Raw genomic sequence first — 54,075 nt, 5'->3', positions numbered from 1 at the left:
CATCTCCGCCAGACTCCGGGCGCTCTTCCGGTACTTGACCTTCTCCACGTCGTCCCACATCGCCGAGACGCGGCCACCCGCCCCCAACACGCTGTCGGCCTTGTCCAGATACGGCCGCCGGGGGATCCGCATCCCGGACTCAACCTTGTAGACCATGTCCTCGCCGTACCCGATCGCCTTGGCGAAGTCGACGACCTTCATCCCCGCGGCCTCACGCCACAGCTTCAACTGCCGCCCCACGCAGATGAGTACGGCGACTCCCCACTCGTCCTCGGGGTCGACCTCCCACCCCGGCCCGTCCCTCTCGGCTCGCCCCTCACCGTGCATTCCGTGCTCCCTCGGTCGTACGGCTCTGCTCGCGACCTACCCCGGAGCCCACCTCTACAGCGTCGACACGGTTGGACAGCGATTGGACAGTCGCTCTACGCAGTGGCGATATCACTGAAACGGTAAGCGAATCCGACCACTCTGTGTGACGTGATTCAGAAACTCCCCCAACCCACAACCCCCGTCCACCACTTCAGCGTTCAACTCTCCCCCACCCGCCGAGGCGCCCGCCTCGCACGCCTCCTCTCCACGGAACAACTCCGTTCCTGGGGACTCCCGTTGGACCCCGCCCGTCTCGTCATCGCCGAGCTCGCCAACAACGCCGTCCAGCACGGCCGCGTACCCGGACGGGACTTCCTGCTGCTCCTCCAGGACCTCGGCGGCACCCTCCGTATCGAGGTCTCCGACACCCGGACCGACCGTCTCCCCCAGCCTCAACTCTCCGGGCCCGACGCCGAGTCGGGGTACGGGCTCGCCCTCGTGCACGCGCTGAGCACCGCGTGGGGCGTCACCGAGGGGCCCACCCCGCGTAAAACCGTCTGGGCCGAGGTCGCGTTGGGCTCGCCGGAACCCGGGTTTCCGTGCCCCGGTACTGCCAGCCCCTCCTGAAAGGAACAGTGAGGGAAAAGAAACCTGCCAAACCCCACCCCTCCCGCCCGCGCCCGGCGAGCGGGAGTCGTGGTCACTCCGGTGAGTGATGTTCGCCAACCGGACTTGATCTGGGGAGGGTTGTATGCCTTACGCTCTGCCTCACACAGCTTCAGAAATTCAACGGCCCCCGCCGGGACTGGCATCCCAATGCGAGGGCCTCACCACCAAGGAAGAAGCCTGCTTCCCGATGGATACCAACGACATTAACGCGTCCTCGCGTACCCGGTCCCGTCCCCGTGACGGGAAACACCCGAACCGGCGTCATCCGCACGCAGGTCTGGTTCACGACAACACCCGCCTCACCGAACGCTTCACGGTGATCGGCAACCACCTCGCCCAGCATCCGGACCTGTCGCTGCTCGCGATCGGACTCGGCGTCCACATCCAGTCGCTTCCCGCAGGTGCCTGCATCGCCATCAAGTCCCTCGCCGGACGTTTCCCCGAGGGCGTGGACCGCATCTCGGCGGGGCTACGGGAGTTGGAGCACCACGGCTACCTGCGCCGTACGCCTGAGCAGATCCAAGGCGGCCGGATCATCACGCGAACCGTCTCCTGCAACTACCCGGGCCGCACGAACAGGCCTGCCCACAGCGGCAAGAGCCACACCCCCAGGAACTCCGACCCCGAAGGCGACTGCACCGGGGAGCACGACGGCCGGACCCACGACACGCACAGCCACAGCACGCGAAGCCACGCCAACCGGGACCGCGACAGCGAAGGGCGCGACAACGGGGGCCACCCCAGCGGGAGTTACGCCGCCGAGAGCCCTCGCAACGGAAGCTTCGGCAACGGGAGCCCCGGCACCCAACCCCACGGCGCCCAACTCCACCACAACCGACCCCCCAACCCCCCGGACCACTCCCCCTGCCTCGGCCCCAACCCCCCGCAGAAACCCCGCCAGAAGGCCCTCCCCTCCGTCCCCCAACCCTCCTGCACAACCCCCGGCATCTTCCAGAAAGCCTCCGAAGTCCTGGCCGACCTCCGCCGCCACGACCCCCGCCTCTACCTCTCCGCCACCGACATCGCCCACCTCTCCCCCGGCGTCGCCGCCTGGCTGGAACGCGAGGTCTCCACGGGAACGGTCCGCCGAGCCCTGACCGAGAACCTCCCGCTGGACCCCCTCTACCGCCCGGCAGCCTTCGTGGCCCACCGACTGACGGCCCAGCTCCCACCCGTCCCGTACTTCGGCCCAGGGCGCCCGGTACTACCCGTGGACCCCACGCCGGACGCGCCCCCGGCGACCGCCGCCGACAGCCTCGTACCCGTACAACCCGTAGTCCCCCGGGGTCTCCGAAACCCCACGGCCTGCCCCGAGTGCGAGCGCCCCTACCGCCGCCCCACACCCCCAGGCACCCTCTGCCTGGACTGCCGACCACCCGAGCGCGTAGTACCCGGGTAGTCCCCCGCAGGTAGCCACCCTCAGGTACTCACTCCCCGGTACTCCGCCGAATGAGCTACGAGTGCCCCAGCTCAGCCGTCTCCTCGTCCCCGTCCCCCACCGGCACCGACCCCGAATCCGCGGCGGGCCGCAGCGGGAACGGGTCCACCTGGGTCTCGTCGACCACCGGCAGAGCGGGCCGCGTCGGCGCGGGCATGACCGCCGCCTCGGAGTGGCCGCCGCACCCGTACGTGAGGGAGACGACGCGGCCGTCGGCGGGCGAGAACTCGTTCGCGCACACGCCGAACGCCCGGCCGAGGCTGCCGCCGATCGGCGTGAGGAAACCGCAGCTCACACAGGTCGCGGGGGCGGCCTGGGCCATCGGGGTCTGCGCGCCGAACGCCTCTTCCCAGCGGTCGGCGGCGATGTGGAGGCCGTAGCGGGACAGGACGCGGGCGCGGCGCAGACCGAGTTCGTCGGCGACGGCGGCGATCGTGCCACGGGCGGGCGGCACCGCGAGGTCGGGCGTGTCCTCGGCGTCGGCGGACGCGGCGGCGGTGAGTTCCAGCTCGGGCTCGTCGTCGCCGGAGTCGCCGAGGGCGAGGCGGTCGTCGGCGTACCCGGACTCCAGGCGGTCGTCGTCCGCGTCGGTCGGCAGGAGGTCGCCGGGGCCGAGGTCGCCGGGGCGCAGGCGCTCGCTCCACGGCACCCACTCGGGCGCGAGGACCGCGTCGGGGCCGGGGAGCATGACGACCTCGTCGAGCGTCACGACCTTGGCGCGGGACGCGCGCGCGACGGTCGCCGCCCAGCGCCAGCCCCGGTAGCCGAGTTCCTTGCACTCGAAGAAGTGGGTGACGACGCGGTCACCCTCGGAGACGAGGCCCACGTGCTCACCGACGACTCCGGGGGCCGCCGCCTCCTCGGCTGCGGTGCGTGCGAGGTCGACGGCCTCCGCGCACAGGCGGTCGGGGGTGCGGCTTCGCGTGGTCGCTGCGCTCACAGGTATCGCTTCTCTCCTACGCCGTCTGTCGGGTGCGGTGTCTCGGGCCGCGGAACGGACGGAGCGGACCTGTGGGCCGCGTCGACGTCCGCGTCCGATCGTGCTCGGGCGCACCTGTGCCATCCATTGTGCGGGATGGCTGAGATACGCACGCTACCTGTTCACGGCCGCTCAGCCCACACCGACGGGACACGTCGATCGACAACGACACCCGGATCGTCACCCTGAAGTAGTCCCCGGGTAGTACCAGGAGCGCCCCAGCGGCGCCCCGGGCGGCCCTTCCGTAGCCGAGTACTACACGGGTAAACCCGGAGAACTACCGCCCCGTCCGCGCGCTAACCGCACTACGCACCGCTTTCTCGGGGCACTATGAACGTCGTGGCAACCGCGCGGACACCCCAGGGCGCGACCGGAATCGGCGGGCAGGGGAAGGCAGCAGGCGGCGGTTCGGGTCGGCTGGGCGGACCCGTCCGCTCGATCGGCCGTGCCCTGCACTTCCCGTTCACCGGTACGGCGCGCGGCATCAGAAAGGCCACGCACGCGCACGGCGCGGGCGAGTCGGGCCTCGGCAAACTCATCGAACTGCACGCCGTGAACGGCGCGGGCGACGTGATGATCACGGTCGCGCTCGCCTCCACCGTCTTCTTCTCCGTCCCGACGGACGAGGCGCGCGGGCGGGTCGCGCTCTACCTCGCGATCACCATGGCGCCGTTCACTGTTCTCGCGCCCGTCGTCGGTCCGCTGCTCGACCGGCTCCCGCACGGGCGGCGGGCCGCGATGGCCGGTGCGATGCTCGCGCGGGCCCTGCTCGCCCTAGTACTTTCGGGCGCCGTCGCCACGGGGAGCCTGGAGATGTATCCAGCGGCCCTGGGGGTACTCGTAGCCTCCAGGTCGTACGGCGTCGTTCGCTCTGCGGTAGTACCCCGACTACTCCCACCACGGCTGTCCCTGGTGAAGGCGAACTCCCGGGTCACCCTGGGGGGACTCCTGGCGACGGGGATCGCCGCGCCCATCGCGGCGGGGCTGCACCAGATCGGGCCCGGGTGGCCGCTGTACGGCGCGTTCGTGATCTTCGTCCTCGGTACGTTCCTGTCGTTCACGCTCCCTCCGAAGGTGGACTCGGCGAAGGGGGAGGACGTCGCGCTCCTCGCCGCCGACGAGGACCATCTGCACGGGCCGCTCAAGTCGGCCAAGCGGCCCGGACTGCGCACGGTCGGCATCGGCGTCACCCACGCCCTCGGCGCGAACGCCGCACTGCGGTGGCTGTCGGGGTTCCTCACGTTCTTCCTCGCGTTCCTGCTGCGCGAGCACCCCCTCACGGGGCAGAGCGCCGCCGTCTCGCTCGGCATGGTCGCGGTCGCGGCGGGGGCGGGGAACGCGCTGGGTACGACGGTGGGGGCGTGGCTGCGGTCGCGGGCGCCGGAGGTGATCGTCGTGACGGTCGTCGCGGTGGTCCTCGCGGCGACGGCCACGGCGGCGCTGCTGTTCGGGGCGTTCCTGGTGGCCTGCCTGGCGGCGGTCGCCGGGTTCTCGCAGGCGCTGGCCAAGCTGTCGCTGGACGCGCTGATCCAGCGGGACGTACCGGAGTTGGTGCGGACGTCGGCGTTCGCCCGGTCGGAGACGATGCTCCAGGTGTCGTCGGTGTTCGGCGGGGCGGTGGGGATCGTGATGCCGCTGAACGGGACGCTGGGGCTGTCGGTGGCGGCGGGGGTGGTCGCGGTGGGGCTGGTGGCCACGGCGAAGGGGCTGCTGGGGGCGGCACGGCACGGGAGCGGGGGCGGCGGGGGCCGGGCTCGGGTGGAGTAGAGCTCTAGTACCTGAGAGCCACCGCCCGCACCCCGCGTGGCCTAACGCACAGCCACGCCGCACCCCGCGTAGGAACTGCGTCGGGCGGGCCCGATAGCCTTCCGCCTATGACCAAGCAATCCGCTGCTGTGCGACGCCGCCGCGCCGTCGCCGCCGCCGGCGCCGTGTCCGCCGGACTGCTCGTGCTCTCGGCCTGCGACAAGCCGACGCCTCGGGCCACGATCACCTTCGGCACGTCGTCGGTCAGCGAGGAGGCCACCTGCGGCGGTGAGAGCTCCACGCTCGACGCGTCGAAGCTGACGGCCTGCCTGAAGGACGAGAACATCGAGTCCATCAAGGTCGACCCCGACGCGGGCAACGTCCGGTTCGGCGTGGACCCCGACATCGCCGACAAGCGCTGGACGATCCTGATGAACGGCCAGCCGCTCACCGGGGACAGCAACAAGACGTACCTCACCATCCCGAGCAGCGTCTTCTTCAACGCCCAGTACGGCGCGCAGGGCAACTCGACGCTCGTGACCATCAAGGCGGGTGACGGCAAGAAGGAGAGCCAGGCCGTCACGGGTCTGTGGTCGTTCCGCCTGAAGAAGGACAGCTGACCACGTCCGCCGTCCGCATCCTGGTCGCCACCGCCGTCCCGGCCGAACGGGACGCGGTGGCACAGGCGTTCCCGGACCCGTACGGCGAACTCCGTACGCTGCCGGGCGGGGTGACCGTCCGTCGCCTCACCCACGTCACCCCCCTCCCCCACAGGTATGACGTCCTGGCCGCCGGGGTGGGCCCCGCCCTCGCCGCCGCCTCCACCGCGACCGCCCTCACCGCAGCAGTACTTGAGAGGGACCCGTACGACGTGGTCGTCTCGGCGGGCATCGCGGGCGGCTTCGCACCGGACGCCCCCGTAGCCTCCCTGGTCCTCGCGGACCACATCACCGCCGCCGACCTGGGCGCGGAGACCGCCGACGGGTTCCTCCCCGTCACCGACCTCGGCTTCGGCACCGTCACCCACCTCCCGCCCCCGGACCTCGTACGCCGCGCCGCCGCCGCGACCGGCGCCCGCACCGGCACCGTCCTCACCGTCTCGACGGTCACCGGCACCGCGAGCCGGGCCGACGCCCTGCGCACCCGGCACCCCGGCGTGCTCGCCGAGGCCATGGAGGGGTTCGGCGTCGCGGAGGCGGCCGGTGTGCACGGCGTCCCCGTACTCGAACTGCGGGCGATCTCCAACCCCGTCGGCCCGCGCGACCGTTCGGCCTGGCGCATCAAGGACGCGCTGGAGTCGCTGACGGCGGGTTTCGGGAAGCTCGCCCCCGTACTGGAGAGTTGGAAGAAGCATGACCTCTGAGCAGCCCATGACCTCCGAGCAGCCCGTGCGGATCGCCTACTCCCCGTGCCCCAACGACACGTTCGTCTTCGACGCCCTCGCGCACGACCGCATCGCGGGCGCCCCCGCGCTCGACGTGACGTTCGCGGACATCGACATCACCAACGGCCTGGCCCAGCAGGGCGCGTACGACGCCCTGAAGGTGTCGTACGCGGTCCTTCCGTACGTACTTGAGGACTACGCCCTCCTGCCCTGCGGCGGGGCCCTGGGGCGCGGTTGTGGCCCTCTGGTCCTCACGAGGGAGGCGGGCGTCTCCCTCGTAGGTCGTACGGTCGCCGTGCCGAGCGAGAAGTCGACGGCGTACCTGCTGTTCCGGCTCTGGGCGGCGGACACCGTGCCCGGCGGGGTCGGGGAGATCGTCGTGATGCCGTTCCACGAGATCATGCCGGCCGTCCGGGACGGGAAGGTCGACGCGGGACTCGTCATCCACGAGGCGCGGTTCACGTACCAGAACTACGGGCTGCACAAGCTCGCGGACATGGGCGAGCACTGGGAGGAGACCACGGGCCTGCCGATCCCGCTGGGCGCGATCATCGCCCAACGGTCCCTGGGCGCCGACCGGTTGGAGCTGCTGGCCGAGTCGATCAGGGCGTCGGTGCGGGCCGCCTGGGACGACCCCGAGCTGTCCCGGCCGTACGTCATGGAGCACGCGCAGGAGATGGACCCGGCCGTCGCCGACCAGCACATCGGGCTGTACGTCAACGAGTTCACGGCGGATCTCGGGGAGGCGGGGTATGCCGCCGTACGGGGACTGCTCACGCGGGCGGCGGCCGAGGGGCTGGTACCGCCCCTCGGACCGGACGCACTGCGGTTTCCGTGATACCTGAGAGTTACCCGGGGATTCCTACACGTCGAGCTGGTCCGCGACCGCCCTCAGCAATCCCGCGATCTTCGCGCCGGAAGCCTTGTCCGGATAACGCCCCTTCTCCAGCATCGGCGTGATGTTCTCCAGGACCGTGGTCAGATCCTGGACGATAGAGGCGAGTTCGTCCGGCTTACGGCGCTGTGCCGCCGCGACCGAAGGAGTCGGATCGAGGAGAACGACCGAAAGAGCCTGATCGCCGCGCTGACCGGCGACGACTCCGAACTCGACGCGCTGGCCCGGCTTGAGTGTCTCGACTCCGTCGGGGAGGACCGAGGAATGAACGAAGACGTCACCGCCGTCGTCGCGGGAGAGAAAGCCGAAGCCCTTCTCGCTGTTGAACCACTTGACTTTGCCGGTAGGCACGTCTGTCCTCGTCCTCGTACTCGTCGGAAAACTGCTTCTGTCGTAAAACCGCTTCCGAAAACCGCCCGCGGAACCGTCGGCACCTCGGCCTTGGCACCGCGCGAACGGCCCCGGATAGCAGTACAGCGGGTCGACCATGACCCGCCGGTACCAAGGCTAATGGTCTGTGCGCGGGTGACAAGACGTCCCCCGGTTGTTCCTTCGGGCTGGGAACTACCCTGGTCCGGTGCGTGACAAAACCCAAACGAATTCCACCGCTCCCGGCGACCGGCTGATCCGCGCCGGTGCGATCGTGTTCTTCGCCGGTACGGTGGCCACTCTCGTCACCGTGACCCCGTTGTTCCTCGGTACGACGCCTTTTCCTGCGTACATGTTCGGATTGAGCATGCTCATGGGCGTCGGCTTCCTCATCGCGGGCGCCGGTGTACTGCGTTCGATCGCCGCCGGACGGCGTCAGGCGAGGGAGGGATCAGCGGCTTCCGGAGCGTCCGCGAGATAGGCCGAAAGCCACCCCGGGAACGCGAGGAGATCGGGGAGCACCACATCCGCACCGGCCGTGCGCAATTCCTCCGCACCGCACGGTCCGGTGGTCACCCCGACCGAGAACGCGCCGGCCGCGCGGGCGCCCCTGACGTCTCCCACGTGGTCTCCCACATAGACGTGGGCGCCGTATTCCTTGAGCGCCTCCGCCTTGCGCTCGGCCCACAGGTCACCGACTACCACGTCCGGGGTAAGCCTCAGGTACTCCATGTGCAGCTTCGCGTTGGGCTCGTGCTTGGCCGTGACGACGATGGCGCGACCGCCCGCCGCGTGCACGGCCCCGATCGCCTCGGGGGCGCCGGGCAGCGCAAGGGTCCCGCTCACGGCGTACGCGGGGTACAACTTGCGGTAGAGCGCGGCCATTTCGACGACCTTGTCCGCCGGGAACCAGTGGGCCATTTCGTCCTCGACCGGCGGCCCGAGCCGGCTGACCACGAGGTCGGCGTCTATGTACACGCCGGTCCGCTCGGCGAGGGCCTGGTAGCAGGCGCGGATTCCGGGGCGGGAGTCGATGAGGGTCATGTCGAGGTCGAAGCCGACGACGGGGGCGAGGGTGGGGGCTTGGGCGAAGTCGGGTGCGGTCATGTCTCCGAGTGTCTCAGCCGCCGTGATCACCCCTTGAGTACTAGTCGGTTACGACTCCGGTACTACGTGGCCCTTCGCGGCCCCTCAGCCCCTTTGCGGCTACTTGTTCCGCTGTGACCGCCAGACCAGGTACAGGGCCGAGGCGACGGCCGCTCCCCGTATCACCCACGGCCAGGTCTCGGAGACCGCGTCGTTCATGTGCCCGGCGACGATCGGCTCGCCCCAGCGGCCCTGGTCGCGGCCCCACAGCCAGACCATCCCCGCCGCCACCGCGCTGCCGGGGATCCACAGGACGGCGAGCTTCGTCTCGCGGTCGGTGAGGCGGCGGGACGCGTAGGCGATGAGCCAACCGGCGCCCAGGGCAAGGAGGTTGCCGAGGACCGCGCCCGCGACGAGGGAGGCGGCGGCGAGCAGGAGGAGGGGGTTGCTCCACTTGCGGGAAGGGCGGTCGGGGGCGGGGCGGTTGCGGGAGGGCAGGGGGATCAGGCGGCGACGGCGACGGGGTCCGGCCTTGCCGGGGTCTTCGGCGGCCTCGGCCTGGTCGCCGGCCGGGGGCGGGGGTGCGGCCGGGGCCTCCTTCTCGGCCTTCGCCTTCTCCTCCGCCGCCTTCTTCTCCTCCGCCGCCCTGGCGCGCGGGGACTTGAGGAGTTCGGGGAGCTCTATGCCGCCGACGAAGCCCGGGACGTCGTCGAGGTCACTCTCCGGACCTACGGGGCCTTTGAGCCACCAGTCGGGGAGGGCGTCGTCGGAGGTACGGGGGGTGGGGAAGGTGACGGGGTCGCCGGAGCCGGTGAGGTCGGCGGGTGCGGCCGACGCCGACGGCCCCTGGTAGCTCCCAGGTCCCGGGGTACCTGAGGGGTACGCCGGCTGGGCGGGTACGGCGATCGCGGGCGCGTCCGGCGTACCGGCACCGCTGCCCGCCGCCGCGACGACGTCGTCGGGGCTCCCCAGCCGGGCGATGATCTTCCGTACCGCCGCCGGGCTGTCCGCCGACGCCTTCGCCCGGCGCTGGTCGATCTCGTTGCGCAGCTCCGACACGAGCCGCATCCGGTCGCCCGACGCCAACTGCTGTTGCTGGGCCACGTCTCCGACGCGGCTCAGGTACTCGTAGACGACTTGGTCGCTCTCGATCCCCACGGGAAAAAGCTACCGCGCGGGGGACTTCGTCCAGTAGATCTGGAGTTGTAGAGGCTGGGGGGTACCTGAGAGTGAGGGGTACGACAGGCACGACGGGGACGGCCGAGGCCCTCCGGTTCCTGGAGCGGAACCCCCTGGCTCCTGGGGTGTAACCCTCCTGGCTCCCAGGCTGTAACCCTCGCGGAAGCCCCTACCCCGGCCGTACCCGCTACCGTGGGTCAGATGAGCACCCCCCGCTCCCTCGCCGAGGCGCTCCGCTCGCGCGACGACCGGTCCCTCGCCGCCCTGCTGCGCAGTCGGCCGGACCTCATCACGCCGGTGCCCACCGACCTGACCCAGCTCGCGACGCGGGCGGGCACCCGCGCCTCGGTCGTACGGGCCCTGGAGCGGCTCGACCGGTTCACCCTGCAGACCGCCGAGGCGCTGGCCGTCGCGGCGGAGCCGGCGTCGTACCAGGAGCTCCTGGGTCTGATGGCCGGGGACGAGAAGGACCCGGCGGTCGTGGCGGCGCTGCCCGACGCGGTGGCGACGCTGCGGGAGCAGGCGCTGGTATGGGGGGACGACAAGCGGCTGAGGCTGGTGCGTACCGCCAGAGAGCTACTCGCCCCCTCACCCCAGCACCCGTCCCCCACAGGTCTCGGTCCGAGCGTGCAGGAGGCCACGGCGGGGATGTCGCCGGGGCGGGTGCAGACGATCGTCGCGGCGGTGGGGCTGCCGTCGACGCACGACTCGGTGAGCGCGGTCGCGGGGCTCACGGCGCTGTTCTCCAGCCGCCGCAAGCTGAAGGCGCTGCTCGCGAAGGCTCCGGCGGACTCCCTCGATGTGCTGGACCGGCTGGTGTGGGGGCCGCCGTACGGGCAGGTCACGGCCGAACCGGCGGCGCGGCTGCGGTGGTTGCTGGACCGGGGGCTGCTGCTGCCGACAGCGCCGGGGACGGTCGTCCTGCCCCGGGAGGTGGCGCTGCACCTGCGGGCCGGGCGCGCGCACCGGGAGGTCGAGCCGTGGCCACCGGCCGTGGAGGCGGCGGGAGTTCACCGTCCACAGCTTGTGGACGCGACGGCGGCCGGGCAGGCGTACACGGCGCTCGCGACCGTCGAGGAACTCCTCAAGGACTGGGACGAGGGTGGTCCTGCGGTACTACGCGCCGGCGGCCTCAGCGTCCGCGACCTCAAGCGGACCGCCGTCGCCCTCGACGTGTCGGAGCCGGTGGCCGCGTTCTGGGTCGAACTCGCCTACGCCGCCGGGCTGTTGGCGTCCGACGGCGAGGCCGACGAGCGGTACGCGGCGACGCCCGAGTACGACGAGTGGCTGGAGCGTCCGGCGGCGGAGCGGTGGGCGCGGCTCGCGGAGGCGTGGCTGTCGCAGACCCGGACGCCGGGGCTGGTCGGCGGGCGGGACGGGAAGGACCGTACGCTCTCCGCGCTCGGTCCCGGGCTGGATCGTTCGGCTGCCCCTGAGGTACGCGGCCGGGTGCTGGCTCTTCTGGGGGAGCTCCCGGAGGGGACCGCACCCAGCTCCGAAACGCTGCTGGCCCGGCTGCGCTGGGAACGGCCCTTGCGGGGGCCGGAGCGCGGCGAGGGGGATCTGCGGACGCGGCTCGCGCAGTGGACGCTGGGCGAGGCGGAGTCCTTGGGTATGACGGGTAGGGGGGCGCTCTCGGGGCAGGGGCGGGCGTTGCTGGGGATCGGGGCGGGGGCATCGGCGTCCAGATCCGAAGGTGACGTACCGCAAACCGTCTCAGGTGAACCGACCTCCGCGTCCGGCACGGACCCCGCCGACGCCGGTGACAAGCTCCCCGTACACCGCCGCCCCCCGCATCACCCCGTAGTACTACCCCTGTCCCCCTCGGAGCAGGCCGTGGCGACCGCCGCTGCCGCCCGCCTGCTCACCCCCCTCCTGCCCGAGCCCCTCGACCACGTACTCCTTCAGGCCGACCTGACGGCCGTCGCCCCCGGCCCGCTGCAACGGCCGCTCGCGGACACGCTCGGCGTGCTCGCGGACGTCGAGTCGAAGGGCGGCGCGACGGTGTACCGGTTCACGCCGGGCTCGGTGCGCCGGGCGCTGGACGCCGGTCGTACGGCCTCCGATCTCCAGGCGTTCCTGACGGCGCACTCGCGGACGCCGGTGCCGCAGCCGCTGGCGTACCTGATCGACGATGTGGCCCGCAGGCACGGCCACTTGAGGGTCGGCGCGGCGTCGGCGTACGTACGCTGCGACGACGACGCGCTGCTGAATGAGATCGTCGCGGACAAGCGCTCGGCCGGCCTGCGGCTGCGCCGTCTGGCGCCCACGGTCCTCGCGGCCCAGGCCGACCCGGCGACGCTGCTGGACGTCCTGCGCACGATGGGTTACGCCCCGGCGGCCGAGTCCGCCGACGGCGACGTCCTGATCCACCGGGCCGACGCGCACCGGACTCCACCCCGTACCCCTCCGGAGCCAGTCCCCGACGGCCCCCCGGTCCCGGACACCACGCTCCTCTCGGCGGCGGTCCGCGCGATCCGGGCGGGCGACCTGGCGTCGACCACCCCGCGCAAACCCACCCCTGAGTCCTCCCGCACTACCTCCGGAGAGCTACCGCGCACGTCCCCCGCGGATACCCTCGCCACCGTCCAGGCCGCCGTCCTCACGAACGAGCCCCTCTGGATCGGCTACGTCAACGCCGAGGGCGCCGCCTCCCAGCGCGTCATCGCCCCCCTCCGCGTCGAGGGCGGCTTCGTCACGGCGTACGACCACACGGCGGACGAGGTCCGGACGTACCCCCTGCACCGGATCACGGGGGTGGCGGAGCTGGCGGAGGAGTAGCCGGCCGCTCACCCGGCAAGATCACGCCCGGATGAGGCACACTGGACGTTTGCCCCGTGCGGAAGGGATCCACGTACGTGAACGGTCCTCTCATCGTCCAGTCCGACAAGACACTCCTGCTCGAAGTCGATCACGAGCAGGCCGATGCGTGCCGTCGGGTGATCGCGCCGTTCGCCGAGCTGGAGCGGGCGCCGGAGCACATCCATACGTATCGGGTGACGCCGCTGGGGCTGTGGAACGCGCGGGCCGCCGGGCATGACGCCGAGCAGGTCGTGGACGCGTTGGTGCAGTTCAGCCGGTATCCGGTGCCGCACGCGCTGCTCGTCGACATCGCCGAGACGATGGACCGGTACGGGCGGCTGACGCTCAGCAAGCATCCGGCGCACGGGCTGGTGCTGACCAGCACCGACCGGCCGGTGCTGGAGGAGGTACTGCGGTCGAAGCGGATCGCGCCGCTGGTGGGGGCGCGGATCGATCCGGACACCGTGATCGTGCACCCCTCGGAGCGGGGGCAGATCAAGCAGACGCTGCTCAAGCTGGGGTGGCCGGCGGAGGACCTCGCCGGGTACGTCGACGGGGAGGCTCATCCGATCGAGCTCGCCGAGGACGGGTGGGCGCTGCGGCCGTACCAGAAGCAGGCCGTCGAGAACTTCTGGCACGGGGGCAGCGGCGTCGTCGTCCTGCCCTGCGGCGCCGGGAAGACGCTGGTCGGGGCCGGGGCGATGGCCGAGGCCAAGTCGACGACGCTGATCCTCGTCACCAACACCGTCTCCGCGCGGCAGTGGAAGCACGAGCTGGTGAAGCGGACCTCGCTGACCGAGGACGAGATCGGGGAGTACAGCGGGACGCGCAAGGAGATCCGGCCGGTCACCATCGCGACGTACCAGGTGCTGACCACGAAGCGGAAGGGTGTGTATCCGCACCTGGAGCTGTTCGACTCGCGGGACTGGGGGCTGATCCTCTACGACGAGGTGCATCTGCTGCCCGCGCCGGTCTTCAAGTTCACGGCGGATCTTCAGGCGCGGCGGCGGCTCGGGCTGACGGCGACGCTGGTGCGGGAGGACGGGCGGGAGTCCGACGTGTTCTCCCTGATCGGGCCCAAGCGGTTCGACGCGCCGTGGAAGGAGATCGAGGCGCAGGGGTACATCGCGCCCGCGGACTGTGTCGAGGTGCGGGTCAATCTCACCGACTCCGAGCGGCTCGCGTACGCGACCGCCGAGGCCGAGGAGAAGTACCGGTTCTGTGCGACGACCGCGACGAAGCGGAAGGTGACCGAGGCGATCGTGCGCCGGTTCGCCGGGCAGCAGATCCTCGTCATCGGGCAGTACATCGACCAGCTCGACGAGCTGGGGGAGCATCTCGACGCGCCAGTGATCAAGGGGGAGACCTCCAACGCGCAGCGCGAGAAGCTCTTCGACGCGTTCCGCGAGGGCGAGATCAGCGTGCTCGTCGTCTCCAAGGTCGCGAACTTCTCCATCGACCTGCCCGAGGCGACCGTCGCCATCCAGGTCTCCGGCACGTTCGGCTCGCGCCAGGAGGAGGCCCAGCGGCTCGGGCGGGTGCTGCGGCCCAAGGCGGACGGGCATCAGGCCCACTTCTACTCCGTCGTCGCCCGCGACACCATCGACCAGGACTTCGCCGCGCACCGGCAGCGGTTCCTGGCGGAGCAGGGGTACGCCTACCGGATCGTCGACGCGGACGAGCTGCTGGCCGAGGACGTCTGAGCGCTCCTCACCCGCGGCGCCGGACACCTGCCTCCTCGCCGTACTCTCCGAGGATCATGACGTCGAAAGCGGCACCGGCGAATACGCGTATCGCGTGCACGGTGTCGCCCAGGCGGTGCCTGTGCGGACTGCTCATCGGGGTCGCACCTGACGGGCGACCGGCGGCCGGGACGGATGTGAAGGTCGCTGCGCTCATGCATCCATAGTGCGATCCCGGCCGTAAAGCGGGCATCACCCCACAGAGCCAACTTTCCCACCCGTTCCGTAGTACTCAAGAGGGACGGGATTTCTCAGGGGTATTAGGGGTCGGTCTCAGGGTTCCTCCGCCACAAGAAGATAATAGTGCTAGCTTCATTAGCACCATGCTGCTGACACTGGACATCACAGACAGCCGGCCGCTCCACGAGCAGGTGGCGTGGGCGGTCCGGCAGGCCATCGCCGAGGGGGAGTGCGGGCCGGGGGACCGGTTGCCGCCTGCCCGGGAGATCTCCGAGGCGTTGGGGGTGAATGTGAACACCGTGCTCAGAGGACTACGGGGGCTACGGGACGACGGAGTGCTGGAGTTCCGGCGAGGCCGGGGGGTGACCGTCGCCGTGGGAGCGGATCAGCGGGGTGTGGTGCTCGGGCGGGTGCGTGAGCTGGTCGCGGAAGCGGCGCGGCTCGGGTACGGCAGGGACGACCTCATCGAGATGATCAGGGAGATGCCATGAACGGGCGGACGGGGAACGGGCGGGGTACGGACGGACGGTTCGGCGCAAGTCGCGCGTGGGGTGCGGTCGTTGGGTGTGCTGCCGTGCTCGTGCTGCTCGTCGCCCTGCCGCTGATCGCGCACGGGCGGCTGCCGGACCGGGTGGCCACGCACTGGGACGGCGGCGGGAGGGCCGACGGGTCCATGCCGTTCTGGGGCGCCGTCGCCTTTCCCGCGCTGATCTGGGTGGTGGCCTGCGCCGCCTCGCTGTACGTAGTCCTGAGGGTGTCCCGCGGTAGTACGGCGGGGTGGGTCGGGGTCGGGCTGCCGACGCTGGGGCTCGGGCTGGTCGGTGGGCAGGCGGCCGTCGTACGGGCGAACCTGGACGTCCGCGACTGGCACGAGGCCGGGTCCACGTACGGCTGGATCGTCGGCGTGGCCGTCGTGGCTCTCACGGTGGGTGGGCTCGTGTGGCTCTCACGTCGTAGTACTCCGGAGCCAGAGGGCGACGGGCCTGTCATGGACCTCCCTCAGGACCGGCGGGTGGCGTGGTTCTCACGGCTCTCCAGCCCGGCGCTCCAGGCGGTCGCGGCGGTCCTCGGGTTCGCGGCCCTCGCGGTCGCTGCCGCGTCCCTCGGAGGTATGACGGGACCACGGCCGGGCATCGCCCTGACCATCGGCCTCGGCGTCGCCTCCCTGCTCTCCTTCACCTTCGCGTCGGTCCAGGTCCGCGTGGGCGAGCAGGGGCTACGGGTCTCCTTCGGTCCGCTCGGCTGGCCCGCACGGCACTGGTCCGTCGCGGACATCGAGTCGGCCCGTGTGGAACAGCGCACCCCAGCGCAGGCCGGCGGCTGGGGGTACCGGATCAACGGGCTCGGTACGACCGTGATGCTGCGCGGCGGCGCGTGCCTGGTCGTCCGCTCCAAGGGGCGTGACTTCGCGGTGAGCGTGGACGACGCGGAGCGGGGCGCGGCGCTGCTGAACTCGCTGCGAGCTCTCCAGAGCTAGACGGGTACGACCGTCGCGGTACGCGGCCTCCGGGGCCCGGCCGAGGCGGTCGTATGTCTGTGCCGTACGCCTGTGCCGTACGGCAGTGAGGATCCGGGGCGGCGAAAACCCATTGGCCCCCGCACCGGCCCCTCGCCTACACTCTCCGCTCTTGCCGCCTCCCTCGTGGAGTGCCGTCGTCCGGTCGGAAACCGGTCGGCCACCGTCGCACCCCATTCGCAGCTCACGCATGCCCGGAGGCATCTCCTTGTCCACGTCCGTGCCCGTCGACGATCCCTTGTTCCGTGAGCGCTCCCATCTCGCCGCGTCCCGTACCGCGCTGCGGGCGATGCGGGAGGACGTGCAGGCGCTGGACATCAAGGACGTGACCGCCAACTGGGTTAACGCTGAGGTACTAGGCCGTCAGATCGAGGAGCGGATCAAGGCGCTCGCCGACCTGAGTGATACCCCCTTGTTCTTCGGCCGGCTGGACTACCTCCACGCGCCCGGCACCGAGCAGGCCGAGGGGGCGGACGGGGAGAGGTTCTACATCGGGCGTCGGCATGTGCACGACGCCGACGGCGACCCCATGGTCATCGACTGGCGCGCGCCGGTCTCGCAGCCCTTCTACCGGGCGTCGAAGAAGGACCCGATGGACGTCGGGCTGCGCCGCCGCTTCGGGTACACCGGCGGCGACCTCACCGCGTACGAGGACGAGCACCTCTCCGACCCGGCAGAGGCCGCGCGCACCAGCAAGCTGCTCCAGCAGGAGATCGAACGGCCGCGCGTCGGCCCGATGCGGGACATCGTCGCGACGATCCAGCCCGAGCAGGACGAGATCGTGCGCAGCGGCCTCGCGGGCAGCGTCTGCGTGCAGGGAGGCCCGGGGACCGGGAAGACCGCCGTCGGCCTGCACCGGGTCGCGTATCTGCTGTACGCGCACCGCGAGCGGCTCGCGCGGACCGGGACGCTGGTCATCGGGCCGAACAGGTCGTTCCTCCACTACATCGAGCAAGTCCTGCCCGCCCTGGGCGAGTTGTCGGTCCGTCAGGCGACGGTGGACGACCTCGTCGCGCACGTCGAGGTGCGCGGCACGGACGAGGCTCCCGCCGCCGTCGTGAAGGGCGACGCCCGGATGGCCGAGGTGCTGCGGCGGGCCGTGTACGCGCACGTCACCCTGCCCACCGAGTCCGTGGTCGTGGTGCGCGGGTCCCGGCGCTGGCGGGTGCCCGCGTACGAACTTGAGGACATCGTGCGGGAGTTGCTCGACCGCGACATCCGGTACGGCGCGGCGCGCGAGGCCCTGCCGCAGCGGATCGCGCACGCGGTGCTGGTCCAGATGGAGCGGGCCGGGGAGGCGCCGGACGACCGGGTCCAGGACTCGGTGGCCCGCAACAGTGCGGTGAAGGCTGCCGTCAAGTCGGTCTGGCCGCCCGTCGATCCGGCGAAACTGGTCCTGCGGCTGCTCTGCGAACCGGAGTTCCTCGCCGAGCACGCGGCCGGTGTTCTCACCGACGAGGAGCAGAAGACGATCCTGTGGACCAAGCCCGTGCGGTCCGTGAAGTCGGCCAAGTGGTCAGCGGCGGACGCGGTGTTGATCGACGAGGCCACCGACGTCGTCGAGCGCACGCACTCCCTCGGGCACGTCGTCCTCGACGAGGCGCAGGACCTCTCCCCCATGCAGTACCGGGCGGTGGGACGGCGCTGCACGACCGGTTCCGCGACCGTCCTCGGCGACCTCGCGCAGGGCACCACCCCCTGGGCGACGCGGAGTTGGGAGGAGGCGCTCGGCCATCTCGGCAAATCCGACGCAGTGATCGAGGAGTTGACCGCCGGGTTCCGCGTGCCGACGGACGTCATCACCTACGCGTCCCGGCTGCTGCCGCACATCGCGCCCGGCCTCGCGCCCGTCGCGTCGGTGCGTGAGAACCCCGGCTTCTTCGAGCTGCGCGAGGTCTCCGAGGTGGAGCAAGTCGTCGCGGCGTGCGGGGAGTTGCTGCTGCGGGAGGGGTCGATCGGGCTCATCGCCGCCGACGCCCGGATTCCCGTGCTCGCGGAGGCGCTGGGGGCAGCCGGGGTGTCGTACCTCGACCCCGGCCAGGAGACCACGGCCGAGACCCGACTCACCCTGGTTCCGGCCTCGTTGGCGAAGGGCCTTGAGTACGACTACGTCGTGCTGGACGAGCCGCAGGCCGTGGTGGACGGCGAGCCGGACGAGCGGACCGGGCTGCGACGGCTGTACGTCGCCCTGACTCGTGCCGTTTCCGGGCTGGTTGTCGTGCACGGGCATGAACTGCCGGAGCAGATCCGCTAGTTCGTGTGTCAGGCGGGGTCGATCGCCCGGCGCCAGGTCCGGACCGCTTCCGGCGCCACCGGCTCGGCCCAGCCGTACGGCCGTACCGCCCCGCCGACGTGGAAGGCCTCGACTCCGGCCGCGCGCAGGGCGGGTACGTGCTCCAGCGTCAACCCGCCGCCGACCAGGAGGCGTTGCTCGTACCGGCCCGCCTCGCCCAGCAGCGTCTCCATGCCCTGCTCGACGCCGTCCGGCGAGCCCGCCGTGAGGTACGTGTCCAGGCCCGGCATGCCCGCGAGCGCCTTGCGGACCGCCTCGCGGTCGGCGGCGTGGTCGAGCGCGCGGTGGAACGTCCAGCGGCAGCCGTCCAGTTGGGCGGTGAGCCGCTCCACCGCGCCCACGTCCACGGCGCCTTCGGCGTCCAGGAACCCCAGCACGAACTGGTCCGCACCGGCCTGCCTGAACTCCCCTGCCGCGCACACGAGTTGGCCGAGGTCACCCGCCGCGAAGCCCACCGATCCCCTGAGCATCACGCGGACATCGATGTCCACGGCCGCGCGGACCGCGTCGAACACCGAGAGCGCCGGGGTCAGTCCGTCCGCCGCCATCTCGGAGACCAGCTCGACCCGGTCCGCGCCGCCCGACTGCGCCGCGACCGCGTCCTCGGGGGTGAGGGCGATCACCTCCAGGAGCGGGCGGGTGCTCATGCGGGGCCTTTCGTCAGATCCCTCTACAGGTCTAGTCCAATCAGAGTACGTTACGTGAACAGATTCAGCTCCTCCTCCCGCACCCCCACCAGCTCGTACGCCGCCCCCTCCACCGGCCGCCCCGAGTACAGCCGGATCAGCGTCGCCGCCGGGCCGAGGTAGCGGGCCGGCGGGTGGGTGCCGTCGGAGTGGCCGAGGGCGACGGGGGCGTCCGCGTCGTCGAGATCCGCCTGGAGAGGGATGCGTTTGCGCTGCTGGGTGAGGTACGTCAGGAGAGCCAGGGCCTCGGGGAGAGCCGGACCGGCGTAGGCGCCGGGCTCGTTCCAGACCTCGCGCACATCGCCCGCGTGGATCCACTCGCCGAGCGCGATGGCATCGAGGCGGCCGGTCGAGGCGGCGAGCAGCGGGCCGACCTCGGTCATGCCGCGTTCCAGCTCGTCGACGATCCGCCCGGTGGGCCAGTCGGCACGGTCGGCGATGTCGCGGTCGTTGGACTCGGGGGAGAACACGCCCTTCTCCAGGCGGTTCTCCACCACGCGCATCAGCGCCGAGGAGCAGTGCGCGAGGACGTCGCGCACGGACCAGCCAGGACAGCCCGTGGTCGGGAGCGCGAAGTCGGCGTCGGGACGGGACCGCAGGAGGGGTATGAGAGCGTCGCGTTCGGCGGTGAGGAGACGGCCGGGGAGTTCAGGGTCGCGGGGTAGCTCCGAAGTAGGGGTCATCCATCCAACCTAGGGCGTAGGAGATCGTCGCGTGCCGGGACAATGGGGCCATGGCCGATCTCGACGCTCTGCGCTCCCGCTGGCTTCCCGCTCTGCTCTCCGCGCGGGCCGACGACTCCTGCGCCATCGCGCCCCACCGGTACGCCGACAACCTGATCGGGCGCTGGCAGGAGCCCCAGCGCAGGTATCACACGCTCACGCACCTCACGGCGGTACTGGACCGCGTCGACCTCCTGGAGAGCTACGCCGACGACGCCGATCTGGTGCGGCTCGCGGCCTGGTTCCACGACGCCGTCTACCTCCCGGAGCGGTCGACGAACGAGGAGCGGTCGGCGCGGCTGGCGGAGCGGGCGCTGACCGAGGCGGGCGTGCCGGAGCAAGGTGTGGCGGAGGTCGCGCGACTCGTACGGCTCACCCAGGGGCACGCCCCGGCCGACGGGGACCGCAACGGCGAGGTGCTGTGCGACGCGGACCTCGCGATCCTGGCCTCGGCGCCGGACACGTACACCACGTACACGGCCGCCGTCCGGGAGGAGTACGGCTTCGTTCCCGAGGACGCGTTCCGGGCCGGGCGGGCGGACATTCTGCGTCAACTCCTCGGTATGGAAAGGCTGTTCAGGACGCCGTACGGCCAGGAGCACTGGGAGGCGGACGCGCGGCGCAACATCGCCGCCGAACTTGAGGTGCTGACCGGCTGAGGCCCTACGCTCACGTCATGCGGAGAAGTCTTTCGGGCGGAGATCAACTGGACGCGGCCGTCGCGGAGAGCGTCACGCTGCTGCGGGCGCTCGCGGACCGGGACTGGGCGGGCACCCCGGCCTCGGGCCTGGAGTGGAGCTGCCGGGCTACCGCCGAGCACATCGCGTACGAACTCCTGGGATATGCCGGGCAGTTGGCGGGCCGGGTGCAGGGCGCGTACCTGCCCTTCGGGCTCCGGTTCGAGGGCGGGACGGCCGACTCCGGTGTGGTGGACGTGATCGAGGCGGCCGGTGCGGTGCTCGCGGCGGCCGTACGGACCACGCCCCCGCGTGTGCGGGCGTACCACCCGGCGCCCTTCCGGGGCGCGAACCGGCAGGGGTTCGCGGCGATGGGGGTCGCCGAAGTCCTGCTGCACACCCACGACATCGCGCGCGGCCTGGACGCCGCCTACCAACCCGCCCCGGAACTCGCCGAGTTCGTGCTCCAGCGGATCTTTCCCGAGGTGCGTCCGGCGCTCGACCCCTGGGAGACGCTGCTGTGGGCGACCGGGCGCGGTGAACTGCCGGGCCGCGCACCGGTGTTGCGCTGGCGCTGGCACAACAACCTTGTCCTGCCCACCGATCGGCTCACGCTGGAGTCCGCCACCCCGGCCGTGCTCGCCGAGCTGTGGGTGGGCGGCGACGGCGGGTTCGACTGGCTCGGGGACGGGCCCCTGGACGGGACGCGCGAGGCCGCCGGGCTGGTGTTCTCCTCGTACGAAAAGGGCGTCCTGCGGGCGGAGTTCGGGCTGTTCGTGCTCGTGCGGCGCGCGGACGGGCTGGCGATCGGGAGCCTCGGTTTCCACGCGGCGCCGGACGGGGACGGGCGTACGGAGATCGGGTACGACGTCGTCCCCGAGGCGCGCGGGAACGGGTTCGCGACGGAGGCGGTGCGGGCCGTCGGGGAGTGGGCGCTCGGGCGTGAACAGGGGGACGTGGACAGCGTGTTCGCCGTCGTCGCGCCCAAGAACCTTGCTTCCAAAGCGGTGTTGGAGCGGGCCGGGTTCGTCGAGGTGGGGACCGATCCGGAGGGGGACGCCTACGAGCTGCGGCGGTACCGGCTCTGAGGGACGCTCGCCTTGCGGCGGCGCAGACCCGCGCCGTGCAGGAGCCGTACGACCTCGCGGCTGCTGACCTCGACGGCTCCGGCGGCCACCACGTCGGCGTAACGCTGTGCGGGGATGTCGTAGTGATCGCGCTCGAAGGCTCTCGGCGGGACTCCCAACTTCTCGGCGAACGCGTGGAGTTCGTCGTAGGAGACGTCGCTGACCAGGTGGGACCAGAGGCGGCCGTGGCCGGGCCAGGTGGGCGGGTCGATGTAGACGGTCATGAGGACGGCGGTCCGCTCCGGCCGGCGCCGAGGGCGCCGACCGCCGCGACCTTCACGCCGGCCTTGTGGCAGACCCAGTGCGGGTCGGGGCCCAGCTCCGGTTCGACGTCCAGCGCGTGCGGGTCGCCGGAGCCGCAGACCGGGCACAGGGGCCAGCGGCCGTACCTCTCCAGTAGTGCGTCCTGTACGTCCTGCGCGACCAGACCCGCGACGTACTGCGCGCCGTCCGGCCACTGCTCCACCCACCAGCGGCGCTGTACGACCGACTCCTCGACCAGCGACACCACGTCCGCCTCGGCGACCTCGCCCGCGACCAGGTCGGCGAGGACCAGGGCGCGGGCCCTGTGCAGGGCCTGCTCCAGGGGGCTTACGGGGTCTACGGGGTCGGTGCTCATGTCTTCATTGTGCGCACTCTTGACCCGGTCACCGAAATGAAAATATCTTTCAGAGTGTGACCCGTGACGTGAAAGAAATTTTCGGCGGCGCGCTCGCGGCCAAGGTACGTACGCTCGCTCCCTCCATGACCCGGTCCATGCAGCGGGTCGCCGAGGCCGTCGCGGGGGACCCCGCGGGGTGCGCGGCGCTCACCGTCACCGGGCTCGCGGAGCGGACGGGGACCAGTGAGGCGACCGTCGTCCGTACCGCTCGGGTACTGGGGTATCCCGGGTACCGCGATCTTCGGCTCGCTCTCGCCGGGCTCGCGGCGCATCAGCAGTCCGGGCGGGCACCCGTGCTGACCACGGATATTTCCGTCGACGATCCCATCGGTGACGTCGTCACCAAGCTTGCTCATGCCGAGCAGCAGACGTTGGCCGATACCGCCGCCGGGCTCGATACCGTTCAGCTCGGAGCCGCTGTTTCTGCCGCCGCTTCTGCTCGGCGCGTCGATGTTTATGGCGTCGGGGCTTCCGGGCTTGTCGCTCAGGATCTTGTGCAGAAGTTTCTGCGTATCGGGATTGTTGCCCATGCGCACAGTGATCCTCATCTTGCGGTGACCAATGCGGTGCAGTTGCGGGGCGGGGATGTTGCCGTCGCCATTACGCATTCCGGGTCCACCGGGGATGTGATCGAGCCGCTGCGGGTCGCGTTCGAGCGAGGGGCTACCACTATTGCCATTACCGGGCGGGTGAATGGTGCGGTCACTCAGTACGCAGATCATGTGTTGACCACTTCCTCCACCCGAGAGAGTGAGTTGCGGCCTGCGGCCATGGCGTCGCGGACCGGGCAGTTACTGGTGGTGGACTGTCTGTTCGTGGGAGTTGCTCAGCGAAATTATGAAGCTGCGGCTCCCGCGTTGGCTGCGTCGTACGAGGCGTTGGCCCATCGGCATCGGTAGACCGTAGGGGTGATCTTTCGTTCGGGCTGCGGGTGAGTCGTGGCTGATCGCGCAGTTCCCCGCGCCCCTAGAGGTAGGTGCACAAACCCTTGGATTGAAAGAGCCGTCTTTTTATGTCCTCCTCCGACCTTCTCTCTCAGCTCTCCTCCCTTCCCACCGAGTCCTTTCGTGCCGACTTCGCTCGGATTGATGAGCTGCCTACGCTTGATATCGCTCGGCTCATGAATCGTGAAGATGCCGGCGTTCCCGCTGCTGTCGCTACCCAGTTGCCTGTTATTTCTGCCGCCGTTGATGCCATTGCCCTGCGGATGGGGCGTGGGGGGCGGTTGATTTATATGGGGGCCGGGACCGCTGGGCGGTTGGGGGTTTTGGATGCTTCCGAGTGTCCGCCCACTTTTAATACCTCTTCCGGGCAAGTCGTGGGGCTTATCGCCGGTGGGGTGGGGGCTCTTGTCGATTCTGTTGAGGGGGCCGAGGATTCCCGGGAGTTGGCTGTGCGGGATCTTCGGGGGGTGGCTCTCACGGGGGACGACTCCGTCGTGGGGGTGTCAGCCTCTGGGCGTACCCCTTACGCGGTAGGCGGGGTGGAGTACGCACGGGGTAGAGGGGCCCTGACCATCGGGATCGCCTGTAATCCCGGCAGTGCTCTGGGGAGCGCCGCCGAGTACGGGATCGAGGTCGTCGTGGGCGGCGAGCTGCTCGCCGGGTCCACTCGGCTCAAGGCCGGGACCGCTCAGAAGCTCGTCCTCAACATGATCTCCACGATCACCATGATCCGGCTCGGGAAGACGTACGGGAACCTCATGGTCGACGTACGCGCGTCCAACGAGAAGCTGCGGGCCCGGTCCCGGCGGATCGTCGGCGTCGCGACCGGGGCCGAGGACGACGAGATCGAGGCCGCGCTCACGGCTACCGGGGGCGAGGTGAAGGACGCGGTGCTCATGCTGCTCGCGGGGGTGGACGCGGGGACCGCCCGGCGGTTGCTGGCGGAGGCCGGGGGGCAGCTGCGGAGTGCGCTCGCCGCGCATCGCGGAGCGTAGTACCTGCGGGTTAGAGGTGTAGTACCTGGGAGCTAAGGCAGGTTCAGAGGTTGCCCAAGGGCTCGATGTCCACCTTCAGGGGGGTACCCCATACCCGTAGTACCTCGTAGTCCGTGAACTCGTGGACCAAGCGGTACGCCATCGCCGGGCGCGGGCCCCTGCGCGCCGCCGCGATGAATGCCTCCGCCTCTCGGCGGTCCCTGCGGGGGGTGCCGCACAGTTGCCACTCCTGGCCGTTCCACAGCTCCGGGAGCCAGCGTTGCTGGGGTTGCGGGCGGTCCTCCCGTACGCCGTACCTGCTGGGGGTCGTCGGGATCTGCGGGGGCGGGGGCGAGCCGTTCAGTTCCGAGCGGCGGGCCGTTCTGCGGCGGGTCTCGCACAGGAGGCAGCCGTCGGGGGCCTCCGCGTCGACGGGGCCGTAGGGGTGCTCGGCGCAGCGGGTCACCGGGGCCGCGCCCTCCACGCTGTCGTCCAGCAGGTCCAGGGCTCGCTGGATGTCCGCCTTCATCTCGTGGAGCTTGGCGTCCGGGGTGTCGCCGGTCAGCGCGTCGCCGTGTTCGCCCAGAAGGCGGAGGGCTCGGCCTAGGGCGGTGAGCTGGGCGTGGTTCATGGTGTGGGTTTCCGGCCGGGGGTGGTGGGTCCAGAGTAGGCGGGTGGGGGTGGAAACGGCCGGTGGGGAGGGGCGGAAATCCGTTGTCCGGGGGGTGCGGGGGGCTCCTACTGTGGGGGTATGGGTACTCGGGTCGTTTTTCTCAACGGTGGGTCCAGTTCCGGGAAGTCCGGGATCGTTCGGTGTCTTCAGGAGATTCTGCCGGGGGCCTGGATGGCTTTCGGGGTGGATTCGTTCGTGGAGGCGCTGCCTCGGAAGATGCAGAACTCCGAGGAGGGGATTCTGTTCGAGGCGGACGGGAGTATCCGGGTGGGGGCAGAGTTCAAGGCGGCCGAGGCGGCTTGGCGGGAAGGGGTCGCGGCGGTGGCTCGGGCCGGGGGGCGGGTGATCGTCGATGACGTACTGCTCGGTGGGGCTGACGGACAGCAGCGGTGGGAGAAGGTCTTCGACGGGGTGGATGTGCTGTGGGTGGGGGTGCGGTGTGATGCGCAGGTCGCCGCCGGGCGGGAGATCGCTCGGGGGGACCGGGTGCCGGGGATGGCCGCGTCCCAGGCGGAGGCCGCTCACGCGGGGGTCCGGTACGACGTCGTCGTGGACACGAGCCGCACCGAGTCCCTGGCGTGCGCCCGGGTGATCGCGGAGAGAGTACGGGGCTGAGGTCACCGGGGGCGTCAGCGCAACGCCTCCACCGCTCGGGCCTCGCCAGCGCAGCACCTCTGCTGGTCCGGCCGCGCCAGCGCAACGCCCCTCACCGCTCGGCCCCCCTCAGCGCAACGCCTCCGCCACACCGGCCTCGCCAGCGCAGCACCCCTCACCGCTCGGCCCCCCTCAGCGCAACGCCTCCGCCACACCGGCCTCGCCAGCGCAGCACCCCGCCGCTCCGGCCTCGCCAGCGCGAGCCCCTCTGCTGCCGCGCCGACCTGCACGACGCCCTCGCCTCGCCACCGCCGGTGATCCAGCCCTCCTCCCCTCGCCGACCCCGTCAGCCCAACCCCGGTCACCCCCACCCCGTCAGTCCACCAGCGGCAGCGCCTCCCACTCGTACCCCTCCCACAGCCCCCTCGCCGTCTCCTCCGGGTAGCGGCTGACCTCCGACGGGGTGTCCAGGATCTGCGTGAGCCCGCGTTCCAGGTCGTACGCCGCCCAGCCGGGGTCGCCGGTGCGGGCGAAGGATGTCCAGGACGTCTGGAAGCGGGCGGTGAGGTCGGCCGCGTCCGGCGGGACCTCGCCGTCGGGGAAGACGACCGCGCCCATGTCCGCCGCGTACGTTCCGAAGAGGAGGGGGACGTCCAGGGCGTGGCAGCCGCGCAGGATGCCGCCGTGGGCCGGGGGTGTCCAGGTCAGTTCGTAGAGGTGGGCCGAGCCGCCTGCCGCCAGCTGGGCCTCCGCGAGGTACAGGGACGGCATCGCGAACAGCCAGTCCGACTGGACGCGTTCGAAGAGGTCCTGCGCCGTGGCGTCCGGGAAGGCCTCGCGGTACGCGCGCTCGCCGGGCTCGCCTCCGCCGGGGGCGTACATGCGCAGCGCCGCCGTCGCCTGGTCCTCCGTGATGCGGCCCAGGAGGTTCCCCATGACCGTGAAGAGGCGGTACTCCTGGGAGTTGTGGCCGATCAGGAGGTCGATGTCCCGCACCTCGCCCGCGCTCGCCGCCTGCCACGGGGTCTTCGGCAGGATGTCGCCGTCCACCACCGGCGAGTACGGCACGGACGTCGGCGCGACCTGCCCCCAGCGCGTGTACGCCGCCATCTTGGCCGACAGGGCCTCGCCCGCCTCGGGGAGTTTCCTCGGCGGGATCGTCGCGAGGTCGGCCGCCGTCGGCCGTACGCCCGCCTCCGCCGCGAGCGCCGCCGCGATGTCCCGGGCCAGGGGCGCGGAGAAGTACGTGACCGGGATGCTCTGGGCGATGGCGCGGTGGAAGAGGCCCCGGGCCGACGGCGCCGCGAGGAGCGCGGCGACCGATCCCGCGCCCGCGGACTCGCCGAACACCGTGACGTTCCCGGGGTCGCCGCCGAACTCCGCGATGTTGTCGCGGACCCACTCCAGGGCGGCGATCTGGTCGAGGAGGCCCCGGTTGGCGGGGGCGCCCTCGATGTGGAGGAAGCCCTCGATGCCTACGCGGTAGTTGAAGGTGACGACCACGACGTCGCCCTTGCGGGAGAGGTGCTGGGCGTCGTAGCCAGGGCTGCTCGCGTGGCCCCCGCGGTAGGCGCCGCCGTAGATCCAGACCATGACCGGGCGCGGGGCCTGCGGGGCCGGCTCCGGCGTCCAGACGTTCGCCGTCAGCCAGTCGTCCCCACCCGTGGCGGGGGTGCCCTGGAGGCCGGTCTCCTGCGGGGGCGGGGGGCCGAACTCGTACGCGTCCCGCACGCCCGCCCAGGGCGCCGGAGGAGTCGGCGCCTGGAAGCGGGCGGAGCCCACCGGGGGTGCGGCGAAGGGCATGCCCCGGAACACCGTCAGGCCGTCCTCACGCCTGCCCCGGACCGCACCCGCCGTCGTACGAACCTCTTCCGCCGCCATCCCTGCTCCTCTCGTCTCCCACTGTCCGCCTCTGCCCCGCCCAACGGCTCGCCTCGAACAAGGGTTCCAGCGAGCCGCCGATCCGGCCGGAGTTCACTCGTGTGGGTGACAAAAGGGTAGGGCGCAGGCGTGGGGCCTCAGCTCAGCGTCTGGAGCGACGCCGGGTCGAACGCCCGCAGCTCCTCGGACCGGCCGCCCAGCACCTTCGCCGCCCACTCCGGGTCCTGGAGCAGCGCGCGCCCGACGGCCACCGCGTCGAACTCGTCCCGCTCGAAGCGCTCCAGCAGGTCGTCGATGCCCTTCGTCCCGGACCCCTTCCCGGCGAACGCCGTGCTGAACTCGGCGTCGAGGCCGACCGAGCCGACGGTGATCGTCGGCCTGCCGGTGAGCTTCTTGGCCCAGCCCGCGAGGTTGAGGTCGGCGCCGTCGAACTCCGGCTCCCAGTAGCGGCGCGTCGACGCGTGGAAGGCGTCGACCCCGGCCGCCGCGAGCGGCGTGAGGATCGCCTCCAGCTCCTCCGGCGTCTCGGCGAGCCGCGCGTCGTAATTGTCGTACTTCCACTGCGAGAAGCGGAAGATGACCGGGAACTCCGGGGACACGGTCTCGCGTACGGCGGCGACGATCTCGGCCGCGAACTTGGTACGGGCGACCGGGTCGCCTCCGTACGCGTCCGTGCGGCGGTTGGTCGTGCCCCACAGGAACTGGTCGATCAAGTAGCCGTGGGCGCCGTGGAGTTCGATGCCGTCGAAGCCGAGGCGTTCGGCGGCGGCGGCGCTCTGCGCGAACGCGCCGATGACGTCGTCCAGGTCGCGCTGGGTCATCGTGTGGCCGTCGGCGGTGCCGTCGACGCGCAGGCCGGAGGGGCCGACCGGCGGGGCGTCCGTGAACGGCGGCTGGCCCGCCTTGCGGATCATGCCGATGTGCCAGAGCTGCGGGACGATCCGGCCGCCGGCCGCATGGACGGCGTCGGCGACCTTCGCCCAGCCCGCGAGCTGCTCCTCGCCGTGGAAGCGGGGTACGCGGTCGCTCTCGCCCGCCGAGTCGTGACCGACGTACGTCCCCTCGGTGATGATCAGGCCTACCCCTGCGGTAGCACGACGTGCGTAGTACGACGCGACGTCCTCCCCAGGTATGCCCTCCGGGGACTGCATGCGGGTCATCGGGGCCATCGCGATGCGGTTCGCGAGGGTGAGGCCGTTGATGGTGACCGGGCGGGACAGGATCTCGGAGGCACGGGTGGGGGTGGCTGCCACGGGAAGGGCTCCTCGCTCGTGAAGTCGTCGGACTGACCAGTGGGTATGTGCATGCGCATACGCCTTGTACGTCTAGGTCAACCGGACCGTGGTCCACGCCATTTCCGGACGAGGGGGTAGGGAGGTGTGATCCCGGACACCCCGTAGTACTTGAGAGGTACTCTCGGTACGACCCCCTGGAGCACACCGGCAACAACTCCCCCTGGAACACTGCCAGTTATCGGAAATGCGTCGACCCCGTCCCTCGTGCGAAGCTCTCCGCCTCAACACGACTACGGGGAGACAACAACATGAGACGCCCGACCCGCGCCGCCCTTCTGCTCACGACAGCCGCCCTCGCTCCGGCGCTCCTCCTCACTTCCCCCGCACTCGCGGCCACACCGGCGACCCCGGCGACCGTGGCGACGGCCTCCACCGAAACCCCCATCGACGAGATGACGGAGACCGAACTCAGCTTCGCCATCTCCCGCATCATGGCGCTGCCGAGCAGCGGCCGGGGTGTGAAGCGTGAGGCCAGCAAGGCGCTCGACGGCACGATCGAGGACAAGCGGAACTTCCTCAAGACCGGGTACCGACTGGCCCTCGCCGAGGACGACGCCGTCGCGATCTCCCACATCCTCTTCGTGAACCACGGCAAGGCGGTCGTCCGCGAAGCCAACAAGGCCCTCGATGACGGTACGCCTGAAGTACTACGCGCCTTCCTGGAAACCGGTCTCCGCCTCGCCCAGGCCGAGGACGACCGGGTCGCCGTCGCGCGCATCCTCGCGAACCCGAACATCAGCCCCGCGCTCTTCGCTGCGGCGCAGCGGGCAATGGACGGGACGCCGGAGGAGTTGCGGTACTTCCTTGAGGTCGGGCAGTACGAGGTCTGAGACGCCGACCAGCAGAAGGGCGGCCCCGCCTCGTGCCGTGAACCGGCCTGTAGGCGGGGCTTGTTGCTGCTTCCCCGGTGTTCAGGGGTTGAGCTTGCTCCGGGTGCGCGTGTTCCTGTTGCGCGTGCGGACCCGTTCACTCAACAGGGCTTCCCCTGTGGGGAGTTCGGTGTCCTCGGGGTGGCAGTCCCATTCGACTCCGCCGCCGATCGGGCGGAGTTGGAGGTGGCCGTTCAGGTGGTCCATGACCTCGCCGATGCGGTTCGAGCGGGTGTCGAGGACGTAAGTGCCGATCTTCGTCATCGAGTTGGGGCTCCCGCGCGGATGAGGGCGGCGGTGAGGCGAGTCGCCGTGTCCACGTTGCAGCGGCCGAGGTCCAGCAGGTGGTACGCCCGGTCGCGGTGCGTCGCCGAGACCTGGTCGACGGCGAGGGAGGGGAGGGTGATGCCGGCGTCCGCGAGGGCGTTCCGCAGTCTGGTGCAGGCTTCGTCGATGGTGGGGGTGGGCTCGTCGGCCCCGGTCAGCTCCTTCATGTGCGCACTTCCTCCACGCTGAGTGTTTCCGTTCACCACACAGCGTGGCGGCGTCTCTTCTAGCCTGGCTAGGGACGCCGCGAGGACAACTCCGCTTGTGGGAATGGGAGTCAAGCTATGGCCCGACGTAAGGATCTCGACCCTGCGACTTCGTCCCGCGCGCTGGTGGGTGAGGAGTTGAAGCACGCGCGGGAGCGGGCGGGGTACAGCCAGACCGCTTTGGGCGAGCTTCTGTTCGTGAGCGGGTCGTACATCGGTCAGATGGAGGCGGGTATCCGGCGCATCCGCCCTGAGATGGGTCCCCAACTGGACAAGGAGTTGGGGACGGGGGACTTCTTCACGCGGCACTCCAAGACGATGGCCAAGTCCAAGTACCCGGACCACTTTGCCGAGGCGGTGGAGGCTGAGGCAGAGGCGACGGAGATCAGGCAGTACGCGTCCACGCTGATCCCTGGCCTGTTGCAGACGAAGGAGTACGCCACGGCGGTGTTCCGTGCGTACAAAACGTTCGCGTCCGACGCCGAGATCGAGGAGGACGTGGCCCTACGACTGGAACGGGCTCGGATTCTCGACGATCCAACAAACCCGTTGTTGTGGACGATCCTCGACGAGGCCGTGCTCCGCCGACCGGTCGGCAGTCCGGCGGTGATGGCACAAAACCTGCGCCACATCGCGAAGTTGATCCGTGAGCGTCGGATCGTCGTACAGGTGCTGCCGTTCGCTGTCGGAGCGCATGTCGCGACGGACGGCTCCTTGAAGATCATGGACTTCGAGGACGCTCCCCCACTCTCCTTCGTCGAGGCTCCGGACATGGGCAATCTGATCGACGACCCGGCCACTGTCACCCGACACACCCTGATGTTCAACCTCCTCGCGGCCAGCGCACTCTCTCCGCAAGATTCATTGGCTCTGATCGAGTCGGTGGCAGAGGATTACGCCCATGAGGAACAGCACTGAGTACGACCTGGACGGCGCCACCTGGTACAAGTCCAGCTACAGCGGGGGCCAGGGCGGCAACTGCCTCGAAGTCGCCCGGTGGCGCAAGTCGACGTACAGCGGCGGCCAGGGCGGTGACTGCCTCGAAGTCGCCGACGGACACCCTTCGTTGACCCCCGTCCGCGACTCCAAGAACCCTTCCGGCCCGGCGCTCGTATTCCGTACGCAGTCCTGGACCGCCTTCGTCGAAGACCTCAAGCAGCTCTGACCCCGCCCACCCGACCTGGGCCCCCGCTCGCGGCGGCCCTCGTCAGCCCCCTAGCCACCCCGGGGCTCGACCCCCGTACCCCTCCGCGCCATACGCGTACACCCCCTCGCACAACAACCCGAACATCGGCAACGGCGCCAACAAGCCCGAGCCCATACACCTGCGGAAGCCGTCGAACACCATCCGCCTCGCCCCAACTGCTCCGTAAATGGCCCGGCGTCGTGTTGGAAGCCCCCGTCGAGTCAGTTCTGTGAAGTCTCCTGAGACACGGCCCAAGCGAGGAGCGATTCGAATACGGGCTTCAGGGACCGGGCCTTGTCGGTGAGCGTGTACTCCACGCGGGGCGGGACTTCCGCATAGACCTTGCGCTCCACCAAGCCGTCGCCTTCGAGTTCACGCAGTTGCTTGGTCAGCATGTGCTGGGTCACCTGGGGGATCTCGCGGCGGAGCTCACCGAACCGGTGGGTCCGCTGGTCCAGCAGCCAGAGGATCTCCATCTTCCACTTACCGCTGATCATCGTCAGAACTCGGCGCATCTGGCGCCGCACGTCCTCCACCTCCGACATGATCTCTCCAATGGTATTCAAAAGAATACTTAGGTACAGGAGAACATCGTACTGCCGTTTATTCATCTGAGCCCATACGGTGATGTTGGTCGACGGATCCCACCCATCCCGGGAGAACACATGAGCACAGATCGGTTCATCTACCTCTCACAGGGCGAGAGCAGGCCCACCCGCGTACCGGTGGCGCCCGAATTCGCCGTAAAGGCAAGGAGCGAGGACACCGGGGGCGGCTTCTCCGTGCTGGAGGTGACCGTCGGCGGCGAACTGCCTCTCCATATCCACCACAACGACGACGAAGTCCTCTACATGCTCGAAGGTGAAATCGAGGCGACGTTCGACGGCCGCGTCTACACAGCCAAGCCGGGCGACTTCATGCTGCTGCCCCGCGGAATTCCGCACGCCGTCCGCCCGGCCTCGGACGTAGCACCCCGACTGCTTCAAGTCTCGTCTCCCGGTGGGTTCGAGCACTTTGCCGAAGACCTCGTCGAGAACTTCGGCAGCCTGCATGAAACCGACGACCCCCAGGCCGTGTTGGAACTCGCCGGCAAGCACGGAATAACCTTCGTGCACACGCCGTCTTGATCTTCTGACGTGGGTGTAGTCACGGGGACGGCCGTTTCGGCGCCACTCACAAACACTTGACGTCGGCCCCCGCGCGTCGCAGATCACCGGTTCCCTCAGTGCACCAGGTCCAGCACCGCCGCACAGTGCGGGTCCCCCTCCGGCTCCGCCCACAACTCCCGTTCCCCCGACCGCGAGAACACCTCCGCAATCACCGCCGGACCCGCCTCCGCGAGGCGTACGTCGCAGGCGACGACCCCGGGGGTGTCCTGGCGACGTACGTACAGCCGCATCCGGCCCCCACGCAGATACAGGAACCCGACCAACAGCGACTCGGCGCTCTCCCGTTCCTCGAAGCTCGGGTGTGGGCAGCTCAGGGTGGTCAGCAGTGTGTGGGCGCGGTCTACCGGGCGGGCCTCCCCCAACTCGCGCCGCACGAAGGCGACCGCCTGCCACGAGAGCAGCGTCTCGTCCTGCCGGAAGAGCGGCATCTCGTACACAGCCCGGAACTCACCGGCGAACGTTCTCCGGCCGCCGACCGCGATGTGTACGGTCTCGGCGCCCGCCGGGCCCGGGAGGACGCCCCGTACGCGCGTCTTCTTCGCGATCGGCGCTTGCGTGTAGAGGGTCATGTGGGCGGTGATGTCGGCTTGCACCACGGCCACTTCCCACGATGTCATCGAGGGTTTCTCCCTGTTCAGCGAGGTGTGATTCTCGACGTCCCGGGGCTCAAGTCCTGAGCTTCGAGGCGTTGCTTTTTTGAATGGGTGTGGGTCTCAACCCACCCTCCCACCCCGCCAGTTGACTTTGCGGGTTCGGGTTGCAACGGAGTGTCAGTTGGCTTTACGGTGCTGGCAACAACACACAGGCCCCGGAAGTAATCAACCCCCAACAGGCGCTGACAACACCTGTGGGGGTCTGACCATCCGAGCCGTCCTCTGGCTGACAAAAGGACGCCTTAATGGCTGACGCCAACTTTAGTACTGCCGACGTGCCCCCGCACCCGATGGCCAAGCCCGGGTACGGGAAACGGACCGCCCCCGGTCAACGGCCGCGCAGCAAAGGTGACTTCGATCACCTCCTCCCCCGCGACGCCGCCATCGCCGGATACCTCGACCGGCTCCCCGACGGCGCCGACATCTCCGTGAAGATGCTGGCCAAGACCACCGTGTACGGACAGTGCGCGCTGCGGACCTCGCTCAACAGGATTCAGGCGGCCGGGCACTTGAGGCGGGGGCAGGAGAAGGTCGCCTCCCCCTCCGGGACCGAACTCTGGGTCACCCGGACGTTCTTCAGCCGTACCGCCCGCGCGGACGACTGGTGGGCCGCGTTCACGCGGGGTGACGTACCGCCGGACAACTCCGAACCCCCGCCCACCCGTTCACGCGCCGTCATCCTCCTCGCCGCGATCAGCCGTACCGCGCCCTCGCTGTTCCTGTCCGCCGCCGAGTGCGCGCGGCTCGCTCCGCTGGTCGAGGAGTGGTTCGCGCGGGGCGCCAACGCGGAGGCCGTCCGCACCGCCCTCACCGCCGGGCTCCCCCACGTCGTCCACTCCCCTGCCGCGCTGCTCCACCGCCGCCTCGTCGACAAGATGCCGTCACCGGTACCCGTACGACCCGTAGTACCTGAGGCCGTGAGACCCGTACGACTTCTGGAGTGCTCCGAGTGCGGGGTGCCGGGGAGGCCGGAGGCTCTGCCGGGGGGAGTGTGCAAGGGGTGTGTGGGGGCGACTGCTGTGCGCCCTGCCGTGCTTCTGGACTCCCCGGTGTTCGGGCCCGTGCGGATGGGATCCGTGCTGCGATCGGGGTGCCGCTGCGAGAAAGGACACCCGTATGACCGCTCCCACGGTCCGCCGACACCGCCCCGGGGCACCATTGAGGGGAGGAGGCGACGCCATGACCCCCACCCAGTACCCGCAGATGCCTATCGAGGACTTCGAGGCACTCGCCGCCGCAGCTCCCGAGAACGTCCGGCTCGAACTCGTCGACGGCCAAGTCCGTACGAGGGACCCGCTCGGCGTCGAGGACTTCGAGGAGCTGGCGCGGCGGGCGCCGGAGACCGTCCGGCTTGAGTACATCCACGGAAAACTAGAGGTCAAGGCAGTGCCGGACGGCGCCCACGACGAAATCGCCATGTGGCTGCTGCGACAGTGCATGCAGCAGCGCCCCGAGCTGAACCTCATGCTGACCCGGACCGTGAAGACCGAGGCATACCGCCAGGGCCGCTCCATCCCCGACGGCCTTCTCGCACCGGTGGGCCACTTCGACACGCACGGCGCCTGGTCCGATCCCGACGGCATGCTGATGGCCGTCGAGATCACCTCCCACGACTACGACACCCACCAGCGCGATCGCATCGACAAGCCCATCGGCTACGCCGAGGCCGGTATCCCGGTCTACCTCCTCATCGACCGCGACAACCACACCCTCGTCGTCCACAGCGACCCCAAGGACGGCCACTACCAACAGGCCCCCTCCTACCCCTGGGGTACTACGGTCACGTTGCCCCCTCCCGTGAGCATCACCCTCGACACCGAGCCGCTCAGGAAGAAGTACGGCAACTGACAAGCTTGAGACAACGCCCGAGGGCGGTACCCCCCATACCTGGGAAGTACCGCCCTCAGTAGTACCGCCGATCCGTCCCTCGCGGGAGATGGATCAGAAGTCCATGTCACCGCCCGGCATACCGCCACCGGCAGGCGCGGCGGACTTCTCCGGCTTGTCGGCGATGACGGCCTCGGTGGTGAGGAAGAGCGCGGCGATGGAGGCGGCGTTCTGCAGCGCGGAACGCGTCACCTTCGCCGGGTCGATGATGCCGGAGGCGATCATGTCGACGTACTCACCGGTCGCGGCGTTCAGGCCGTGGCCGACCTGGAGGTTGCGGACCTTCTCCACCACGACGCCGCCTTCGAGGCCGGCGTTGACGGCGATCTGCTTCAGCGGGGCCTCAAGGGCGAGCTTGACGGCGGCAGCGCCGGTCGCCTCGTCACCCTCCAGCTCCAGCTTCTCGAAGACCGCGGCGGCCTGGATGAGGGCCACGCCACCACCGGCGACGATGCCCTCCTCGACGGCGGCCTTCGCGTTGCGAACGGCGTCCTCGATGCGGTGCTTGCGCTCCTTGAGCTCGACCTCGGTCGCGGCACCGGCCTTGATGACCGCCACGCCGCCCGCGAGCTTCGCCAGGCGCTCCTGGAGCTTCTCGCGGTCGTAGTCCGAGTCGGAGTTCTCGATCTCGGCGCGGATCTGGTTGACCCGGCCGGCGACCTGGTCCGAGGACCCGGCGCCGTCGACGATCGTCGTCTCGTCCTTGGTGATGACGACCTTGCGGGCGCGGCCCAGCAGGTCCAGCGTCGTGTTCTCCAGCTTGAGGCCGACCTCCTCGGAGATCACCTCGCCGCCGGTGAGGATCGCGATGTCGTTCAGCATCGCCTTGCGGCGGTCGCCGAAGCCGGGCGCCTTGACCGCGACGGACTTGAACGTGCCGCGGATCTTGTTGACGACCAGGGTCGACAGGGCCTCGCCCTCGACGTCCTCGGCGATGATCAGCAGCGGCTTGCCCGACTGCATGACCTTCTCCAGGAGCGGGAGCAGGTCCTTGACGGAGCCGATCTTGGAGTTCGCGATCAGGATGTACGGGTCGTCCAGGGACGACTCCATGCGCTCCATGTCGGTCGCGAAGTACGCCGAGATGTAGCCCTTGTCGAAGCGCATGCCCTCGGTGAGCTCAAGCTCCAGGCCGAAGGTCTGCGACTCCTCGACCGTGATGACGCCTTCCTTGCCGACCTTGTCCATCGCCTCGGCGATGAGCTCGCCGATCTGCGTGTCGGCGGCGGAGATGGAGGCCGTGGAGGCGATCTGCTCCTTGGTCTCGACGTCCTTCGCCTGCTCCAGGAGCGCGCCGGAGACGGCCTCGACGGCCTTCTCGATGCCGCGCTTCAGGGCCATCGGGTTGGCGCCTGCGGCGACGTTGCGGAGGCCCTCGCGGACCAGTGCCTGGGCCAGGACCGTCGCGGTCGTCGTGCCGTCACCGGCTACGTCGTCCGTCTTCTTCGCGACTTCCTTGACCAGCTCGGCGCCGATCTTCTCGTACGGGTCCTCCAGCTCGATCTCCTTGGCGATGGACACACCATCGTTGGTGATCGTGGGGGCGCCCCACTTCTTCTCAAGGACGACGTTGCGGCCCTTGGGGCCGAGGGTGACCTTGACGGCGTCGGCGAGCTGGTTCATACCGCGCTCAAGGCCGCGCCGCGCCTCCTCGTCGAACGCGATGATCTTGGCCATGTGAAGTGGTCCCTCCAGGACTGGGGGTGAGTACCGCAAATGGACCGCGCCCGCGCCCGCGACGGACGGTCCCGCGGTCTGGTGGTCCCTTGCCCCACCCTCGCCGTGAACCTCACCGACTCGGTCCTTCGTTGTCACTCTCACAGGGAGAGTGCTAACGCCAATGATTAGCACTCGACCCCTGAGAGTGCAAGGCCGTACGGGTGGGGGGTGGGGGGTCTTGGGAGCTGCGGGGTGGGGAAAGTGCAGGTTGCGGGGGTGGCGGGGGTGGTCTGGCGAGTTGCGGGTTCGGGGGTGGATCGAAGGGGGTGGGGGGTGATGGTGCGTGAGCGGGTGCGGGTGCGTCGTGGCTTGTCGCGCAGTTCCCCGCGCCCCTAAAAAGACCTGGGGCGGCTCGGCGTCAGATCGGCACCGTCGGCAGCAGGCAGGGAAGCAGCCTGGCGCGCGCGGGTGCGTCGTGCGCTGTTCGCGCCCGCGCGGCGGAGCCGCACATCGACACAGCCCCGCGCCCCTAAAAAGCACAGTTCGCACCCTGCGACCTTCAACACCCACCCCGCCCACAACAAAAGACCCGCACCCTGGACAGGTGCGGGTCCTTTGTTGAATGTTCAGGCGGTGACGCGAACCATGTCGGCCTGCGGGCCTTTCTGACCCTGCGAGATCTCGAACTCGACTCGCTGGCCCTCTTCGAGGGTGCGGTAGCCGTCCATCTGAATGGCGCTGTAGTGGACGAAGACGTCCGCACCACCGTCGACCGCGATGAAGCCGTACCCCTTCTCCGCGTTGAACCACTTGACGGTGCCCTGAGCCATGCCTAACTCCCCTATTACTGGCCCTTGCGCGAACCCACACTTCGTGGGTCCGGGTCAGACCTCACCCCCCTGCCGTATTGGGGGCGTGCGCCGGAACGCGTCGACCGCGGCTGAATGTATCTGTCCAACTGCCGTCTGCAACAGGTCAATCGGACGAGAATTCTGGACGCACACGATCCGGAATGTGGTGAGAATTCACCAGAGGTCAGGGCAAGTCGGGCCGGGCATATGCCGCAAATGCCACGCAAGAGACGCACACTTTGGCTGTTTCTTGTCGGATGCAAGAAGGGCGAGCGCGCGCGGGTTCCCCAACCCTACCTCGTTCAACCACACAGAATTGCCCCCTCCGCTTCGAAGCGAAGAGGGCAATTCGATGAACAATGAGTAATGTGCATTACTGACGGTTACTACCGGCCGGTAATGACATTAGGTCAACCGGAGAACTCAGCCCCCCGCGACCGCCGGGATGATGGAGACGCCGGCGCCGTCGGGAGTCGCCGTCTCAAGCCCCTGCTCGAAACGGACGTCATCGTCATTGACGTACACATTCACGAACCGCCGCAGCTTCCCCTGGTCGTCCAGGACGCGCGCGGAGATGCCCGTGTGGTTCTTCTCCAGGTCCGCGATGACCTCCCCGAGGGTCCCGCCCTCGGCGGCCACCTCGGCCTGCCCACCGGTGTACGTACGCAGGATGGTCGGGATACGAACGGTCACGCTCATGCGAGGCCAGCCTCTCGGAAGGAGTCCAGGGTCGGGCGGATGGTGGCGGTCAGACCGGTCCCGGCGACCGCGTCAAGCGTCTTGAGGCCGTCACCCGTATTGAGGACGACGGTCGTGAGGGACGGGTCCAGCAACCCGTTCTCGATCAGCTTGCGCGTCACCCCCACGGTCACACCACCGGCGGTCTCCGCGAAGATCCCCTCCGTCCGCGCCAGCACCTTGATCGCGTCGACGATCTGCTCGTCGGTGACGTCCTCGACCGCGCCGCCGGTCCGCCGCGCGATGTCCAGCACGTACGGCCCGTCCGCCGGATTCCCGATGGCCAGCGACTTCGCGATCGTGTCCGGCTTCTGCGGCCGTACGACGTCGTGCCCCGCCTTGTACGCGACCGACACCGGCGAGCACCCCTCCGCCTGCGCCCCGAAGATCTTGTACGGCTTGTCCGCGACGAGCCCCAGCTTGATCAGCTCCTGGAGCCCCTTGTCGATCTTCGTGAGCTGCGATCCCGAGGCGATCGGTACGACGAGCTGGTCCGGAAGTTCCCAGCCGAGCTGCTCGCAGATCTCGTACGCCAGCGTCTTGGAGCCCTCGGCGTAGTACGGCCGCAGGTTGACGTTGACGAAGCCCCAGCCCTCGCCCGCCGAGTCGCCGATCAGCTCGGAGCAGAAGCGGTTGACGTCGTCGTAGTTGCCCTCGATGCCGACCAGCTCACCGCCGTAGACGGCGGCCATGACGATCTTGCCCTGCTCCAGGTCGTGCGGGATGAAGACGCAGGAGCGCAGGCCCGCACGGGCGGCTGCGGCGCCGACCGCGCCCGCGAGGTTGCCGGTCGAGGAGCAGCTGAGGGTGGTGAAACCGAAGGCGCGCGCCGCTTCGAGCGCCTGGGCTACGACGCGGTCCTTGAAGGAGTGGGTCGGGTTGCCGGAGTCGTCCTTGACGAACAACTTGCCCTGGTCGACGCCGAGTTCGGCGGCGAGGCGGTCGGCCTGGACGAGCTTGGTCCAGCCCGGGTTGATGTTGGGCTTCTCGGCTACGTCCGCAGGTACGGGGAGTAGGGGGGCGTAGCGCCAGATGTTGGCGGGGCCTGCGGCGATGCGGGCTCGGAGCTCTTCGGTGTCATACCCATCGAAGTCGTACGCGATCTCCAGCGGGCCGAAACACTCTTCGCAGGCGAAGAAGGGGCCGAGAGGGACGCGATGTCCGCACTCTCGACAGCTCAGCGCTTCGGCGGGACCGAGGTCGACGGTGGTTCCGGAGGTCGACGCGGTGGTTGCGATCGTCTGCACAGCCATGGAGGCGAGGCCCTTTCTCCTCATCTTCCTCACGACGCATCTCGCCGTGAGACGGATTTGGCACCTTCCCTAGCCGGGAGCCTCGCTGCGTGATCACGCACGAGACCGGCTGGAGGGTTGCCGGGGCTTCATCGGGCCGTATCCCTCTGCCCCTCTGGATGAGCGGTATGAAGTTATGGGTGGAGCTGTCCGCCTGGCGCCCCCGACATGCGATGGTCACCAGCGTTGTTCAAGACTGTAACCGAAGGCCACGACAGTTGAGATAGTCGTCCGAGGCGCGAGATGGATCACACGTCGCAGTGTGACCGTGACAGTGAGGAGCCGCTGACTGTGCTGGAAGAAGCCGAGCGCTGGCTGGCCACCCGCTCCTGGTCGGTGACCGACCGCCCCCTCCACCGGATCATGGCGGCGAAGCGGGCCACCGGTCTGACCGTCTCCGTGGTCCTCCCCGCGCTGAACGAGGAGGCGACGGTCGGTGACATCGTCGCGGTCATCCGCCACGACCTGATGCTCCAGGTGCCGCTGATCGACGAGCTCGTCGTCGTCGACTCCGGTTCGACGGACCGTACGGCGTCGGTCGCGGCGTCCGCGGGCGCGCGCGTCGTCCATCGCGACGCGATCCTGCCCCGCATCCCCGCCGTCCCCGGCAAGGGCGAGGTGCTCTGGCGGTCCCTGCTCGCCACCACCGGCGACATCGTCTGCTTCATCGACGCGGACCTGCGCGACTTCTCCTCCGACTTCGTCTCCGGGATCGTGGGTCCACTGCTGACCGATCCGGACGTCGATCTGGTGAAGGGCATGTACGACCGTCCCCTCGCCGGCGCGGCGGGGCAGGGCGGGCGGGTGACGGAGCTGATGGCGCGCCCGCTGCTGAACATGCACTGGCCTCAACTCGCGGGGTTTGTCCAGCCGTTGGGGGGCGAGTACGCGGCCCGGCGGAGTCTGCTGGAGCAGCTTCCGTTCCCGGTGGGGTACGGGGTCGAGCTGGGCATGTTGGTCGACGCCCTGCATCTGGTGGGCCTCGACGCTCTGGCCCAGGTCGATATCGGGGTGCGCAAGCATCGCCACCAGGACGGGCAGGCGCTGGGGCGGATGTCGGCGGCGATCTACCGTACGGCTCAACTGCGGCTGGCGCGCGGGCACTTGATCCGTCCGGCGCTGACCCAGTTCGAGCGGAGCGAGGGCGGGTTCGAGGCGCGGACGTATTCGGTGGATACGGAGGAGAGGCCGCCGATGGTGGAGATCGCGGAGTACGCGAGGCGGAAGGTCGCGTGAGTGGCTCTCGGGGTGTACCCGGTTAGTACTTGAGGGCTGCATACCCCTGAGTCCCATGCCACGTATACGTTCCGAACGTTTGAGCAGCGCAGCGTCTGGCTAGGTTGGGCGTATGACGTTCGGTGCTTCGCGTGTGCTCGTCGCCTCCAACCGGGGCCCCGTCTCCTACTCCGTCGGCGACGACGGCGCGCTGCACGCCAAGCGCGGCGGCGGCGGGGTCGTCTCCGGGCTCTCCGCGATCGACTCGGACTCCGGTGCGCTGTGGGTGTGCAGCGCGCTGTCCGACGGCGACCGTGAGGCCGTACGCCGAGGGATCGGCGAGCCGGGGACGCGGATGCTCGACATCCCCGCCGACGTGCACGCCGACGCGTACAACGGCATCGCCAACTCCGTGCTGTGGTTCGTCCACCACATGCTGTACCAGACGCCGCTGGAGCCCGTGTTCGACGCGGAGTTCAGGCGGCAGTGGGTGTCTTACGAGGCGTACAACCGGGCGTTCGCGGAGGCGCTGGCGGAGGGGGCGGCCGAGGGGGCCGCCGTACTCGTACAGGACTACCACCTGTGCCTCGTGCCCGGCATGCTGCGGGAGTTGCGGCCCGATCTGCGGATCGGTCACTTCTCGCACACGCCCTGGGCTCCGCCGGACTACTTCGCGCTGCTTCCCGACGACATCCGTACGCAGCTCCTGACCAGCATGCTGTCCGCCGACCAGCTGGGGTTCCTCACGCGGCGGTGGGCCGACGCGTTCGCGTCCTGTTGTCCCGACGGGACCGGGTCGACCGGGATCGGGGTGCATCCCCTCGGCGCCGACGCCGACTTCCTTCGCGACCGCGCGCACCAGGCCGACGTGCGGGACCGGATCGCGTCCCTGCGTGCGGAGATCGGGGAGGGGCGGCTCGCTGTCGTCCGTGTCGACCGGACCGAGCTGTCCAAGAACATCGTGCGGGGGCTACTGGCCTACCGGCATCTGCTCGACACCCGCCCCGAGTGGCGGGACCGTGTGGTTCACGTAGCTTTCGCGTATCCCTCGCGGCAGGACCTCAAGGTGTACCGGGACTACATGGACGAGGTCCAGCGGGTCGCCGACGAGATCAACTCCGTCTACGGGACGGCTACTTGGACCCCCGTACTGCTCCATCTCAAGGATGACTTCGCGCGGTCCCTCGCGGCGTATCGCCTCGCGGATGTCGCCCTCGTCAATCCGATCCGGGACGGCATGAACCTTGTCGCCAAGGAGGTGCCTGTCGTCTCCGACGAGGGGTGCGCTCTGGTCCTTTCGCGGGAGGCGGGGGCGTACTGGGAGCTGGGCGACGACGCGATCACCGTCAATCCGTACGACATCCTGGAGACCTCCGACGCCCTCCACTCGGCCCTCTCCATGCCGCGTGAGGAGAGGGCGGAGCGGACGAAGCGGCTTGCTGCTGCGGCTACCGCTCTGCCGCCGACCCAGTGGTTCCTGGATCAGCTGGCGTCGTTGACCAGCTGAGTCAGGAGTTCTACGACTCCGGGGGGACCGTCCACGATCAGGTCCGCCCTGTTGCTGAGAGCGGTTACTTCGTTGCTGCCGCTGCAAATCAGGACGCCGGGGGTGTTGTTGGCGCGGAGGGCGTCCACGGCGTCGAAGGCGGGGAGGTCGCCGAGGTCGTCGCCGGCGTACAGCACCGCGGTGACGCCGGTCTCCTCGACGAGGCTCCTCAACGCGGCCCCCTTGTCCATCCCGGCGGGCCTGATCTCCAGGACCATCCGGCCCGGCTCGACGATCAGCCCATGCCGGGTGGCGAGTTGGGTGATCGGCTCCCGCAGGGTCTCCCACAGTCCCTGCGGATCTTTCGCACGCCGGGTATGCACGGCAACGGCTCGCCCCTTCTCCTCGACCCAGGCGTCGGTGGTGCCGAGGATGCCGGGGAGTTCTCGCCGTACGTCGTCCAGGGCGGGGGGAGGGGGAGGGGCGGTGATCTGCCCCGTGCGCTGCTCCCAGCGCTCGGCGCCGTAATGTCCGAGCACGGTCATCCCTGCGATGCCCTCGAACTGGCCGTAGCGGACGGCTACTTCGGCGGGGCGGCCGGTAATAACGGCGATACGCGCACCCTTCTCTGCGAGGGCGGCGAGGGCTTCGAGGGCGCCGGGGTAGGGGCGGGACTTCTCCGGGTCGTCGACGATGGGGGCGAGGGTGCCGTCGAAGTCGAAGGCTAGGAGGGAGTGGGAGGGGTGGGTGCGGATGGTGGTCAGGGCTTGGTGGGCGGGGGGTTTTAGGTGGGTACCCATGGGTCGACAGTAGAGGGTTGGGTGCGGGTTGAGTGGGGCTGGTCGCGCAGTTCCCCGCGCCCCTAGCAACGACTGGTCACCGGCGTCGACCACGAATAGGTCGGCCTGTCCCGAGGGACTTCGGCTGCGGGCTGTGTGTGGTTTCTTGCGCAGTTCCCCGCGCCCCTAACAAAAATCGGTCACCCGGCGTCGACCACAAATAGGTCGGCCCGCCCGAGGGACTTCGGGTGCGGGCCGGTGGGGGCTGATCGCGCAGTTCCCCGCGCCCCTAGCAACGACTGGTCACCCGGCGCCGACCACGAACAGGTCGGCCCGCCCTGAGGGACTTCGGGTGCGGGCCGTATGTGGTTGCTCGCGCCCGCGCGGCGGTAGCCACACATCGAGACAGCCCCGCGCCCCTAACAACGACCGGTCCCCCAGCGTCGACCACGAACGGTCGGCCCGCCCCAAGGGACTTCGGGTGCGGGGCTGTATGTGGTTGCTCGCGCCCACGCGGCGGTAGCCGCACATCGATACAGCCCCGCGCCCCTAAAGGACTACATCTGCGGGTCCGTCGGGGTCGGTAGCGCCCACGCGGCGGTAGCCGCACATCGACACAGCCCCCTAAAGGACTACGGGTGCGGGTTCGTTGGGCTCTATGTGCCGGGTGGCTGGTTGTTTTTTAGGGGCGCGGGGAACTGCGCGACCAGCCCCCCACCGGCCCGCAGCCCGAAACCTTCCGCACCACCCTCCCCCTACCGCTCCTCCCGGCGTCCCTCCCGCACTCGCCGTAGGCGGTTCACCGTTACCGGGTCCGTTGCCAGTGCCCTGGGGTCGTCCAGCAGTGCGTTGAGGAGTTGGTAGTAGTGGACGGGGGACATCCCCAGGTCCTCGCGGATCGCGCGTTCCTTTATGCCGGGGCTGGGGAACGAGCGGCGCTCCAACGCCAGGATGTCCTGCTCGCGGCGGCCCAAGTCGGGGTGTGGCATACCCCGACAGTAGTCCCCGGTTACGACACCCCGCTCTCCGCAGCCATCGCCTCCGTCTCCAGCCTGCGCAGCACGTCGTCGGGACGTACCCCCGGAGCCACAGCACTGCCGATGCCCTTCTTGATGGACGCCGCGACGGTGGCCCAGGACGTACGACCCACGGGGTACGACTCGGAGAGCGGCAGCTGCTCCAGGAAGGGTTCGAGGTCGCGGTCCTCAGGTGCCGTACTCATCACCGCGGACGCGGAGGACGTCACCGGCAGCAGGTCGTACTCCCGGGAGAACGCGAGCACGTTGTCCTCGTCGTACACGAAGTCGAGGAACTTGCCGATCTCGGACTGGTTCCCGTGCTGCTTGAACGCGGTCATCCAGTCGGCGACCCCCATGGTGAGCGGCCGAACCCCGGCCTTCCCGGGCATGGGCACCATCCCGTACTGAACTCCCTTGTCCCGGGCCATTTTCATGAGCGAGGGATGCCCGATGAGCATGCCGACATCACCGGCGGCGAAGGAGGAGAACACGGTGGCACGGTTGAGCTTCGCGGGCGCGACCGGCCCGGTCAGCCCCTTGTCGACCAGCTTCTTCTGGAGCCACTCGAAGGTCTGGACGTTCTCGACGGAGTCGAGGCTGTAGGTCCCGGCGGCGGAGGTGTACCCCCCACCCCCGCTGAGCATCCACTGCATGGCCTCGGCCTGCGCCTCCTCGGGCCCGAGGGGAAGGGCGTACGGGTACGACACCCCCGCGTCCTTCAACTTCGCTGCGTCGGCGGCGAGTTCGTCCCACGTCGTGGGCGGCTCGCTGATCCCAGCCTTGGCGAAGAGCCCCTTGTTGTAGAAGAGGAGCCGGGTGGAGGAGGCGAAGGGCATCCCGTACTGCTGCCCGCGCACCTTGCCCGCGTTGGCGAGCTGGGAGACGAAGTCGGCCTGGGTGGGGATGGAGAGCAGGTCACCGGCCTTGTAGAGGAGACCGCGGTCGGCGTAGTCGGCGTACGACCCGATCTGCGCCATGTCGGGCGCGTTCCCGTCGTCGACCATGGCCTTGACCTTGCTGTCGACGTCGTTCCAGGAGTACACGCTGACCTGGACGTCGACGTCGGGGTGCTTCTCCTCGTACGCCTTGGTCAGCTTGTCCCAGTACTTGGTGGAGCTGTTGGCCGCGCTGTCCCCGTAGTCCGCGGCGACGAGTCTGAGGCTCACCCGGTCGGAGTCACTCCCGAGTACCCCACACCCCCCGACAGCCACCGTCATACCCAACGCGGCCAAGGCCCCGACCCAACCCCTCTGCACCACTGCTGTCCACTCCACAAACACTTGTCCGATAGTCGGATCAAGGTCTACACCACCTCAGTGGACTAGACCTCTCCGGGGTCCTCGGCCACACTGTTCACCGTGAGACATGTCATCGCCCTCGACGTGGGCGGCACCGCGATGAAGGGCGCCCTGGTCGGCGCGGACGGCGCGCTGCTGCACCGCGACCGCAGGCCCACGGCCCGCGAGCGGGGCACCGAGGCGGTGATCGGGGGAATCCTCGACTTCGCGGCGGACCTCCGGTCGTACGGGGTACGCCACTTGGGTGAACCCGCCCTGGCCTCGGGTCTCGCCGTCCCCGGCATCATCGATGAGACCTCAGGGGTAGCCGTCTACGCCGCGAACCTGGGCTGGCGCGACGTCCCCCTACGCGACCTCCTGGCGACCCGTACCGGTACCCCCGCAGCACTAGGCCACGACGTACGCACGGGCGGCCTGGCAGAAGGCCGCCTGGGCGCCGCCCGCGAAACCCCCCGCTTCCTCTTCCTGGCCCTAGGCACCGGCATCGCAGGCGCGATCGGCACCCCCACGGGCATCGACCCCGGCGCCCACGGCTCCGCCGGCGAGATCGGCCACATCGTCGTACGCCCCGGAGGCGCCCCCTGCCCCTGCGGCCAACGAGGCTGCCTGGAGCGATACGCGTCGGCGGCGGCGGTGACGGAATCCTGGGCAAGAGCCTCCGGCGACCCCACAGCGGACGCGGCGGACTGCGCAAAGGCGGTGGAGGCGGGCGACCCGAGGGCGGCGAAGGTCTGGCACCAAGCGGTGACAACACTCGCGGACGGCTTGATGACGGCCCTGACACTCCTGGACCCGACAAGGATCGTGATCGGAGGGGGCTTGGCGGAATCGGGGGACACCCTGTTCACACCACTGCGGGAAGCAATCGGGGCCCGGGTGACCTTCCAACACCCCCCGGAGATCGTCCCGGCGACGTTGGGCGACACGGCGGGCTGCCTGGGAGCAGGCCTGATGGCGTGGGATCTTCTCAAGGAATCGGCCGGTATGGAGGAAACGCCGTAATGGCACCCACCTCAGAGGCGAGGGGCTGTGTCGATGTGCGGCTCCGCCGCGCGGGCGCGACCGCCCACGGCGAGCACACACGCCGATCCTCAACGAAGGCTACGGAGGAAACGCCGTGACGGCATCCAACCCAGGGGCGCGGGGAACTGCGCGACAAGCCACATCGAACCCGCACCCGACCACGATCCTCACCGGCGCAACAACAGTTCTCCCTTCCGTAACTGCCGTCCAGGACATCGCCGTTCACGGCAAGCACATCACCTCCGAGGCCCCCGAGAACGCCCACCGAATCGACCTCACCGGCCACTACGTAATTCCCGGCTTCGTAGACCTCCACAACCACGGCGGAGGCGGAGCCTCCTTCTCCGGCACAGCCGACGACGTACGCAGGGCCCTCCACACTCACCGAACCCACGGCACCACCACCCTCGTCGCCTCCACGGTGACGAACGACCTGGACGTCCTCACCCAACAGGCCGCCATGCTCAGCGAGTTCGCCGAGGACGGAGAGATCGCCGGCATCCACTTCGAGGGCCCGTTCATCTCCCCGTGCCGAAAGGGAGCCCACTCGGAGGCACTGCTACGACACCCGCACCCGGCAGACGTACGGAAGCTGATCGACGCGGCAAGGGGCCACGCCAAGATGCTGACGCTGGCCACCGAACTCCCCGGCGGAATCGACTCGGTGAGACTCCTCGCCGACCACGGAGTGATCGCGGCGATCGGCCACACGGACGCGACGTACGAGCAGACGAGGGAGGCGATCGAGGCAGGCGCGACAGTGGCGACGCACCTGTTCAACGCGATGCCCCCGCTGGGCCACAGGGCTCCGGGACCGGTGGCGGCGCTGCTCGAAGACCCGCGCGTGACGGTCGAGTTGATCAACGACGGCACCCATCTCCACCCGGCGGCACTGGAGTTGGCATTCCGGCTGGCCGGCGCGGAGCGCGTCGCGTTCATCACGGACGCGATGGACGCGGCCGGCACCGGCGACGGCAGGTACCTGCTGGGCCCGCTGGAGGTCGAAGTCACCGACGGCGTCGCGAGGTTGGTGGAGGGCGGCTCGATCGCGGGCTCGACGCTGACGCTGGACCGCGCGTTCAAGCGGGCGGTGACGATCGACGGCATCCGGATCGAGGACGCCGTACAGGCACTGTGCGTCAACCCGGCCCGCCTGCTGGGCCGTTGGGACGAGATCGGCTCACTGGAACCGGGCAAGCTCGCCGACCTCCTAGTCCTGGACGAGAACTTCGACCTCAAGGGCGTGATGAGGCACGGCAGTTGGGTAACAACACCTGAACTGGCGTGAAATCGGCGACCTCAGGGCGCTGCCCCTTTGGCATGATCTGACCTTCGGGAGCACGCCCTGAGCGCCGACGAAGGGGAGGTCGAGGCCGGTGATCCTCACGGTCACGCTCAACACCGCGCTCGACATCACCTATCGCGTGAGGGGACTGCGCCCTCATACGACCCACCGCGTCACGGACGTCACCGAACGGCCGGGCGGCAAGGGCCTGAACGTGGCCCGCGTCCTCGCCGCCCTCGGCCACGAGGTGACGGCGACGGGCTTCGTGGGCGGCACGACGGGGAAGGTCGTACAGGATCAACTCACCTTGATCCCCAGGGTGATCGACGCGCTCGTGCCGATCTCCGGGCACACCCGCAGGACCGTCGCGGTCGTGGACACGCACACCGGTGACACGACTCAGCTGAACGAACCGGGCCCTGCCGTCACACCCGCCGAGTGGGGCGCGTTCCTGGAGGTGTACGACCAACTCCTGGGCTCCGCCTCGGCAGTTGCCCTGTGCGGGAGTCTGCCGCAGGGCGTACCGGTGGGCGCGTACGCGGGGTTGGTGCGGGCGGCGCGGACGGCGGGCATACCGGTGCTGCTGGACACGAGCGGCGAGCCGCTGCGGCGCGGGGTCGCGGCCCGCCCCGACATCATCACCCCGAACGCCGACGAACTGGCCGAACTCACCGGCTCCCACGACCCGTTGCGCGCGGCGCAGGACGCGCGCCGCAGGGGCGCCCGCTCGATCATCGCGTCCCTGGGCCCCGAGGGCCTCCTCGCGATGACCCCGGAGGGCCGCTGGCGCGCCACTCCCCCAACTCGCCTGCGCGGCAACCCCACAGGCGCCGGCGACTCGGCCGCAGCCGGCCTCCTCTCCGGCCTCCTCGACCAACTCCCTTGGCCGGAACGGCTTTCCCGGGCCCTGGCCCTGTCCATGGCGACCGTACTGGCGCCGGGGGCAGGGGAGTTCGACCGGGGGGCGTACGAGGAGTGGGTGGGGCGGGTGGCGGTGCGGGGTGAGGTCAGCGCGGCCTAGTCGAGGGTCTTGACCTGGCCCTTGCGCAGCGCCATCTGGTCCAGCAGGACGTTGCACTTGTCGCCGGACTGGCAGGAGATGGAGATGGTGTTGGTGCCCTTGGTCAGGGTCGGCCAGGCGTAGGTGTTGGTCCAGGCCCGGGTGGGGTCCGTGGAGTGGGTGAAGTTGCCGAAGTTGACCTTGCTGCCGAAGGGCTTGCCGTTGACGGAGAGGGTCATCTCCTGGTCCTCGCCCGTCACGTTGAAGAGGGCGAAGACGGTGTAAGTCCCGGTCTTCGGGATGCCGTTGACGGTCCAGGTGACCGAGGCGCCCTCGGTGTTGAGGCCGGTGACGTAGGTCCCGGACTTCGAACCCTCTATGTCCGAGGCGGTAGTTGCTCCGCCGTCCAGCTTCATCGCCTTCGCGTCGGTCGTCTCGGGCAGATCGTCCTCGGCCTTCGGGCTGCTGCCCGAGTCGCTCGCCGAAGCACTCGCCGACGACGACGCCTCGGGCGCCGGGGTCGTGCCGTCGCCGCCTTCGTTGTCCTTCTTGTCGCCGAGCGACACCGCGATGACGATGCCGACGACGACGGCCATGACCACGGCGACCGCGCCGATCAGGAGGCCCTTGGTGTTGGGGCCCCGGCCGCCGCCGCCCCGGTTGCCGCTGCGCGGCGGCTGCTGCTGGGGCGGGCCCTGGTGGAGACCCTGGCCCTGCTGCGGAGCGCCGTACGCCCCCTGCTGCTGGGGGGCGCCGTACTGCTGAGGTTGGGGGGGTTGCCCGTACTGCTGGGGTACCTGGCCGTACGGGGCCGTCTGCTGCTGCGGGCCCGCGGCGGGGCGGCGGTCGCCGACCGCTCGTACCCGGTTGACCGAGTTCGGGTAGCCGTACCCGCCACCGGACGGCGGCTGGGCTCCCCGGGCCTGTCCGTCCTCGTAGAGGTAGCCGAACGGGTCGTCGTCCTCCGGCGTGCTCGCGCCGTTGTTGCCGGGCGTCATCCCTCGAACTCCTCAACAGGTGCGGGGCCGTCTACATAAGGTGGTGAGGAGAGCGAGCCTACCCGCTCCGATTGGCCCGAACGGGTGAGTACGCCTTCTTAAACCCTCTGACCTGCGGTTTATCCGGCCCGTCGATGCTGTTTGGGACGAGATCGTTTCTCGACGTACATCCGCTCGTCAGCGGACTTCAGCACCTCGTCCGCCGTCATGCCGCACTGTGCCCAGCCGATCCCGAAGCTGGCCCCCACCCGCACGGCCCGCCCCTCGGCGCGGATCGGCTGGATGATCTCGTTCCTGAGACGTACGGCCAGGTCGGTGGCGTCGGCGCGGCCGAGGCCGTCGGCGAGGATCACGAACTCGTCGCCGCCGAGCCGCGCGACCGTGTCGCCGTCGCGGACCGCGCGGCCGAGGCGCCGGGCGACCTCGATGAGGACCGCGTCGCCCGCGTTGTGCCCGAAGCGGTCGTTGATCGACTTGAAGCCGTCGAGGTCGCAGAAGAGGACGGCGAGCCCCTTCGTCCCGTCGTCGCGGGCGCTCTCGTCCGGGGCGATGACGTGGACGTGGTCATACCCGTCATACGTGGGGGTGGGGGCGGGGTGGTAGTCGAAGCCGTGGCCGTTCGCGTCGTGCGCGCCAGGGCCGTACGTGCGGTCCATCGCGTCGAGCTCGGCCGGGTGGGTGGACTGCGGGCGCTGGCAGATCCGGGCGGAGAGGCGGGCGCGCAGCTCGGCGGAGTTCGGGAGGCCGGTCAGGGAGTCGTGGGAGGCGCGGTGGGCGAGCTGGAGCTCGCGGCGCTTGCGGTCCTCTATGTCCTCGATGTGGGTGAGGAGGAAGCGGGGCCCGTCGGCGGCGTCTGCTACCACGGAGTTACGGAGTGACACCCATACGTACGTATCGTCCCGGCGGCGCAGTCTCAGTTCCACGCGGCCTCCCTCTGCGGAGGTACGCAGGAGGGTGCCTATGTCCTCCGGGTGGGCGAGGTCGGAGAAGGCGTAGCGGCGCATCGCGGTGGCGGGGCGGCCCAGCAGGCGGCACAGGGCGTCGTTCGTCCGGAGTATTCGGCCGTGCTGTTCGCCGCCCAGTTCGGCGATGGCCATGCCCGAGGGTGCGTTCTCGAACGCCGCGCGGAACGATTCCTCGCTCGCCCGCAGGGCCTGCTGCTCGCGCTCCAGGCGGACCAGGGCGCGCTGGATGTTGGAGCGGAGGCGGGCGTTGCTGACCGCTATGGCCGCCTGGAAGGCGTACATCTGAAGTGCCTCGCGGCCCCACGCGCCCGGCAGCCGGCCGTTGCGCGGGCGGTCCACCGAAAGGACTCCGATCAGCTCGCCGCAGGTACCCCCCTGGGAGGGTGGGGTGTACATGGGGGCGAACAGGCGGTCCGAGGGGTGCCACTCGTCCTCGAAGCGGGGCGGGGGGCCGTCGGTGTACCACTGGGGTACGTCATCGTCATCTAGTACCCATCCCTCCGTGTGCGGGATGAAGACCAGGTCCCCCCACCTCTCGCCCATCGCGAGGCGGCGCTCCCAGGAGTCGCGCGAGCCCACGCGGCCGGTGATGAGCGCCTCGGCGGCCGGGTTCCCGGCGAAGGCGGCGACGACGAGATGACCGTCGTTCCGTACGAGGTTGACGCACGCCAGCTCGTAGCCGAGGGCGTTCACGACTCCGTCCGCGACGGTCTGCAAGGTGTCCGCCAGGCTGCGGGCCGTGTTCATGTCGGCCATCGCCTGGTGCAGTTGCCGCAGGGACGCGAGGCGGACATAAGGCTCCGACTCGGTCTCCATGTTCGCCCTCCCCCCGAGACTTCGCAGCGAATCAAGGGTTGTTCATCGGCGTACCTTTTCACCGCCACTGAATCACAGCGCGCCGCCAACTCGGTACACAGGGTCAACAATTCCTGCCCCTTGTGACTCAAGTCACAGCAAAACGTGAGCAATTGGTCGGCGTTTCTGCAATTTTCAGAGTGGTACGAGACGTGTTACCGACTGTACAGAGAACGCTTACTGTACGTCGATGGTTCCGGTGGGGAGGTCGGGTTTCGGTCGGTCGTAGGACCTGGACGTACGACCGTTCTCGGGCCGCAGGCCGATGTGTCCGGGGGGCGGCGGACACTAGCGTCCTTGACCGTGCCGAACACTTCCCCGCCCCCCGTCCCCACCCTCACCAGGCATGCTGAGGGGGTGAGCAACGACGAGTTCCGGGCCGCCCTGACCCGGCTGGCCGGTGGTGTGGTGCTGGTCACCGCGCAGGAGCCCTCCCTGGACGCCGACGATCCGGCCGCGCCGCCCGCCGAGGACGTCGGCATGACCGCGACCGCGTTCATGTCCGTGTCCCTCGATCCGCCGCTGGTCATGATCAGCCTCCGTAACGGGTCCCGCATGGACGACCTCCTCGACGAGCAGCCCCTGTGGGCCGTCTCCGTCCTGTCCGAGAGCCAGCGGCACATCGCCGGGCGCTTCGCGATGAAGGGGCGGCTCAGTGACCGGCTCCTCTTCGAGGACATCCCATACCTGCGGGGTACGCTCACCGGCGCGCCGATGGTGGGGGGTGCGCTCGCGAATCTGGAGTGCCGGACCGAGGAGCGGGTGGTCGCCGGGGACCATACGTTGGTGATCGGACGAGTCCTTTCGGCTTCCGTGCCGAGTGCGGAGGGCGGGCCGTTGTTGTACTTCCGGGGTAGGTACCGACAACTGGGGTAGGGGGTCGGGGGCCGGCGGGGCCGGAGCTTGAGCGGCGTACGGAAAACTCGTCGCGGGCGCCTGCGGGGTCTGCCTAGGGTGCCGCCATGCCCGTACCCCGACTTGAAGAGATCACGCCGGCCAATTTCGCGAAAGCAATCGGTGTCACCGTCCGGCCGGAGCAGGAGTTCGCCGTCGCGCCGGTCGTGAAGTCACTGGCGGAGGCGTACGTGCATCCCGGGGTGGCCTGGCCCCGGCTGATCCTCGACGGGGAGCGGGTCGTCGGGTTCCTGATGGCGTTCCTCGACGTCGACTGGCGCGAGGACGGGGGGTCTCTGCGGCGGTCCGGCCTGTGGCGGCTCAACATCGACGCCGGGGAGCAGGGCAAGGGGTACGGGAGGTACGCCGTACAGGCCGTCGCGGAGGAGCTGCGGGGGCGGGGAGTACGGGAGATGTACGTCACCTGGCATGCCGGGGAGCACGGTCCCGAGGAGTTCTATCTGGGGCTGGGGTTCCGGAAGAACGGGGAGACGGTGGGGGATGCCGGGGAGGAAGAGGTGGTGGGGGTGCTGGAGCTGGGGTGAGGGGGTACCTCCGGGGGACTACTGGGGTAGGGGGGAGCGGCGTAACTCTGCGGTACCCCGTACCCGTACGGCGCCGGTACCGGCGTACCCGTACCCCTCTGGTACCCCGTACCCGTCCCTCACCAGTCCCGGCCCGAGCGGCCCTTCTTCGTTTCCGCGCGTGCCTTCTTCTCGCGCAGGCGGCGTTCGTTGATGCCCCGGGGGATGCGGGTGGCGCGGCGGGGCTTCGGGGGCGGGGCGGTGGCCTCCGCGAGGAGGGACGCGAGGCGGACGGCCGCCGCTTCGCGATTGCGCCACTGCGAACGGTGCTCGGAGGCGCGTACGACGATGACGCCGTCGACCAGGCGCGCGGCGAGGCGCTCCAGTGCGCGTTCTTTCCAGACGGGCGGGAGGGATTCCGTACGGGCCAGGTCGAAACGGAGTTCCACTTGCGTGTCGCTCGTGTTGACGTGCTGGCCGCCCGGCCCCGACGAGCGCGAGAAACGCCAGATCAGCTCGGCCTCCGGGAGGGAGACGGAGCCTCGGACGATGTGAGGACCGGACATGCGTTCCATGGTGAGGGCGGCGGGGGCGGGAGTCACGTGAATTACGGATGTCGATGTCCGGGAGATGGCCGGAAGGAAGAGAGTAAAGAAAGTAAAGGGGCCGGGAACCTTTGCGGCACCCTGGGGCGTTCTTCGTGGTAGCTGTAGGTTCACGCCGTACAGCAAGCCGTATACGGCACCGACGTACGACAACAAGGGAAGGACTCCCAACCATGGCTGTAAGCCTGTCCAAGGGTGGCAACGTCTCGCTCACCAAGGAGGCTCCGGGCCTGACCGCCGTCACCGTGGGCCTGGGCTGGGACGTCCGTACGACCACCGGCACGGACTTCGACCTCGACGCCTCCGCGATCGCGGTCAACCCGGCGGGCAAGGTCTACTCCGACGCCCACTTCGTCTTCTTCAACAACAAGCAGACGCCGGACAGCACGATCGTCCACACCGGCGACAACCGCACGGGCGAGGGCGACGGCGACGACGAGCAGATCAACGTCAACCTGGCAGCCCTCCCGG

General features: G+C 69.7%; 58 protein-coding genes and 1 riboswitch (2 of these 59 running past the window's edge). Of the genes, 30 read left to right on the top strand and 28 right to left on the bottom strand.

What is annotated here, in order from left to right; all coding sequences use genetic code 11:
* A protein-coding gene (locus J8M50_RS05750; RefSeq protein ID WP_010351244.1) for a helix-turn-helix domain-containing protein crosses the window boundary here: on the bottom strand, positions 1-327 show its beginning. Its footprint begins 531 nt before the window's first position; only the first 327 of its 858 coding nucleotides appear in the window; it begins with the start codon at positions 325-327; its stop codon lies off the left edge, out of view.
* Between the two features lie 150 nt (positions 328-477).
* Here J8M50_RS05750 and J8M50_RS05745 point away from each other — a divergent pair, with 150 nt between their 5' ends.
* Together J8M50_RS05745 and J8M50_RS49645 are read left to right on the top strand one after the other, a co-directional pair.
* Positions 478-936 (top strand): ATP-binding protein, encoded by a 459-nt coding sequence (locus tag J8M50_RS05745; protein WP_029183503.1) that lies wholly within the window; start codon positions 478-480, stop codon positions 934-936.
* 229 nt (positions 937-1,165) lie between these two features.
* Positions 1,166-2,377, top strand: coding sequence for a hypothetical protein (locus J8M50_RS49645; RefSeq protein ID WP_010351241.1), 1,212 nt, complete (start codon positions 1,166-1,168; stop codon positions 2,375-2,377).
* Between the two features lie 55 nt (positions 2,378-2,432).
* Here J8M50_RS49645 and J8M50_RS05735 read toward each other — a convergent pair whose 3' ends face one another.
* The gene (locus J8M50_RS05735; protein WP_010351240.1) at positions 2,433-3,356 is read right to left on the bottom strand and encodes a DUF3027 domain-containing protein; all 924 of its coding nucleotides are present in this window, start codon (positions 3,354-3,356) and stop codon (positions 2,433-2,435) included.
* A gap of 378 nt (positions 3,357-3,734) precedes the next feature.
* Here J8M50_RS05735 and J8M50_RS05730 point away from each other — a divergent pair, with 378 nt between their 5' ends.
* The 4 genes from J8M50_RS05730 (at position 3,735) to J8M50_RS05715 (ending at position 7,363) form a co-directional block, all read left to right on the top strand.
* The gene (locus J8M50_RS05730; RefSeq protein WP_029183502.1) at positions 3,735-5,162 is read left to right on the top strand and encodes an MFS transporter; all 1,428 of its coding nucleotides are present in this window, start codon (positions 3,735-3,737) and stop codon (positions 5,160-5,162) included.
* 107 nt (positions 5,163-5,269) lie between these two features.
* A complete protein-coding gene (locus J8M50_RS05725; protein WP_040835497.1) occupies positions 5,270-5,761 on the top strand; it encodes a hypothetical protein in 492 nt (163 codons plus the stop codon).
* A complete protein-coding gene (locus tag J8M50_RS05720; protein WP_010351237.1) occupies positions 5,731-6,504 on the top strand; it encodes a futalosine hydrolase in 774 nt (257 codons plus the stop codon). The genes J8M50_RS05725 and J8M50_RS05720 overlap by 31 nt, the downstream gene beginning before the upstream one ends.
* A gap of 7 nt (positions 6,505-6,511) precedes the next feature.
* A complete protein-coding gene (locus J8M50_RS05715; protein WP_010351236.1) occupies positions 6,512-7,363 on the top strand; it encodes a 1,4-dihydroxy-6-naphtoate synthase in 852 nt (283 codons plus the stop codon).
* A gap of 24 nt (positions 7,364-7,387) precedes the next feature.
* Here J8M50_RS05715 and J8M50_RS49640 read toward each other — a convergent pair whose 3' ends face one another.
* Positions 7,388-7,771 (bottom strand): cold-shock protein, encoded by a 384-nt coding sequence (locus J8M50_RS49640; RefSeq protein WP_010351235.1) that lies wholly within the window; start codon positions 7,769-7,771, stop codon positions 7,388-7,390.
* A 226-nt stretch (positions 7,772-7,997) separates the two neighbouring features.
* Between J8M50_RS49640 and J8M50_RS05705 the strand changes: the two genes are divergently transcribed.
* Positions 7,998-8,270, top strand: a complete 273-nt coding sequence (locus tag J8M50_RS05705) for a hypothetical protein (RefSeq protein WP_075661493.1) — start codon at positions 7,998-8,000, stop codon at positions 8,268-8,270.
* Here the strand turns inward: J8M50_RS05705 and J8M50_RS05700 are convergent.
* Together J8M50_RS05700 and J8M50_RS05695 are read right to left on the bottom strand one after the other, a co-directional pair.
* Complete coding sequence (locus J8M50_RS05700; RefSeq protein ID WP_010351234.1) at positions 8,225-8,896, bottom strand: HAD family hydrolase; 672 nt, start codon at positions 8,894-8,896, stop codon at positions 8,225-8,227. The genes J8M50_RS05705 and J8M50_RS05700 overlap by 46 nt on opposite strands.
* Before the next feature lie 99 nt (positions 8,897-8,995).
* Positions 8,996-10,033: a membrane protein gene (locus J8M50_RS05695; protein WP_010351233.1), complete on the bottom strand. Its 1,038-nt coding sequence runs from the start codon at positions 10,031-10,033 to the stop codon at positions 8,996-8,998.
* Between the two features lie 222 nt (positions 10,034-10,255).
* On the opposite strand from J8M50_RS05695, the gene J8M50_RS05690 reads away from it, so the two are divergent.
* Together J8M50_RS05690 and J8M50_RS05685 are read left to right on the top strand one after the other, a co-directional pair.
* On the top strand, positions 10,256-12,835 hold the full coding sequence (locus J8M50_RS05690; RefSeq protein WP_010351231.1) for a helicase C-terminal domain-containing protein: 2,580 nt from the start codon (positions 10,256-10,258) through the stop codon (positions 12,833-12,835).
* Positions 12,836-12,912: 77 nt separating this feature from the next.
* The gene (locus J8M50_RS05685) at positions 12,913-14,559 is read left to right on the top strand and encodes a DNA repair helicase XPB (protein ID WP_010351230.1); all 1,647 of its coding nucleotides are present in this window, start codon (positions 12,913-12,915) and stop codon (positions 14,557-14,559) included.
* Between the two features lie 7 nt (positions 14,560-14,566).
* Here J8M50_RS05685 and J8M50_RS05680 read toward each other — a convergent pair whose 3' ends face one another.
* Positions 14,567-14,755, bottom strand: a complete 189-nt coding sequence (locus tag J8M50_RS05680) for a hypothetical protein (RefSeq protein WP_029183500.1) — start codon at positions 14,753-14,755, stop codon at positions 14,567-14,569.
* Between the two features lie 166 nt (positions 14,756-14,921).
* Between J8M50_RS05680 and J8M50_RS05675 the strand changes: the two genes are divergently transcribed.
* The 3 genes from J8M50_RS05675 to J8M50_RS05665 all read left to right on the top strand — a co-directional run bounded on the left by J8M50_RS05675 (position 14,922) and on the right by J8M50_RS05665 (position 18,548).
* A complete protein-coding gene (locus J8M50_RS05675) occupies positions 14,922-15,269 on the top strand; it encodes a GntR family transcriptional regulator (protein WP_010351227.1) in 348 nt (115 codons plus the stop codon).
* The gene (locus tag J8M50_RS05670; protein WP_050987138.1) at positions 15,266-16,255 is read left to right on the top strand and encodes a DUF1648 domain-containing protein; all 990 of its coding nucleotides are present in this window, start codon (positions 15,266-15,268) and stop codon (positions 16,253-16,255) included. The genes J8M50_RS05675 and J8M50_RS05670 overlap by 4 nt, the downstream gene beginning before the upstream one ends.
* A gap of 229 nt (positions 16,256-16,484) precedes the next feature.
* Positions 16,485-18,548, top strand: a complete 2,064-nt coding sequence (locus J8M50_RS05665; protein ID WP_010351225.1) for a HelD family protein — start codon at positions 16,485-16,487, stop codon at positions 18,546-18,548.
* Between the two features lie 8 nt (positions 18,549-18,556).
* On the opposite strand, the gene J8M50_RS05660 is transcribed toward J8M50_RS05665, so the two are convergent.
* The gene (locus tag J8M50_RS05660) at positions 18,557-19,234 is read right to left on the bottom strand and encodes a copper homeostasis protein CutC (protein ID WP_010351224.1); all 678 of its coding nucleotides are present in this window, start codon (positions 19,232-19,234) and stop codon (positions 18,557-18,559) included.
* A 50-nt stretch (positions 19,235-19,284) separates the two neighbouring features.
* Entirely contained in the window at positions 19,285-19,956 is a 672-nt protein-coding gene (locus J8M50_RS05655) for a maleylpyruvate isomerase family mycothiol-dependent enzyme (protein ID WP_010351223.1), read from the bottom strand.
* A gap of 50 nt (positions 19,957-20,006) precedes the next feature.
* Between J8M50_RS05655 and J8M50_RS05650 the strand changes: the two genes are divergently transcribed.
* Together J8M50_RS05650 and J8M50_RS05645 are read left to right on the top strand one after the other, a co-directional pair.
* The gene (locus J8M50_RS05650; RefSeq protein ID WP_010351221.1) at positions 20,007-20,654 is read left to right on the top strand and encodes an HD domain-containing protein; all 648 of its coding nucleotides are present in this window, start codon (positions 20,007-20,009) and stop codon (positions 20,652-20,654) included.
* 17 nt (positions 20,655-20,671) lie between these two features.
* Positions 20,672-21,760 carry a GNAT family N-acetyltransferase gene (locus J8M50_RS05645; RefSeq protein ID WP_178854982.1) on the top strand — a complete coding sequence of 363 codons (1,089 nt, stop codon included), beginning with the start codon at positions 20,672-20,674 and terminating at the stop codon, positions 21,758-21,760.
* Here J8M50_RS05645 and J8M50_RS05640 read toward each other — a convergent pair.
* A complete protein-coding gene (locus J8M50_RS05640) occupies positions 21,733-22,023 on the bottom strand; it encodes a DUF4031 domain-containing protein (RefSeq protein ID WP_010351218.1) in 291 nt (96 codons plus the stop codon). The genes J8M50_RS05645 and J8M50_RS05640 overlap by 28 nt on opposite strands.
* The gene (locus J8M50_RS05635) at positions 22,020-22,418 is read right to left on the bottom strand and encodes a DUF8819 family protein (RefSeq protein ID WP_010351216.1); all 399 of its coding nucleotides are present in this window, start codon (positions 22,416-22,418) and stop codon (positions 22,020-22,022) included. Before J8M50_RS05635 ends, J8M50_RS05640 begins: the two co-directional genes overlap by 4 nt.
* A 56-nt stretch (positions 22,419-22,474) precedes the next feature.
* Here J8M50_RS05635 and J8M50_RS05630 point away from each other — a divergent pair, with 56 nt between their 5' ends.
* Together J8M50_RS05630 and murQ are read left to right on the top strand one after the other, a co-directional pair.
* A complete protein-coding gene (locus J8M50_RS05630) occupies positions 22,475-23,359 on the top strand; it encodes a MurR/RpiR family transcriptional regulator (RefSeq protein ID WP_010351214.1) in 885 nt (294 codons plus the stop codon).
* A 113-nt stretch (positions 23,360-23,472) separates the two neighbouring features.
* On the top strand, positions 23,473-24,399 hold the full coding sequence (gene murQ, locus J8M50_RS05625) for an N-acetylmuramic acid 6-phosphate etherase (protein WP_029183498.1): 927 nt from the start codon (positions 23,473-23,475) through the stop codon (positions 24,397-24,399).
* Positions 24,400-24,442: 43 nt separating this feature from the next.
* Here murQ and J8M50_RS05620 read toward each other — a convergent pair whose 3' ends face one another.
* Positions 24,443-25,009 (bottom strand): hypothetical protein, encoded by a 567-nt coding sequence (locus J8M50_RS05620; RefSeq protein WP_010351212.1) that lies wholly within the window; start codon positions 25,007-25,009, stop codon positions 24,443-24,445.
* 120 nt (positions 25,010-25,129) lie between these two features.
* Here J8M50_RS05620 and cpt point away from each other — a divergent pair, with 120 nt between their 5' ends.
* The gene (cpt, locus tag J8M50_RS05615; RefSeq protein WP_029183497.1) at positions 25,130-25,666 is read left to right on the top strand and encodes a chloramphenicol phosphotransferase CPT; all 537 of its coding nucleotides are present in this window, start codon (positions 25,130-25,132) and stop codon (positions 25,664-25,666) included.
* Between the two features lie 354 nt (positions 25,667-26,020).
* On the opposite strand, the gene J8M50_RS05610 is transcribed toward cpt, so the two are convergent.
* A complete protein-coding gene (locus J8M50_RS05610) occupies positions 26,021-27,526 on the bottom strand; it encodes a carboxylesterase/lipase family protein (protein ID WP_010351210.1) in 1,506 nt (501 codons plus the stop codon).
* 137 nt (positions 27,527-27,663) lie between these two features.
* Positions 27,664-28,779: an NADH:flavin oxidoreductase gene (locus J8M50_RS05605; protein ID WP_010351209.1), complete on the bottom strand. Its 1,116-nt coding sequence runs from the start codon at positions 28,777-28,779 to the stop codon at positions 27,664-27,666.
* 290 nt (positions 28,780-29,069) lie between these two features.
* On the opposite strand from J8M50_RS05605, the gene J8M50_RS05600 reads away from it, so the two are divergent.
* Entirely contained in the window at positions 29,070-29,651 is a 582-nt protein-coding gene (locus J8M50_RS05600; protein WP_010351208.1) for an ALF repeat-containing protein, read from the top strand.
* Between the two features lie 81 nt (positions 29,652-29,732).
* Here the strand turns inward: J8M50_RS05600 and J8M50_RS05595 are convergent, their stop codons facing one another.
* Both J8M50_RS05595 and J8M50_RS05590 read right to left on the bottom strand, forming a co-directional pair.
* Positions 29,733-29,954 (bottom strand): hypothetical protein, encoded by a 222-nt coding sequence (locus J8M50_RS05595; protein WP_010351207.1) that lies wholly within the window; start codon positions 29,952-29,954, stop codon positions 29,733-29,735.
* Positions 29,951-30,184, bottom strand: coding sequence for a hypothetical protein (locus J8M50_RS05590; protein WP_010351206.1), 234 nt, complete (start codon positions 30,182-30,184; stop codon positions 29,951-29,953). The genes J8M50_RS05595 and J8M50_RS05590 overlap by 4 nt, the downstream gene beginning before the upstream one ends.
* Before the next feature lie 117 nt (positions 30,185-30,301).
* Between J8M50_RS05590 and J8M50_RS05585 the strand changes: the two genes are divergently transcribed.
* Complete coding sequence (locus tag J8M50_RS05585) at positions 30,302-31,141, top strand: helix-turn-helix domain-containing protein (RefSeq protein WP_010351205.1); 840 nt, start codon at positions 30,302-30,304, stop codon at positions 31,139-31,141.
* A complete protein-coding gene (locus J8M50_RS05580; RefSeq protein ID WP_010351204.1) occupies positions 31,125-31,388 on the top strand; it encodes a DUF397 domain-containing protein in 264 nt (87 codons plus the stop codon). The genes J8M50_RS05585 and J8M50_RS05580 overlap by 17 nt, the downstream gene beginning before the upstream one ends.
* 242 nt (positions 31,389-31,630) lie before the next feature.
* Here J8M50_RS05580 and J8M50_RS05575 read toward each other — a convergent pair whose 3' ends face one another.
* Positions 31,631-31,954: a winged helix-turn-helix transcriptional regulator gene (locus J8M50_RS05575; protein WP_059048028.1), complete on the bottom strand. Its 324-nt coding sequence runs from the start codon at positions 31,952-31,954 to the stop codon at positions 31,631-31,633.
* A 120-nt stretch (positions 31,955-32,074) separates the two neighbouring features.
* Between J8M50_RS05575 and J8M50_RS05570 the strand changes: the two genes are divergently transcribed.
* Positions 32,075-32,536, top strand: a complete 462-nt coding sequence (locus J8M50_RS05570) for a cupin domain-containing protein (RefSeq protein WP_010351202.1) — start codon at positions 32,075-32,077, stop codon at positions 32,534-32,536.
* 95 nt (positions 32,537-32,631) lie between these two features.
* On the opposite strand, the gene J8M50_RS05565 is transcribed toward J8M50_RS05570, so the two are convergent.
* Positions 32,632-33,195 carry a hypothetical protein gene (locus J8M50_RS05565; protein ID WP_119611487.1) on the bottom strand — a complete coding sequence of 188 codons (564 nt, stop codon included), beginning with the start codon at positions 33,193-33,195 and terminating at the stop codon, positions 32,632-32,634.
* Between the two features lie 529 nt (positions 33,196-33,724).
* The gene (locus J8M50_RS49635; protein ID WP_178970297.1) at positions 33,725-34,228 is read right to left on the bottom strand and encodes a hypothetical protein; all 504 of its coding nucleotides are present in this window, start codon (positions 34,226-34,228) and stop codon (positions 33,725-33,727) included.
* A gap of 182 nt (positions 34,229-34,410) precedes the next feature.
* Here J8M50_RS49635 and J8M50_RS05555 point away from each other — a divergent pair, with 182 nt between their 5' ends.
* Complete coding sequence (locus tag J8M50_RS05555) at positions 34,411-35,079, top strand: Uma2 family endonuclease (RefSeq protein WP_010351198.1); 669 nt, start codon at positions 34,411-34,413, stop codon at positions 35,077-35,079.
* A 93-nt stretch (positions 35,080-35,172) separates the two neighbouring features.
* Here J8M50_RS05555 and groL read toward each other — a convergent pair whose 3' ends face one another.
* The 4 genes from groL to thrC all read right to left on the bottom strand — a co-directional run bounded on the left by groL (position 35,173) and on the right by thrC (position 39,619).
* A complete protein-coding gene (gene groL / locus J8M50_RS05550; protein WP_010351197.1) occupies positions 35,173-36,795 on the bottom strand; it encodes a chaperonin GroEL in 1,623 nt (540 codons plus the stop codon).
* Positions 36,796-37,403: 608 nt separating this feature from the next.
* The gene (locus tag J8M50_RS05545) at positions 37,404-37,607 is read right to left on the bottom strand and encodes a cold-shock protein (protein ID WP_004986573.1); all 204 of its coding nucleotides are present in this window, start codon (positions 37,605-37,607) and stop codon (positions 37,404-37,406) included.
* Between the two features lie 444 nt (positions 37,608-38,051).
* A complete protein-coding gene (locus J8M50_RS05540; RefSeq protein ID WP_010351196.1) occupies positions 38,052-38,327 on the bottom strand; it encodes a MoaD/ThiS family protein in 276 nt (91 codons plus the stop codon).
* Positions 38,324-39,619, bottom strand: a complete 1,296-nt coding sequence (gene thrC / locus J8M50_RS05535; protein WP_029183495.1) for a threonine synthase — start codon at positions 39,617-39,619, stop codon at positions 38,324-38,326. The genes J8M50_RS05540 and thrC overlap by 4 nt, the downstream gene beginning before the upstream one ends.
* 17 nt (positions 39,620-39,636) lie before the next feature.
* A riboswitch (SAM riboswitch) is annotated at positions 39,637-39,784 on the bottom strand.
* A 165-nt stretch (positions 39,785-39,949) separates the two neighbouring features.
* On the opposite strand from thrC, the gene J8M50_RS05530 reads away from it, so the two are divergent.
* A complete protein-coding gene (locus J8M50_RS05530; RefSeq protein WP_010351194.1) occupies positions 39,950-40,894 on the top strand; it encodes a glucosyl-3-phosphoglycerate synthase in 945 nt (314 codons plus the stop codon).
* A gap of 112 nt (positions 40,895-41,006) precedes the next feature.
* Positions 41,007-42,380 carry an alpha,alpha-trehalose-phosphate synthase (UDP-forming) gene (locus J8M50_RS05525; protein WP_010351193.1) on the top strand — a complete coding sequence of 458 codons (1,374 nt, stop codon included), beginning with the start codon at positions 41,007-41,009 and terminating at the stop codon, positions 42,378-42,380.
* On the opposite strand, the gene otsB is transcribed toward J8M50_RS05525, so the two are convergent.
* From otsB to J8M50_RS05510, 3 genes are all read right to left on the bottom strand, one after another.
* Positions 42,356-43,159 carry a trehalose-phosphatase gene (gene otsB / locus J8M50_RS05520; protein WP_010351192.1) on the bottom strand — a complete coding sequence of 268 codons (804 nt, stop codon included), beginning with the start codon at positions 43,157-43,159 and terminating at the stop codon, positions 42,356-42,358. The two genes, J8M50_RS05525 and otsB, sit on opposite strands and share 25 nt — an antisense overlap.
* A gap of 734 nt (positions 43,160-43,893) precedes the next feature.
* On the bottom strand, positions 43,894-44,127 hold the full coding sequence (locus tag J8M50_RS05515; protein ID WP_010351191.1) for a DUF3263 domain-containing protein: 234 nt from the start codon (positions 44,125-44,127) through the stop codon (positions 43,894-43,896).
* A gap of 20 nt (positions 44,128-44,147) precedes the next feature.
* The gene (locus J8M50_RS05510; protein ID WP_050987137.1) at positions 44,148-45,374 is read right to left on the bottom strand and encodes an extracellular solute-binding protein; all 1,227 of its coding nucleotides are present in this window, start codon (positions 45,372-45,374) and stop codon (positions 44,148-44,150) included.
* Between the two features lie 141 nt (positions 45,375-45,515).
* Between J8M50_RS05510 and J8M50_RS05505 the strand changes: the two genes are divergently transcribed.
* From J8M50_RS05505 to J8M50_RS05495, 3 genes are all read left to right on the top strand, one after another.
* Positions 45,516-46,457 carry an ROK family protein gene (locus J8M50_RS05505; protein ID WP_029183492.1) on the top strand — a complete coding sequence of 314 codons (942 nt, stop codon included), beginning with the start codon at positions 45,516-45,518 and terminating at the stop codon, positions 46,455-46,457.
* A 184-nt stretch (positions 46,458-46,641) separates the two neighbouring features.
* Complete coding sequence (gene nagA / locus J8M50_RS05500) at positions 46,642-47,766, top strand: N-acetylglucosamine-6-phosphate deacetylase (protein WP_029183491.1); 1,125 nt, start codon at positions 46,642-46,644, stop codon at positions 47,764-47,766.
* 88 nt (positions 47,767-47,854) lie between these two features.
* On the top strand, positions 47,855-48,784 hold the full coding sequence (locus J8M50_RS05495) for a 1-phosphofructokinase family hexose kinase (protein ID WP_010351185.1): 930 nt from the start codon (positions 47,855-47,857) through the stop codon (positions 48,782-48,784).
* On the opposite strand, the gene J8M50_RS05490 is transcribed toward J8M50_RS05495, so the two are convergent.
* Positions 48,781-49,761 (bottom strand): carbohydrate-binding protein, encoded by a 981-nt coding sequence (locus J8M50_RS05490; RefSeq protein WP_010351183.1) that lies wholly within the window; start codon positions 49,759-49,761, stop codon positions 48,781-48,783. The genes J8M50_RS05495 and J8M50_RS05490 overlap by 4 nt on opposite strands.
* A 119-nt stretch (positions 49,762-49,880) precedes the next feature.
* Positions 49,881-51,542 carry a diguanylate cyclase CdgB gene (cdgB, locus tag J8M50_RS05485; RefSeq protein ID WP_010351182.1) on the bottom strand — a complete coding sequence of 554 codons (1,662 nt, stop codon included), beginning with the start codon at positions 51,540-51,542 and terminating at the stop codon, positions 49,881-49,883.
* A gap of 396 nt (positions 51,543-51,938) precedes the next feature.
* On the opposite strand from cdgB, the gene J8M50_RS05480 reads away from it, so the two are divergent.
* Entirely contained in the window at positions 51,939-52,457 is a 519-nt protein-coding gene (locus J8M50_RS05480; protein WP_010351181.1) for a flavin reductase family protein, read from the top strand.
* Between the two features lie 86 nt (positions 52,458-52,543).
* The gene (locus J8M50_RS05475; protein WP_010351180.1) at positions 52,544-53,020 is read left to right on the top strand and encodes a GNAT family N-acetyltransferase; all 477 of its coding nucleotides are present in this window, start codon (positions 52,544-52,546) and stop codon (positions 53,018-53,020) included.
* Between the two features lie 119 nt (positions 53,021-53,139).
* On the opposite strand, the gene arfB is transcribed toward J8M50_RS05475, so the two are convergent.
* Complete coding sequence (gene arfB, locus J8M50_RS05470) at positions 53,140-53,565, bottom strand: alternative ribosome rescue aminoacyl-tRNA hydrolase ArfB (protein ID WP_010351178.1); 426 nt, start codon at positions 53,563-53,565, stop codon at positions 53,140-53,142.
* Between the two features lie 212 nt (positions 53,566-53,777).
* Here arfB and J8M50_RS05465 point away from each other — a divergent pair, with 212 nt between their 5' ends.
* Positions 53,778-54,075, top strand: the 5' portion of a protein-coding gene (locus J8M50_RS05465; protein WP_010351177.1) for a TerD family protein. It continues 278 nt past the right edge of the window; only the first 298 of its 576 coding nucleotides appear in the window; the start codon lies at positions 53,778-53,780; its stop codon lies off the right edge, out of view.

The organism is Streptomyces acidiscabies (assembly GCF_020010905.1).
Taxonomy (GTDB): Bacteria; Actinomycetota; Actinomycetes; order Streptomycetales; family Streptomycetaceae; genus Streptomyces; species Streptomyces acidiscabies.
Note: the sequence above shows the minus strand (reverse complement) of the source record. Positions and strands in the feature narration are given on the sequence as shown.

Excerpts from the sequence above, each read along its gene's own strand:
- J8M50_RS05635 (WP_010351216.1), bottom strand. The coding sequence starts at position 22,418 with ATGAGCACCGACCCCGTAGACCCCGTAAGCCCCCTGGAGCAGGCCCTG.
- J8M50_RS05650 (WP_010351221.1), top strand. The coding sequence starts at position 20,007 with ATGGCCGATCTCGACGCTCTGCGCTCCCGCTGGCTTCCCGCTCTGCTC.
- J8M50_RS49645 (WP_010351241.1), top strand. The coding sequence starts at position 1,166 with ATGGATACCAACGACATTAACGCGTCCTCGCGTACCCGGTCCCGTCCC.
- J8M50_RS05555 (WP_010351198.1), top strand. The coding sequence starts at position 34,411 with ATGACCCCCACCCAGTACCCGCAGATGCCTATCGAGGACTTCGAGGCA.
- J8M50_RS05640 (WP_010351218.1), bottom strand. The coding sequence starts at position 22,023 with ATGACCGTCTACATCGACCCGCCCACCTGGCCCGGCCACGGCCGCCTC.
- J8M50_RS05575 (WP_059048028.1), bottom strand. The coding sequence starts at position 31,954 with ATGTCGGAGGTGGAGGACGTGCGGCGCCAGATGCGCCGAGTTCTGACG.
- J8M50_RS05590 (WP_010351206.1), bottom strand. The coding sequence starts at position 30,184 with ATGAAGGAGCTGACCGGGGCCGACGAGCCCACCCCCACCATCGACGAA.
- cdgB (WP_010351182.1), bottom strand. The coding sequence starts at position 51,542 with ATGGAGACCGAGTCGGAGCCTTATGTCCGCCTCGCGTCCCTGCGGCAA.
- J8M50_RS05725 (WP_040835497.1), top strand. The coding sequence starts at position 5,270 with ATGACCAAGCAATCCGCTGCTGTGCGACGCCGCCGCGCCGTCGCCGCC.
- J8M50_RS05525 (WP_010351193.1), top strand. The coding sequence starts at position 41,007 with ATGACGTTCGGTGCTTCGCGTGTGCTCGTCGCCTCCAACCGGGGCCCC.
- J8M50_RS05515 (WP_010351191.1), bottom strand. The coding sequence starts at position 44,127 with ATGCCACACCCCGACTTGGGCCGCCGCGAGCAGGACATCCTGGCGTTG.
- J8M50_RS05610 (WP_010351210.1), bottom strand. The coding sequence starts at position 27,526 with ATGGCGGCGGAAGAGGTTCGTACGACGGCGGGTGCGGTCCGGGGCAGG.
- J8M50_RS05570 (WP_010351202.1), top strand. The coding sequence starts at position 32,075 with ATGAGCACAGATCGGTTCATCTACCTCTCACAGGGCGAGAGCAGGCCC.
- groL (WP_010351197.1), bottom strand. The coding sequence starts at position 36,795 with ATGGCCAAGATCATCGCGTTCGACGAGGAGGCGCGGCGCGGCCTTGAG.
- J8M50_RS05565 (WP_119611487.1), bottom strand. The coding sequence starts at position 33,195 with ATGACATCGTGGGAAGTGGCCGTGGTGCAAGCCGACATCACCGCCCAC.
- J8M50_RS05675 (WP_010351227.1), top strand. The coding sequence starts at position 14,922 with ATGCTGCTGACACTGGACATCACAGACAGCCGGCCGCTCCACGAGCAG.
- J8M50_RS05670 (WP_050987138.1), top strand. The coding sequence starts at position 15,266 with ATGAACGGGCGGACGGGGAACGGGCGGGGTACGGACGGACGGTTCGGC.
- J8M50_RS05620 (WP_010351212.1), bottom strand. The coding sequence starts at position 25,009 with ATGAACCACGCCCAGCTCACCGCCCTAGGCCGAGCCCTCCGCCTTCTG.
- J8M50_RS05595 (WP_010351207.1), bottom strand. The coding sequence starts at position 29,954 with ATGACGAAGATCGGCACTTACGTCCTCGACACCCGCTCGAACCGCATC.
- J8M50_RS05475 (WP_010351180.1), top strand. The coding sequence starts at position 52,544 with ATGCCCGTACCCCGACTTGAAGAGATCACGCCGGCCAATTTCGCGAAA.
- J8M50_RS05690 (WP_010351231.1), top strand. The coding sequence starts at position 10,256 with ATGAGCACCCCCCGCTCCCTCGCCGAGGCGCTCCGCTCGCGCGACGAC.
- cpt (WP_029183497.1), top strand. The coding sequence starts at position 25,130 with ATGGGTACTCGGGTCGTTTTTCTCAACGGTGGGTCCAGTTCCGGGAAG.
- J8M50_RS05715 (WP_010351236.1), top strand. The coding sequence starts at position 6,512 with ATGACCTCCGAGCAGCCCGTGCGGATCGCCTACTCCCCGTGCCCCAAC.
- J8M50_RS05655 (WP_010351223.1), bottom strand. The coding sequence starts at position 19,956 with ATGACCCCTACTTCGGAGCTACCCCGCGACCCTGAACTCCCCGGCCGT.
- J8M50_RS05490 (WP_010351183.1), bottom strand. The coding sequence starts at position 49,761 with ATGACGCCCGGCAACAACGGCGCGAGCACGCCGGAGGACGACGACCCG.
- J8M50_RS05545 (WP_004986573.1), bottom strand. The coding sequence starts at position 37,607 with ATGGCTCAGGGCACCGTCAAGTGGTTCAACGCGGAGAAGGGGTACGGC.
- arfB (WP_010351178.1), bottom strand. The coding sequence starts at position 53,565 with ATGTCCGGTCCTCACATCGTCCGAGGCTCCGTCTCCCTCCCGGAGGCC.
- J8M50_RS05700 (WP_010351234.1), bottom strand. The coding sequence starts at position 8,896 with ATGACCGCACCCGACTTCGCCCAAGCCCCCACCCTCGCCCCCGTCGTC.
- J8M50_RS05585 (WP_010351205.1), top strand. The coding sequence starts at position 30,302 with ATGGCCCGACGTAAGGATCTCGACCCTGCGACTTCGTCCCGCGCGCTG.
- J8M50_RS05580 (WP_010351204.1), top strand. The coding sequence starts at position 31,125 with ATGAGGAACAGCACTGAGTACGACCTGGACGGCGCCACCTGGTACAAG.
- thrC (WP_029183495.1), bottom strand. The coding sequence starts at position 39,619 with ATGGCTGTGCAGACGATCGCAACCACCGCGTCGACCTCCGGAACCACC.
- J8M50_RS05510 (WP_050987137.1), bottom strand. The coding sequence starts at position 45,374 with ATGACGGTGGCTGTCGGGGGGTGTGGGGTACTCGGGAGTGACTCCGAC.
- J8M50_RS05540 (WP_010351196.1), bottom strand. The coding sequence starts at position 38,327 with ATGAGCGTGACCGTTCGTATCCCGACCATCCTGCGTACGTACACCGGT.
- otsB (WP_010351192.1), bottom strand. The coding sequence starts at position 43,159 with ATGGGTACCCACCTAAAACCCCCCGCCCACCAAGCCCTGACCACCATC.
- J8M50_RS05665 (WP_010351225.1), top strand. The coding sequence starts at position 16,485 with ATGCCCGGAGGCATCTCCTTGTCCACGTCCGTGCCCGTCGACGATCCC.
- J8M50_RS05680 (WP_029183500.1), bottom strand. The coding sequence starts at position 14,755 with ATGAGCGCAGCGACCTTCACATCCGTCCCGGCCGCCGGTCGCCCGTCA.
- J8M50_RS05645 (WP_178854982.1), top strand. The coding sequence starts at position 20,672 with ATGCGGAGAAGTCTTTCGGGCGGAGATCAACTGGACGCGGCCGTCGCG.
- murQ (WP_029183498.1), top strand. The coding sequence starts at position 23,473 with ATGTCCTCCTCCGACCTTCTCTCTCAGCTCTCCTCCCTTCCCACCGAG.
- J8M50_RS05600 (WP_010351208.1), top strand. The coding sequence starts at position 29,070 with ATGAGACGCCCGACCCGCGCCGCCCTTCTGCTCACGACAGCCGCCCTC.
- J8M50_RS05660 (WP_010351224.1), bottom strand. The coding sequence starts at position 19,234 with ATGAGCACCCGCCCGCTCCTGGAGGTGATCGCCCTCACCCCCGAGGAC.